We start from the raw sequence: 55,081 nt of genomic DNA on the forward strand, positions 1-55,081 counted from the left end.
AGCCGTTCGGCCAGCCGGCTCGCGACCTTCAGCACCGCGGCTGTGGCACACCGCTCCGGAGGGCCCCAGCCGGCGAGGACGACGGCGGCGCCCCGCTCGGCGAGCGGAACGGCTGCCTCCAGGGCAGGCCCGAGTCCTTCGGAGTCGCCCGCCGTACACCCGATCGGCTGAAAAGCGGTGATCACGCCGAACCGCGCGCCGCCGGCGTCCGCCACGTCCTCGGGACCGCCTTCCACCAGGCGTATCCCCGCCTTGCGGACCGCGTCCGGGGACATTGCGGACAGGGGGGCGTGGTCGGGCTCCGGCGTGAGCCGCGCACGAGCCAGCGCGATGCGCGCCCGGTCGGCGTCCACGCCGGTGACGCTCGCCCCGCGCGCCGCGGCCATCAGCAGGGCGAGGCCCGAGCCGCAGCCGAGCCCCAGCACCCGGGAGCGCCCGCCGACCTCCAGATGCTCGTACGCGGCCTCGTAGAGAGGCACCAGCATCCGCTCCTGGATCTCCGCCCAGTCCCGGGCCCGCGCCGCGTCGGCGGCCGGGGGCGCGGAGGCTGTGCGGGGGTGGTGCCGGACGAGCGTCTGTCCCATCGAAAGCGCCCCAATCCACCGAGAGGTCACCCGTGCCTGATTGACAGTCCCCCGTGTGCGTGCGCTCCTGCTCCCCCCGTATGCCAGGGAACTCCGCATCCGTCCGTACGTCCAGAGGTCGCGCCGCAAAGCCTCGGCGCGCTCCGGTCGTGCGCCCCCGCGCCCGGAACGATTCCCCATCCAGCGTGCAGCCGCCGTACGATTCCCGCCATGGCAAAGGCACCCGTCCTCACGCCGCAGGCCGAGGACTTCCCCCGCTGGTACCAGGACCTGATCAACAAGGCCGAGCTCGCCGACAACGGCCCGGTGCGGGGCACGATGGTGATCCGTCCGTACGGCTACGGTCTCTGGGAGCGGATGCAGCAGGAAATGGACGTCCGCATCAAGGAGGCCGGGGCCTCCAACGCGTACTTCCCGCTCTTCATCCCGCAGTCGTATCTGACGAGGGAAGCCGAGCACGTCGAGGGCTTCGCACCCGAACTCGCGGTCGTCACCCACGGCGGGGGCAAGGAGCTGGAGGAGCCGGTCGTCGTCCGCCCCACCTCCGAGACGATCATCAACGACTACTTCTCCAAGTGGGTGCAGAGCTACCGCGATCTGCCGCTGCTCATCAACCAGTGGGCGAACGTGGTCCGCTGGGAGATGCGCCCGCGGGTCTTCCTGCGCACGACCGAGTTCCTCTGGCAGGAGGGCCACACGGCACACGCCACCTACGAGGAGGCGCGGGACTACGCCGCCCACATCCACCGCGAGGTCTACGCCGACTTCATGGTGAACGTCCTCGGCATCGACGTGGTGCTGGGCCGCAAGACCCCCCGCGAGCGCTTCGCCGGCGCCATCAACACCCTGACGCTCGAAGGCATGATGGGCGATGGCAAGGCCCTGCAGATGGGCACGAGCCACGAGCTCGGCACCAACTTCTCCAAGGCCTTCAACACCACGTACCTGTCGAAGGACGGCAAGCAGGAGCTGGCCTGGCAGACCTCCTGGGGCTGCTCCACCCGGATGGTCGGCGGCCTGATCATGTCGCACGGTGACGACAGCGGGCTGCGTGTGCCGCCCCGGCTCGCGCCGGTCCAGGCGGTCGTCCTGGCCATCAAGGGCGACGAGGCCGTGCTCGCCAAGGTCCGCGACATCGGCGACCGGCTGAAGGCCGCCGGTATCCGGGTCCACGTCGACGACCGCACCGACACCCCCTTCGGCCGGCGGGCCGTGGACTGGGAGCTCAAGGGAGTGCCGGTACGCATCGAGGTCGGACCGCGTGATCTGGAGAGCGGTACGGCGATGCTCGCCCGGCGCATCCCCGGAGGCAAGGAGCCCGTCGCGCTCGACGCGCTCGCGGGTCTGCTGCCCAAGGTGCTCGAGGAGGACCAGATGCTCCTGCTGAGCCAGTCGCGTGAACGCCGCGAGTCCCGGACCGCGGATGTGACGACGCTCGCCGAGGCCGCCGAGGCCGCGGCCGCGGGCGGCTGGGCCCGCATTCCCTGGGCGGCCCTCGGCACCGACGGCGAGGCGCTGCTCGCCGATCAGGCGGTGTCCGTACGGTGTCTGGTCGCGGAGGACGGGTCGGTGCCGGAGGCCGACGACGCCCCGGGTACGCTCGCGGTCGTCGCGCGCGCCTACTGACGCGCTCCCTCAGACACCGGTGTCCGCCGGGGCGGCGCCGGGACGGGATCCAAGGGGCGCCCGGCCCCGGTCAGAGCCCCTCGCCCGCTCCCGTGCGCCGGGGACGCAGTCCGGCTACGTGCCGTGGCAGGCGTCTTCGGTATGTATCTCGCCGACGCGCCACTACGTACCGCCTTGTTGCGAGCTGCGAGGCTTCTCCGCAGTTCGGCGCACCCGCCCTCGTCGGGACGCATCAATGCCAACTGACGGGTAAGTGCAAAATATTTGGGATGCCCCGGAATGGAACCCGAGGGGCCCCCGGCTCGTTGTCACGACGTGAGCACGACACCACCTGTACTCGCCGCAGAGCTGGCGCAGGCGTGGGCCGACATTCAGCGTCACCACCCCGAGCTGCCGGATCTAGCCGCGCCCGAATCCCTGATCGGAGAGTCGTCGTCGGCGTGCGGCCACGAGCTCTCCTTCGAGCGACTCCTCCATGAGGCAGTCCACGGCATCGCCGCCGCCCGAGGTGTCCGCGACACCTCGCGCGCCGGCCGCTATCACAACCGCCGGTTCCTGGCGATCGCCGAGGAGATGGGCCTGGACCACCCGGAGGAGCCGCATCCGAGCAGCGGTTTCTCCCTGGTCACGCTCAACGCGGAGGCGAAGCGGCGGTACCGCCCGACGATCGAGCGGCTGCAGCGCGCCCTTGCCGCGCACACGGTCGCGACGGCATCCGACACCAAGCGGACCTTCCGCGGTCCGGCCGCCCGGCACGGCTCGTCCGGCGGCGGCGTACGGGTCAAGGCCGTGTGCGACTGCGGCCGCAACGTCAGAGTGGTGCCGTCGGTCCTTGCCCAGGCCCCGATCGTCTGCGGCGGCTGCGGCAAGCCGTTCCGCATCCCCGAACCGGTGGCCGCGGCGAGCTGACACCGTTGTCCGCCTGCGCGGCGGCGGACCGACTTCCCGGTGTCCCGCAGGCCGGTCCGGCCTGCGGTCTGCCCTGTGCCGTCCGTGTGGCACAATGGCAAGCTGTACTCGACAGTCGCATAGGACCCCTCTCTCCTCCGGCTGACGCGTCCATCGGGCCATCGGGTACCGCAACCCCACGCGGCATCTCGCTGTGCCCAACCACGTCAAAACCAGGAGAACCCACTCCCGTGGCAGTCAAGATCAAGCTGAAGCGTCTGGGCAAGATCCGTTCGCCTCACTACCGCATCGTCGTCGCCGACTCCCGGACCCGCCGTGACGGCCGGGCCATCGAGGAGATCGGTCTGTACCACCCGACGTACAACCCGTCGCGCATCGAGGTCGACTCGGAGCGTGCGCAGTACTGGCTGTCCGTCGGCGCCCAGCCGACCGAGCCGGTCCTCGCGATCCTGAAGCTCACCGGCGACTGGCAGAAGCACAAGGGCCTGCCGGCCCCGGAGAAGCCGCTGCTCGTCCCGGCGACGAAGGAAGAGAAGCGTCGCTCCTTCGACGAGTTCGCCAAGGCGATCGAGGGTGACGACACCAAGGGCGAGGCCATCACGCAGAAGGCCAAGAAGTCCGAGAAGAAGGCGGACGAGGCTGAGGCCCCCGCCGAGTCGACCGAGGCCTGAGCATGCTCGAGGAGGCTCTCGAGCACCTCGTGAAGGGCATCGTCGACAACCCGGACGATGTGCAGGTCGCCTCGCGCAACCTGCGTCGCGGGCGGGTGCTCGAGGTCCGGGTGCACCCCGACGATCTCGGTAAGGTGATCGGCCGCAACGGCCGCACCGCGCGCGCCCTGCGCACCGTCGTGGGCGCCATCGGCGGCCGTGGTGTCCGTGTCGACCTCGTCGACGTGGACCAGGTCCGCTGATTAGTTGATCACCGGCGCGGGCCGGGGAGGGCTTACGGGCCCGCCCCGGCCCGTCGTCGTATGACAGGAGCAGTGAGCGTGCAGCTGGTAGTCGCACGGATCGGCCGTGCCCATGGCATCAAGGGCGAAGTCACCGTCGAAGTCCGCACCGACGAGCCGGAACTGAGGCTCGCGCCCGGAGCCGTACTGAGCACCGACCCGGCCTCGGCGGGGCCGCTGACCATCGAGACGGGACGGGTGCACAGCGGCCGGCTGCTGCTGCGTTTCGAAGGGGTAAGGGACCGCAACGGCGCCGAGGCGCTGCGCAACACCCTGCTCATCGCCGAAGTCGACCCCGACGAACACCCGGACGAGCCCGACGAGTACTACGACCACCAGCTGATCGACCTCGACGTCGTGCTTGCCGACGGCACCGGGATCGGCCGGATCACCGAGATCTCCCATCTGCCCTCGCAGGACCTCTTCATCGTCGAACGGCCCGACGGCACCGAGGTGATGATCCCGTTCGTCGAGGAGATCGTCACCGAGATCGACCTCGAGGCCCAGAAGGCCGTTGTCGCGCCGCCCCCGGGGCTGATCGACGACCGCGCCGAGATCGCTTCGAGCAGGGACGAGGGCGGGGCCTGATGCGGCTCGACGTCGTCACGATCTTCCCCGAGTACCTGGAGCCGCTGAACGTCTCGCTGGTCGGCAAGGCGCGGGCCCGCGGACGGCTCGACGTCCATGTGCACGACCTGCGGACGTGGACGTACGACCGGCACAGCACGGTCGACGACACCCCCTACGGCGGCGGCCCGGGCATGGTGATGCAGACCGGTCCATGGGGAGAAGCCCTCGACGAGATCCTCGCCGACGGCTTCGAGGCCGGGGCGCACGGTCCCGTCATGGTCGTCCCCACCCCCAGCGGCCGCCCCTTCACCCAGGAACTCGCCGTCGCCCTCTCGGAGCGGCCGTGGCTGATCTTCACTCCGGCCCGCTACGAGGGCATCGACCGCCGGGTCATGGACGAGTACGCCACCCGCATACCGGTGCTCGAAGTCTCCATCGGCGACTACGTCCTGGCAGGCGGTGAGGCGGCCGTCCTCGTCATCACGGAGGCGGTCGCGAGGCTGCTGCCCGGTGTCCTCGGCAACGCCGAGTCCCACCGGGACGACTCCTTCGCGCCCGGTGACATGGCCAACCTGCTGGAGGGGCCCGTCTACACCAAGCCGCCCGAGTGGCGCGGCCGTGGCATCCCGGACGTCCTGCTCAGCGGACACCACGGGAAGATCGCGCGCTGGCGCCGGGACGAGGCGTTCCGGCGCACCGCCCAGAACCGGCCGGACCTGATCGAACGCTGCGATCCGTCGCTGTTCGACAAGAAGGACCGGGAAATCCTCTCCATCCTGGGCTGGTCGCCCGTGCCCGACGGCCGATTTTGGCGCAGGCCGCAGGGCGTGGAAGAATAGGCCGCTGCCGTACGTCCGACGTGCGTCCCCTGCCACAGGGGGACACGACGCCCGCTCCGACGCCGCGGCCCCATCTCAACTCCCTATACCGTCGATGACCTGTGGCATCGGCGAAGAAAGCAGACGAACATGTCGCATGTGCTCGACGCCGTCAACGCCGCCTCGCTGCGGACCGACGTCCCGGCCTTCCGTCCCGGTGACACCGTGAACGTCCACGTTCGCGTCATCGAGGGCAACCGCTCCCGTATCCAGCAGTTCAAGGGTGTCGTCATCCGCCGCCAGGGCTCGGGCGTCAGCGAGACGTTCACGGTCCGCAAGGTCTCGTTCTCCGTCGGTGTCGAGCGCACCTTCCCGGTGCACAGCCCGATCTTCGAGAAGATCGAGCTCGTCACCCGTGGTGACGTCCGCCGTGCGAAGCTCTACTACCTGCGTGACCTGCGCGGCAAGGCCGCGAAGATCAAGGAGAAGCGCGAGAACTGAGCTCCGGCTCACACTCACGCAACGCTGAGGACTCATACGGTTCTTACGGAGGCCGGATAGCATCTGGCACCGATGGACACCGAAGCACAGCACACGGAGCGCGACCGCTCCTCCGCCCCGGGGACCGATGCCACCCCACCGGAGGAGAGGTCGCGCTTCGCGCGTGCTCCCGGCATTCTGCGGCGGCTCACACTGCGCCGCGCCGCCGCGCTCGGTGTTCTCGGCGGAGTTTTCTTGCTGCTGCTGAGCCACTTCGCACTGCAGCCCTTCCTGATCCCCAGCACCTCGATGGAGCCGGCCCTGCAGACCGGTGACCGGGTGCTCGTGAACAAACTGGCCTACGGCTTCGGTTCCGGACCGCGGCGCGGGGACGTCGTCGTGTTCGACGGCACGGGGACCTTCGTACCGGAGGGATCCGGCACGAACACGGTCGCCGGGCTGGTGCAAGGGGCAGCGGCCGCCCTCGGTCTGGCCGCGCCGGACGAGACCGATTTCGTGAAGCGCGTGGTCGGAGTCGGCGGCGACCGCGTCATGTGCTGTGACAAGAGAGGAAGGATCTCGGTGAACGGAGTCCCGGTGGACGAACCGTACGTCCGCGTCGGTGACGCTCCGTCCCGGGTGCCTTTCGACGTCGCCGTGCCGCAGGGCACCCTGTTCGTCATGGGGGATCACCGCAGCAAGTCCAGCGACTCCCGGGACCATCTCGGTGGGCCCGGGGGCGGCATGGTGCCGCTGGACGCGGTGATCGGCCGGGCCGACTGGATCGGCTGGCCGGCCGGCCGCTGGTCGGCACTGGGGCCGACCACGGCCTTCGACGCCGTGCCCGCACCCGGCGGCGCCCATGGGTAACCGCGGACGAAGCGGGAGCCACCGGGCCGACACCCGGCTGCCTACCGGCACCCGCCCCACCAACGGGACCCGGACCCTCCCGGGACGTGCGGAACGGCGCAGGCTCGCGCGCAAGGTGAAGGCCCGGCGCCGTCGCTCGGCGGTCAAGGAGATACCCCTCCTGATCGTGGTCGCGCTGATGATCGCGCTCGGACTCAAGACGTTCCTGGTGCAGGCGTTCGTGATCCCCTCGGGATCCATGGAGCAGACGATCCAGATCGACGACCGGGTGCTGGTCGACAAGCTGACGCCGTGGTTCGGCTCCAAGCCCGAACGCGGTGACGTCGTGGTCTTCAGGGACCCGGGCGGCTGGCTCCAGCAGGAGCAGACGCCCGTCAAGGAGGACCCGGTCGTCATCAAGCAGGGCAAGCAGGTGCTGACCTTCATCGGCCTGCTGCCCTCCGAGGACGAGCAGGACCTGATCAAGCGGGTGGTCGCCGTCGGCGGCGACACCGTCAAGTGCTGCGACACCAACGGCAGGGTCACGGTCAACGGCGTCCCGCTGAGCGAGGCGTATCTCCATCCGGGCAACAAGCCGTCGACGATCCCCTTCGACGTGCAGGTCCCGGACGGACGGATCTTCGTGATGGGCGACCACCGGTCCAACTCGGCCGACTCGCGCTTCCACCTCGACGAGCAGTACCGGGGGACCGTTTCCGAGGAAGAGGTCGTCGGACGGGCGGTCGTCATCGCGTGGCCCTTCGACCACTGGAGCAAACTGGAGGAGCGGGGGACATATGCGTCGGTGCCGGACGCGCGTGCCGGGACGGCTACCGCACACGGTTCGTCGCATAGGGTGTCCTCCCAGGATCTCAACGGAACGGTCCTGCTCCCGAGCCCTGCGGAACTCCCGCTCGTTATGGGAGTAATGGGCCTGCGCCGCCTCCGGCGCGGGCAGTCGCACGGAGTGAGGAGTGGATGTGGGGGACTTGGCGGTCGGCGCACGATCCGGACACGGCGAGCCGGAGGAGCGGCCCGAGCGGCGTACTGCGCCATCCCCCGGTCCTGGTCCCGGCGGCCCCGGAGCGTCGGGCGGCTCCGGCGGATCCGGTGGCGCTTCCCGGGACGCTGACGGAGGCCCGCGGGGCCGCGAAGGGGGCCCTGGCCCCACACCCGGCGGCGGCGCCTCGGGCGGCGGCCCGGGAGCCGGTGGCTCCGGGCACTCCGGCGGCGACGACTCGGGCGACCCCGGCTCTTCGGCAAGTGATACGGCGCCCCGGAAGCAGCGGCCCTTCCTCAAGGAACTGCCGCTGCTGATCGGTATCGCCCTGCTGCTCGCGCTGCTGATCAAGACGTTCCTGGTGCAGGCGTTCTCGATCCCCTCGGACTCGATGATGGACACCCTGCAGCGGGGTGACCGGGTCCTGGTCGACAAGCTCACCCCCTGGTTCGGCTCCGAACCCGAGCGCGGTGAGGTCGTGGTCTTCCACGACCCGGGCGGCTGGCTGGAGAACACGGAGACCCCCCAGCCCAACGCCGTGCAGCAGTTCCTCAGCTTCATCGGCCTGATGCCGTCGTCCGAGGAGAAGGACCTGATCAAGCGGGTCATCGCGGTCGGCGGTGACACGGTCGAGTGCAAGCAGGGCGGCAAGGTCACGGTCAACGGCAAGGCACTGGACGAGACCTCGTACATCCGCCCCGGCAGCACCCCCTGCGACGACAAGCCGTTCGGGCCGATCAAGGTGCCCGATGGCCGTATCTGGGTGATGGGCGACAACCGGCAGAACTCGCTGGACTCCCGCTGGCACCAGGAGCTCCCGTTCAACGGCACGGTCCCGGTCGACGACGTCGTGGGTCGGGCGGTCGTGGTGGCCTGGCCGCTCGGACGCTGGGCCACGCTGCCCGTGCCCGGCACCTTCGACCAGCCGGGGCTGAACGCGGCGGCCGCGGTGGCGCCCCCCGCCCTCGGGTTCGTGGGCGCGGTGCCGGCGGTCCTGGTGCTGCGCAGGCGGCGGCAGGCCGGTGCGGGCGCCCCGGTGCGGGCAGCCGTGGGATCACGCGAAGAAGGATGAGGGTCCGGTCGCGGGCCGGGGCATCCGCGGCTCGCGACCACCGTCCGCGTCCGGCCGAGCGGGTCGTATGCACCGGAGCTGTCCTGTGAGACCGGTCTGACCTGTGGACAGAGGGCTGACCCGTGACCCGACCGGCCGGTAGGGTTCCGCTCGGACCAACGAGCGTCGACCTCCGAGGTGGGAGTGCCGGTATGAGCGGAACAGGACGTACGGCACAGGGCAGCGGCCGGCTCGGCAGCGTGCTGTCGGGGCTCGCCGTGGCCGTCGGCTGTGTGCTCTTCCTCGGGGGATTCGTCTGGGGAGCCTTCGAGTACCAGCCCTACACCGTGCCGACCGACTCCATGTCGCCGACCGTCCACCCCGGCGACCGCGTGCTGGCCCAGCGCATCGACGGCTCCGAGGTGAAGCGCGGCGATGTCGTGGTCTTCACCGACAAGACCTGGGGCGATACACCGATGGTGAAGCGGGCCGTCGCCGTGGGCGGTGACACCGTCGCATGCTGTGACGCGGCGGGCAGGCTCAGCATCAACGGCAAGCCGATCGACGAACCGTATCTGCACAGCAAGGGCGAGGGTTCGCCCGAGGCCTTCAGCGCCGAGGTGCCCGAAGGGAAGCTCTTCCTCCTCGGAGACGAGCGCTTGGGCTCCCTGGACTCCCGCAAGCATCTGCAGGACGCGGGCCACGGGGCGGTGTCCCAGAACGATGTCAACGCCCGGGTGGACGCGGTCGCCTGGCCGCTGTCCGGCGGATTCGTGGAGCGGCCGCAGGGCTTCGCGGCACTGCCGGGCGGAGTGTCGCAGCCGGGGCCGGTGAGGCTGGTCCTCGGGTCCGTGGTGCTCGGTGCGCTGCTCGTGCTGGGTGGCGCGGCCCACGGGCCCGTCACCCGGTTCCTCGGCCGGAAGAAGACGCCGCCGACGCGCGACAAGGCGGCTGCGCGTGCCTGAGGACGCACCCGGGCGGCGGGCGCCCGGGGAACTGTCCGGTGACGCGGCCCCGCCCGGTCCCGGGACGGGATCGGAAGACGAGCCGCGCAGGGTCGCCCGGGTGATCCTGCTCGACCCGCAGGACCGCGTTCTGCTGATCCACGGCTACGAGCCGGACGACCCCTCCGACACCTGGTGGTTCACCCCGGGCGGCGGTGTCGAGGGCGACGAGACCCGGGAGGAGGCCGCGCTGCGCGAGCTCGCCGAGGAGACCGGGATCACCGACGTCGAACTCGGGCCGGTGCTGTGGCAGCGCGTCTGCTCGTTCCCGTTCGACGGCCGTCGCTGGTACCAGGACGAGTGGTACTACCTCGCCCGCACCGGGCAGACCGCGACCAGTCTGACCGGTCTCACCGGGCTCGAGCGGCGCAGTGTCGCGGGTCTGCGGTGGTGGACCTCCGAGGAACTGTCGGCGGCGCATGAGACGGTGTACCCGACCAGGCTCGCCGGGCTGCTGCGCACGCTGCTCGACGAGGGTCCCCCGGATGCGCCGGTGATCCTGGCCCCGGAAAGTGCCTAGGGGCGAGGGAGCCTGGCGCACAATAGGGGGACGCACGGCTGAAGGGGAACATGCCATGAGCGCCGAGGACCTCGAGAAGTACGAGACCGAGATGGAGCTGAAGCTCTACCGGGAGTACCGCGACGTCGTCGGTCTGTTCAAATACGTGATCGAGACCGAGAGGCGTTTCTACCTCACCAATGACTACGAGATGCAGGTGCACTCGGTCCAGGGTGAGGTCTTCTTCGAGGTCTCGATGGCGGACGCCTGGGTCTGGGACATGTACCGGCCGGCTCGGTTCGTCAAGCAGGTCCGGGTCCTCACGTTCAAGGACGTGAACATCGAGGAGCTGAACAAGAGCGACCTCGAACTTCCGGGTGGCTGAGTTATCCACAACCGGCGGGTTGTCCACCAAGATCCAACAGCTGGGGTGTGACGCGTCAGAGTCGGTGCCGGAGGTGGTGCCGAATGAACGCGACGGGGGCACTGGGACGGTACGGCGAAGAGCTGGCGGCACGCCGGCTCTCCGACGCCGGCATGATCGTGCTGGCGAGGAACTGGCGGTGCGGACGGGCCGGTGAGATCGACATCGTCGCCCGGGACGGCGATGTGACGGTCGTCTGCGAGGTCAAGACCCGCAGGGGAGCCCTTGGGGGCAGAGGACCCTTCGAGCATCCGATGGCCGCGGTCACACCGGCCAAGGCTGAGCGGCTCAGACGGCTCGCGGCCTGCTGGCTGGACCGTCAGAGCGGGCCGCCGACGGGCGGCGTGCGTATCGATCTCGTCGGCGTGCTGGTCCCCAGGCGCGGTGCTCCGCTCGTCGAGCATGCGCGAGGGGTGGCCTGATGGGATTCGCTCGCACATGCTCGGTCGCCCTGGTCGGGGTCGAAGGGGTGGTCGTCGAGGTCCAGGCAGATCTGGAGCCGGGCGTTGCGGCCTTCACTCTGGTCGGCCTCCCCGACAAGAGCCTCGTGGAAAGCCGGGACCGGGTCAGGGCCGCGGTGGTGAACTCCGACGCGGAATGGCCGCAGAAGAAGCTCACGGTGGGGCTCAGCCCCGCCTCCGTGCCCAAGAGCGGCAGCGGCTTCGATCTCGCCGTCGCGTGCGCAGTACTCGCGGCGGCGGAGCGCATCGACCCGGCGGTGATCGCCGATCTCGTGCTCATCGGGGAGCTGGGGCTCGACGGCAGGGCCCGGCCGGTGCGCGGGGTGCTGCCCGCGGTCCTGGCGGCGGCCGACGCAGGCTACCGGCAGGTGGTCGTCCCCGAGCAGACCGCGGGTGAGGCCTCGCTGGTGCCGGGTGTCTCCGTGCTCGGTGTGCGCAGCCTCCGCCAGCTGATCGCCGTGCTGAACGACGAGCCGGTGCCACTGGAGGAGCCCGACGCCGGAGGGCGGCCGGAAGCGATGCTCGCCGGGATGCTTGTGCCCGGGGCCGGTATCGGCACAGGACTGGTGAGCGGCGGGCGCGGCGGTGGAGGGCATACGCCGGACCTGGCCGAAGTAGCCGGCCAGCACTCCGCACGCACCGCTCTGGAGATCGCGGCCGCCGGAGCGCACCACTTACTGCTCCAGGGTCCGCCGGGCGCGGGCAAGACCATGCTGGCGGAGCGGCTGCCCGGGCTGCTTCCTCCGCTCACGACCCAGGAATCACTCGAGGTCACGGGGGTCCACTCGGTCGCGGGCATCCTGCCACCGGGTGAGCCCCTGGTACGCATGCCGCCGTACTGCGCGCCGCATCACTCGGCGACCATGCAGTCTCTGGTGGGGGGCGGGCAGGGCATGCCGCGACCCGGGGCCGTGTCCCTGGCGCACCGAGGCGTGCTGTTCCTGGACGAGGCCCCCGAATTCTCAGCCAAAGCGCTCGACGCTCTGCGTCAGCCGCTCGAGTCCGGACACGTCGTCGTGGCGCGCAGTGCCGGGGTGGTGCGGCTGCCCGCCCGCTTCCTGATGCTGCTCGCCGCCAACCCATGTCCGTGCGGACGGCACACCCTGCTGGGCAGCGGCTGCGAATGTCCGCCCGCGGTGATCCGCCGCTATCAGGCCCGGCTGTCGGGGCCGCTGCTCGACCGGGTCGACCTTCGCGTGGAGGTGGAAGCGGTCAGCCGGTCCGATCTGCTGGGGCACTCGGGCCGCGGTGAGACCAGCGAGACCGTCGCCGACCGGGTCCGGGAGGCCAGGGCCAGGGCGGCGGCGCGGCTGGAGGGCACGCCCTGGACCGTCAACAGCGAAGTGCCAGGACCTGAGCTGCGCACCCGCTGGCAGGTGGCTCCCGGCGCGCTCGCAGCGGCCGAGCGGGACATGGAGCGGGGGCTCCTCACGGCCCGGGGGATGGACCGCGTCCTGCGGGTCGCGTGGACCGTCGCCGACCTCGCCGGCCACGACCGTCCCGTCACCGAAGACATCGCCCTGGCTCTCCAGCTGCGTACGGGCATCGCACGGGGCGCGGCAGCCTTCGGACGGGCACGGTGACCGCCACCGACGCGCTGCGCGGAGGGCGCGCGCACGACCACGGCCGGTCGTCGAGCCGATGTCCGGGGAGCGGCGGATGAGCGCCCGGGTGAGCGACGAGGAGCGCCTGGCGCGCGCCGCGTTGACGCGGGTGGTCGAACCGGGTGATGAATGCGCCGGGCGATGGCTGCGCCGGTACGGGGCGCTGGAGCTCATGGAGCGGCTCACCGGACCGGTGTACACCGAAGCGGCGTTCCCGGGTGCCGGAGGCCGGCGGATCGAGGGCTACCGGATACGGGCCAACGCGGCCGGTCCGGAGCGGGACCTCGAGACAGCAGCGGCGAGCGGAGCGCGCTTCGTCTGTCCCGGCGATGCGGAGTGGCCGAGCCAGCTCGACGACCTCGGGGACGCGAGGCCCGTGGGACTGTGGCTACGAGGCGGCCCCGACCTGCGAAAATGGGCCCTGCGCTCGGTCGCCGTGGTCGGCGCACGAGCATGCACGCCGTACGGCGCCCATATCGCGGCGAGCCTCGGCTCGGGGCTTGCCGAACGAGGCTGGGTCGTGGTCTCCGGCGCCGCGCACGGAATCGACGGCGCCGTCCACCGAGGGGCTCTTGCGGCCGGGGGAGCGACCGTCGCGGTGCTCGCGTGCGGAGTCGATGTCGCCTATCCCCGCTCGCACGCAGAGTTGATCGGCCGCATCGCCGGACAGGGGCTGGTGATCGCCGAGTTGCCACCTGGTGCCCATCCGACGCGCAGCAGGTTCGTGATGCGTAACCGCGTGATCGCCGCTCTCACCCGGGGCACCGTGGTCGTGGAGGCCGAATACCGCAGCGGCTCGCTGGTCACGGCCCGCGCCGCTGGGCGGCTCGGGCGCTGCACCATGGGCGTTCCCGGCCCGGTGACCAGCGGACTCTCGGCGGGCGTGCATGAACTCCTGCGTACGGAAGCCGTGCTGGTGACCGATGCCGACGAAGTGGTCGAGATCGTGGGGGACATCGGTGAGCTGGCGCCGGCACGCCGCGGCCCGGTGCTGGCGCGCGATCTCCTCGGGCCCTCCGAGACCAGAGTCCTGGAGGCGCTGCCGGCGCGGGGCGCACTCGAAGGACGGGACGTCGCCCTCAGCGCGGGGACCACCACGGACGAGGCTCTCGCCAGGCTGTACGAACTGCAGTCGCTCGGCTTCGTCGAACGGCAGGGCGCCGGCTGGCAGTTGACGCGGCAGGGGACGGACCGGTCGAACACTCGGCGAGGCGGTGCTTGACCTGGGGCATTCGGGTGAAAAGGTGATGCCGACGACCTTCACCGTGGTCCCGGGCCGCCAGACGCAGCAGCTTCCGCCGGTACGCCCGGTTCGAAGGTCTGGCCGACGCCCCCACCCCCACAGGCGCGATCCGCCGCCCTTCGCGCACCGCAACCGTCCAGTCACGCTACGCTCCAGGTTCCCCCACCGGCCATCCGCCCCAGAAAACACGTCCCCTCACTCCCCACAGCAGAACGGCTCAAGGCAACGCATGCCCCAGCACACCTCCGGGTCTGACCGCGCGGCAGTGCCCCCCGCTGCCCGTGGCGCCGTGCGGCCGCCCGCGCCCTCGTCGCTCGACGAGTTGTGGCGGTCGTACAAGACCACCGGCGACGGACGGCTGCGGGAGCAACTGATCCTGCACTACTCACCCCTGGTGAAGTACGTCGCCGGCCGGGTGAGCGTCGGGCTGCCGTCCAACGTGGAGCAGGCCGACTTCGTCTCCTCCGGAGTCTTCGGGCTCATCGACGCCATCGAGAAGTTCGACATCGAGCGTTCGATCAAGTTCGAGACGTATGCGATCACCCGCATCAGGGGAGCGATGATCGACGAGCTCCGGGCGCTGGACTGGATCCCCCGTTCCGTGCGGCAGAAGGCCCGGGCCGTCGAGCGCGCCTACGCCACACTGGAGGCGCAGCTGCGGCGCACTCCCTCCGAGAGCGAGGTCGCCGAGGAGATGGGCATCGGGCTGGAGGAACTGCACTCCGTGTTCAGCCAGTTGTCCCTCGCCAATGTGGTGGCTCTGGAGGAACTGCTGCATGTCGGAGGGGAGGGCGGCGACCGGCTCAGCCTGATGGACACCCTGGAGGACACCGCCGCGGACAACCCGGTCGAGGTGGCGGAGGGCCGGGAACTGCGGCGGCTCCTCGCGCGGGCGATCAACACGCTTCCCGACCGGGAGAAGACCGTCGTCACGCTCTACTACTACGAAGGCCTCACCCTCGCCGAGATCGGCAACGTCCTCGGAGTCACCGAGAGCCGCGTCAGCCAGATCCACACCAAGTCGGTGCTCCAGCTCCGGGCGAAGCTCGCGGACGTCGGCCGTTGACACGTGGCCCCGGCCGATTCGCCGCAGTCCACGTCCGCCGGGGCGGTCCCGCCCTTACAGTGGTTTCGTGCCCAGGATTCGAGCGGCCTCCGTGGCCGAGCACCGGACCATGCAGCGCGGCGCCCTGCTGGATGCCGCGCGATCCCTGCTGTCCGAAGGCGGTACGGACGCACTGACCTTTCCCGCCCTCGCCGAGCGCACGGGTCTTGCCAGGTCGTCGGTGTACGAGTACTTCCGGTCGCGAGCCGCCGTCGTCGAAGAGCTGTGCGCCGTCGACTTCCCGCTCTGGGCCGCCGAGGTGGAGGTGGCCATGGCGGGCGCCGCGACGCCCGCGGCCAAGGTCGAGGCGTATGTACGCCGCCAGCTCGACCTGGTCGGCGACCGGCGTCACCGTGCCGTCGTCGCGATCTCCGCGAGCGAGCTCGACGACGGCGCCCGCGAGAAGATCCGCGCGGCGCACGGCGGTCTCGTCGCCATGATCGTGCAGGCCCTCGAAGAGCTCGGCCACGAGCAGCCCCGGCTGGCCGCGATGCTGCTCCAGGGCATCGTGGACGCCGCAGTCCGCCGTATCGAGCTCGGCGCCGCCGAGGAGCCGTCGTCGATCGCCGAAGCCGCGGTGTCGATGGCGCTCCGGGGCGTCCAGGGCTGACCGCCACCGCAAGGGCCGCCGTCGACTTCACGGCGGAGGGAATGCACCATTTGCCGCCGTCTTTACGGCCGCGCGCCCCGGGCATGGCGGCGTCACCCGCGGTGCGGCTCGCGCTCTCCCACACCGCAGGGGCAGGCTCCACCAGGGGGAGCGCGACCAGATCGCCACCACGGCCCACGTCAGCGCATCGAGCGCATCAGCTCCGGCACGCGCCGCCGTACGCGCCGTCACCACCGTGCGCGCCGACTCCCCCGGCAGCGGCACCCCGAGCACCGGCAGCAGCCGCGAAGGACCGCGCCGCAGCTCCGACGCGGGCAGCAGTGACAGTGGGTCCAGATACGCCGCGCCGCGCCGCAGTCCCCAGTGCAGACATCCCTGCGGACAGTGCGAGGGCCCCTCGGTCCGGACCGCCACCACCTGGCCCTTGGCGACCTCGGTGCCCTGCGGGACCAGCGCCCGCACCGGCTCGTACGTCGTCCGCAGCGCGGGCTCGCCCGTGCCCGTCAAGTCGATCGAGAGCACCCCGCGGCCGGCCACCGCCCCGGCGAACGACACCCGCCCCGCCGCAGCAGCCCGTACCTCGGTGCCAGGCGGTGCGGCGAGATCGACACCGCGGTGTCCCGGTCCGTATGGGCCGGCCGGAGGTTCCCAGCCGCGGACCACCACCGGCCGTGGCGGCCCCACCGGCCATGTGCCGACCGGCACGGCCCAGGCGGTTCCTCCCAGGCCGGCCCACAGCGACGCCACCATGGCGAGGACCCACAGCCGCGCCACCCAAGCCCGCCACACCGGCGCCACCGGGGCCCTCGGCCCCGTCGTCCCCCATACGTGTTTCATGCCCCGACCGTCCCGCACCCGCGGCCGTCCTCGCTGATCATGGACCGGATCTGTGGACAACCGGCCCGTTGTGGACAGCACCGTCACCCGGCACCGCGCCGGTCCCGTACACTTCTTCTGGCGATCCGGGTCACCGGGTCGACTTCGCACGCCCCGCCACCACGCTCTTCAGCGGTCGGTGGCCGCGCCTCTCGGTCCTTCGCGGCACGGCGCGCCGGGGCGTCAGGAACACAACCGAGAAAACTCAAGGAGATACGGCCATGGCCGTCGTCACGATGCGGGAGCTGCTGGAGAGCGGCGTCCACTTCGGTCACCAGACCCGTCGCTGGAACCCGAAGATGAAGCGCTTCATCTTCACCGAGCGCAACGGCATCTACATCATCGACCTGCTCCAGTCGCTGTCGTACATCGACCGCGCCTACGAGTTCGTCAAGGAGACCGTCGCGCACGGCGGCTCCATCATGTTCGTGGGCACCAAGAAGCAGGCCCAGGAGGCCATCGCCGAGCAGGCGACCCGTGTCGGGATGCCCTACGTCAACCAGCGCTGGCTGGGCGGCATGCTCACCAACTTCTCCACCGTCTACAAGCGCCTTCAGCGTCTGAAGGAGCTTGAGGCGATCGACTTCGAGGACGTGGCCGCCTCCGGCCTCACCAAGAAGGAGCTCCTGGTCCTCTCCCGCGAGAAGGCCAAGCTGGAGAAGACCCTCGGCGGCATCCGCGAGATGCAGAAGGTGCCGAGCGCCGTCTGGATCGTCGACACCAAGAAGGAGCACATCGCCGTCGGTGAGGCGCGCAAGCTCCACATCCCGGTCGTCGCGATCCTCGACACCAACTGCGACCCCGACGAGGTCGACTACAAGATCCCGGGCAACGACGACGCGATCCGCTCCGTCACCCTGCTCACCCGCGTGATCGCCGACGCCGTCGCCGAGGGCCTCATCGCCCGCTCCGGCGTGGCCACCGGTGACTCGAAGCCGGGCGACAAGGCTGCGGGCGAGCCGCTGGCCGAGTGGGAGCGCGACCTGCTCGAGGGTGAGAAGAAGGCCGACGAGACCCCGGTCTCCGAGACCCCGGCCGCCGAGACCCCGGCCGCCGAGGCCGAGAAGCCGGCCGAGGCCGCTGCCGAGGCTCCGGCCACGGACGCTGCCGAGGCTCCGGCCGCGGACGCCGAGCAGGCCTGACACCCACAGGTTCGGAAGTGACGGCGGGGGCTTACAAAGCCCCCGCCGTCGACCCGTAGATCGTTCGACTCTTCGACTGCAGAGAGATTCACAGACATGGCGAACTACACCGCCGCTGACGTAAAGAAGCTCCGCGAGCTCACCGGCGCGGGCATGATGGACTGCAAGAAGGCGCTCGACGAGGCCGACGGTAACGTCGACAAGGCCGTCGAGGCACTGCGCATCAAGGGTCAGAAGGGCGTCGCCAAGCGCGAGGGCCGCTCCGCCGAGAACGGTGCCGTCGTCTCCCTGATCGCCGACGACAACGCCTCCGGCGTCATCGTCGAGCTCAAGTGCGAGACGGACTTCGTTGCCAAGGGCGAGAAGTTCCTGGCCGTCGCGAACGCGCTGGCCGCCCACGTCGCCGCCACGAACCCGGCCGACATCGAGGCGCTCCTCGCCTCCGAGATCGAGCCCGGCAAGACCGTCCAGGCGTACGTCGACGAGGCCAACGCCAACCTCGGCGAGAAGATCGTCCTGGACCGCTTCGCCGAGTTCTCCGGTGCGTACGTCACCGCGTACATGCACCGCACCATGCCCGACCTGCCCCCGCAGATCGGTGTGCTCGTCGAGCTCGACAAGCCGAACGCCGAGGTCGCCAAGGGCGTCGCGCAGCACATCGCCGCCTTCGCGCCGAAGTACCTCTCCCGTGAGGACGTCCCGGCCGAGGTCGTCGAGTCCGAGCGCCGTGTCGCCGAGGAGACCACCCGCGCCGAGGGCAAGCCCGAGGCCGCCCTGCCGAAGATCGTCGAGGGTCGCCTCAACGGCTTCTTCAAGGACGCCACCCTCCTGGGCCAGCCCTACGCGCTCGACAACAAGAAGTCCGTCCAGCAGATCCTGGACGAGGCCGGTGTCGCCCTGAAGCGCTTCGCGCGCATCAAGGTCGGCATCTGAGCCGGTACGCGAGCGACACGGGGCCCGATAGGGTTTTCCCAGCAGTCGTAGGCCGCGTAGAAGCCGGACGACCGCAGATCTGACGAGGAGGCCATTGCCGCAGGGACACCAGCACCCATCGGCAGTGGCCTTCTTCGTATGTGCACGAGGAGATCTCCATGAACAAGGGCGCGGACGCCAACCAGGCTGCCGACGACAAGAGCGACCACACCGGCAACAAAGCCGGCCGCTTCATGCTGAAGCTGTCCGGTGAAGCCTTCTCGGGCGGAACCGGTCTGGGCGTCGACCCCGACGTCGTACACGCCATCGCACGGGAGATCGCCGCGGTCGTCCGTGACGGCGCAGAGATCGCGGTCGTTATCGGCGGTGGCAATTTCTTCCGCGGCGCGGAGCTGCAGCAGCGCGGCATGGACCGGGCCCGGTCCGACTACATGGGCATGCTCGGCACGGTCATGAACTGCCTCGCCCTCCAGGACTTCCTGGAGAAGGAGGGAATCGACTCCCGCGTCCAGACCGCCATCACCATGGGCCAGGTCGCGGAGCCGTACATCCCGCTGCGGGCCGTGCGCCACCTGGAGAAGGGGCGCGTCGTGATCTTCGGCGCCGGTATGGGCATGCCGTACTTCTCCACCGACACCACCGCGGCACAGCGGGCCCTGGAGATCGACGCCGAGGCGCTGCTCATGGGCAAGAACGGCGTCGACGGTGTCTACGACTCCGACCCCAAGAGCAACCCGGACGCGGTGAAGTTCGACGCTCTGGAGTACGGCGAGGTGCTCGCCCGGGACCTCAAGGTCGCCGACGCCACCGCCATCACCCTCTGCCGCGACAACTCGCTGCCCATCCTCGTCTTCGAACTGCTCGCGGCCGGCAATATCGCGCGGGCCGTCCGGGGTGAGAAGATCGGCACGCTGGTGAGCGACCAGGGCACCCGGGGCTGACCCGGTCCGACGCCCCGAGAGGGGATGGACAAAGCCCTGCCGGTCGGACACCGTGCAGGGGAACGCGACGCCAAGTTTCCTCCGGCCTCGTACACGTAACGCGCACTCGCAAACCGGACTCGCGGGCACAGCAGTCACACGGGTTCGTAAAGTGAACCGTCACACGTACACGCCGGGCCGACTCAAGACACGCAGGAGCAAGTGGTGATCGAAGAGACCCTCCTCGAGGCCGAGGAGAAGATGGAGAAGGCCGTCGTGGTCGCCAAGGAGGACTTCGCCGCGATCCGCACCGGGCGTGCGCACCCGGCGATGTTCAACAAGATCGTGGCCGACTACTACGGTGCGCTGACGCCGATCAACCAGCTGGCCTCGTTCTCGGTGCCCGAGCCGCGCATGGCGGTGGTGACCCCGTTCGACAAGAGCGCGCTGCGCAACATCGAGCAGGCGATCCGGGACTCCGACCTGGGCGTCAACCCCAGCAACGACGGCAACATCATCCGGGTGGTGTTCCCGGAGCTGACCGAGCAGCGCCGCCGTGAGTTCATCAAGGTCGCCAAGGGCAAGGCCGAGGACTCCAAGATCTCGATCCGTTCCGTGCGCCGCAAGGCCAAGGAAGCCATCGACAAGCTGATCAAGGACGGCGAGGTCGGGGAGGACGAGGGCCGCCGGGCGGAGAAGGAGCTCGACGACACCACCGCGAAGTACGTGGCGCAGGTGGACGAGCTGCTCAAGCACAAGGAAGCCGAGCTGCTCGAGGTCTGATGAACGACTCTTCCTGGGGAGCCCCGCCGAGTGCGGGCTACAGCCCCGGCTACTGGGGGCCGCCCGACCAGCGGGCCGCCCCGGCGGGTCCCGCATACGATGTGCATGACGCCCGGCATACCCGGCCCATGCCCGTCGTACCGGGCGTTCCCGACGCAGGTAGAGACGCAGAAGACCGCGACGACCGCCGCCGGGGGGCTGCTCGATGGAGCGGCCCCCCGGTCCGCGACGAGATGCCGCAGGAGCCCATGCCCATCCCCCCGCCGTCTGCGGCCTCCGAGCCGCCGCAGCCTCCGCAGCCGCCGCAGAAGAAGCGCGCCGGCCGGGATCTGCGGGCGGCCATAGGCGTCGGCGTCGGGCTCGGTGCGGTGATCATCGCTACTCTCTTCGTCGTCAAGGCCGTCTTCGTCGGTGTGGTCGTGATCGCCGTCGTCGTCGGCCTGTGGGAGCTGACCTCGCGCCTCAGCGAGCGCAAGGGCATCAAGGCTCCCCTGGTTCCGCTTGCGGTGGGCGGGGCGTGGATGGTCGTGGCCGGATATGTGCGAGGCGCGGAGGGCGCGTGGGTGGCCACGGCGTTCACCGCGCTGGCCGTGCTGGTCTGGCGGATGACCGAGCCGCCCGAGGGCTACCTCAGGGATGTGACGGCGGGCCTGTTCGCCACGTTCTACGTGCCATTCCTGGCGACGTTCGTGGCGATGATGCTCACCGCGGGCGACGGGGCGCAGCGGGTGTTCATGTTCCTGCTGCTGACCGTGGTCAGTGACACCGGCGCGTACGCGATCGGCTGGCGCTTCGGCAAGCACAAGCTGGCACCCCGCATCAGCCCCGGGAAGACCCGTGAGGGACTGTTCGGGGCAGTGGCCTTCGGGATGGCGGCGGGTGCCCTCGGCATGCCCCTGCTGATCGACGGGGGCACCTGGTGGCAGGGGCTGCTGCTCGGGCTCGCGATTGCGGTCAGCGCGACCCTGGGCGACCTGGGCGAGTCGATGATCAAGCGGGACCTCGGCATCAAGGACATGGGCACGCTGCTGCCGGGCCACGGCGGAATCATGGACCGGCTGGACTCGCTGCTGCCCACGGCACCGGTCGCCTGGCTGTTGTTCGTGGTGTTCGTGGGGGCGGGCTGACGACCGCTCACGGAGCTGGGACGACGGTTTGCCGCCGACGGCCTCCCGGATGAGGTGCTCACAGGCTCATGGGCCCACTGCTTCGGCGGTGGGCCCATCCGTTTTCCTGCGCTTTCCCCAGGTCGGCGGTCCTGTTTCCGAGCGCTCAGTGGTCCTGGGGCCCCGCCCCTGCCGAAGCCTGTTTGCTGTCGTCGCTGAGGAACTTGGTCGCGAGCACGCCCACCACGATCAGGGCGATGCCGGCCCAGGTGGCCGAGTCCTCGAAGATCAGGAGGGCGATGCCCAGCGGGACGAGCAGCCCTGCCAGGGGCAGCAGGAACCCGCTGATCGGCGGCGTTCGCTCGCCGCGCGCCTTCGCCCGCGCGTAGTCCGGGTACCACGCGCTGAACTGGAGGGCCACGATGATCGCCAGGATCGGGATGATCCATTGCGTCCAGATGTTGTCCGGGTTGCGGAGCACGAGATCGCCGAAGGCACCGGCGGCGGCCGCGGCCAGGAAGGCGAGCCCCCAGACACCGGTGATCACGTAGTTGGTGTGCTTGAAGGCCGGGGTGTTCCAGTAGACCGGATCCACCCGTTCCCGCGCGTACTGCAGGGTGAACGGCACCCGCACCGCCATGGAGCCGAACGCGATGAGCACCAGGGCGACGCTCGCGACCTCGTCCGCGTAGTTCTCCAGCCAGAGGTGAGTGCCCTCGTCGGCGATCGCTCCGATGATCGCGAGCACCGCGAAGAAGGCGACGTCGGCCACTTCAAGGATCTTGAGCGAGGTTCCGGGGTGCAGGACCCGGCCCGCGACGACCATGAAGAGCGACACCGCCAGAGCGGTCGCCACCGAGAACTCGAAGCGCCCGGCGCCGGAGAGCAGGGCGAAGATGATCCACGGGGCCATGCCCACGACGGGACTCTCGAGCGCACCCGCCAGCCACTTGCCCGCTGCGGAATCGGCCACGGTGTTCATGGGCGCACCCCTCGGACTGCGACCTGCGGAATTCCAGCCTGACTCCGGAGCCGGGAATGCGCGACAGCGGCGGGGGCGTGGCCGGTCACGGCATCAGGGACATGCCCGGGCATGTGAATGGGGCGGCCTGTCGTCGGGACTCGGCTCGACCGAGCGCCGGCGACAGGCCGCCCCAGGTGATGGTGGTGGTCGGTTCGCTTTTCGCCGTTGCCGACCCGGACCGGGACCATGGGGGGGAGGACGGGGCGCTATGTCACGGCGACGAAGATGATCACAACGTTGTCCACGAAGTCCCTGTGGTCGAAGTCGTTCGCGAAGTCGCAGTGGCGGCCGTCGCGCCAGTCGCTCCGGTGGGAGCAGTAGTCGTCGTTCCTGTGGTCGCTCGCGGCGAACGCCGTGGTCGCCGGCATCACACCCAGTGCCAGCCCTGCTGCCGCTGCCGAGAGCGCGGCTACGATCTTGCGGCGCATTCCCCTGCACCTCCGAGCCTGCTTGATTATCGGATTTTTATGCTTTTCAGCATTTTCTACCCTCCTCTCCGGTTCGTTCGCTGTCAAAGAGAGGCGCGGGGCATCCGGGCAGCAGGACGGGCCTTCCGGCCGTAAGCCCGGCCAGTGGCCACCGGATAGCCGCGATCACCGTCCACGGCCGGCAGCCCCGGGGCACGGAATTTGATCTGCGACACTGGTACGGCCATGCCTAAGCCCGGAGAACTCACTTTCGTCGCGCCCCGTGGAGCCAAGAAGCCACCGCGCCACCTCGCCGACCTCTCGCCCGCCGAGCGCAAGGAAGCGGTGGCCGCCATCGGCGAGAAGCCGTTCCGTGCGAAGCAGCTGTCACAGCACTACTTCGCGCGCTACGCACACGACCCCGGCCAGTGGACCGACATCCCCGCGGCCTCGCGCGAGCGGCTCGCCGCGGAACTGCTGCCCGATTTGATGTCCGTCGTGCGACACATCTCCTGTGACGACGACACCACCCGCAAGACGCTGTGGCGGCTGCACGACGGCACGCTGGTCGAGTCGGTGCTGATGCGCTACCCGGACCGCGTCACCATGTGCATCTCGTCGCAGGCCGGCTGCGGGATGAACTGTCCGTTCTGTGCCACCGGCCAGGCCGGGCTCGACCGTAATCTGTCGACCGCCGAGATCGTCCACCAGATCGTCGACGGCATGCGTGCGCTGCGCGACGGTGAGGTCCCGGGAGGGCCCGCCCGGCTCAGCAACATCGTCTTCATGGGCATGGGCGAGCCGCTCGCCAACTACAACCGGGTCGTCGGCGCCATCCGCCGGCTCACCGACGCCGAGCCGGACGGCCTCGGTCTCTCGCAGCGCGGTATCACCGTCTCCACGGTCGGCCTCGTCCCCGCCATGCTGCGCTTCGCCGACGAGGGCTTCAAATGCCGTCTCGCCGTCTCCTTGCACGCTCCCGACGACGAGCTGCGCGACACCCTCGTCCCGGTGAACACCCGCTGGAAGGTACGGGAGGTGCTGGACGCCGCCTGGGAGTACGCGGAGAGGTCCGGCCGCCGGATCTCCATCGAGTACGCCCTCATCCGCGACATCAACGACCAGGCATGGCGCGGTGACCTCCTCGGACGGCTGCTCAAGGGCAAGCGGGTCCACGTCAACCTGATCCCGCTCAATCCGACGCCGGGATCGAAGTGGACGGCCTCCCGCCCGGAGGACGAGAAGGCGTTCGTCGAAGCCATCGCCGCCCACGGGGTGCCGGTCACCGTGCGCGACACCCGGGGGCAGGAGATCGACGGAGCCTGCGGGCAGCTCGCCGCCTCCGAGCGCTGAACGAACGCACCCGGAGGGGCGCGGGAGCCCCCATGTAATCTGGGCCCCGAACATTCGCATATTCCGACAGGGGAGCGCCACAGCGCTGAGAGTGCGGTGACCGTCAGACCGCAGACCCTCTGAACCTCGCCCGGGTCATTCCGGGTAGGAAGTTCGGACGAGACTCAAGCTGTTGCGCCCTGCCCGGTGCACGGATCCACCGGATCCGCGCACCGGGCAGGGCCGCGTCTCTTCCTGGTCACTCCAGGAGGAAGCTCAGTGAGCACCACCAAGAAGATCACGGTCACCGCGCTGGCCGCGGCCCTCGGCGTCACCACGCTCGCGGCCTGCGGCTCGCAGACCAAGGACAGCGGCTCCGGCGCCGGGTCCAAGACCGTGACGCTCGTCAGCCACGACTCCTTCGCGGCCACCCCCGCGGTGCTCGAGGAGTTCACCAAGCAGACCGGCTACACGGTCAAGGTGCTGAAGAGCGGTGACGCCGTCGAGGCCCTCAACAAGGAGATCCTCACCAAGGGCTCCCCGCAGGGCGACGTGTTCTTCGGCGTCGACAACACCACCCTCTCCAGGGCCCTCGACAACGGCATCTTCACGCCGTACGAGGCCAAGGGCCTGGAGCGCATCCCCGCGGACCTCCGGCTCGACAAGTCCGAGCACCGGGTCACGCCCATCGACAGCGGCGACATCTGCGTCAACTACGACAAGAAGTACTTCGCGGACAAGAAGCTGGCCCCGCCGCAGACCTTCGAGGACCTGGCGAAGCCGGCGTACAAGAACCTCCTCGTGGTCGAGAACGCCGAGCGCTCCTCGCCGGGTCTGGGCTTCCTCCTCGGTACCGCCGCCGCGTACGGGGACAAGGGATGGCAGGACTACTGGACGAAGCTCAAGGCCAACGGCGTCAAGGTCGTCGACAGCTGGGAGCTCGCCTACAACCAGGAGTTCTCCGGTTCCGCGGGAGGCAAGAAGGCCAAGGGCGACCGGCCGCTCGTCGTCTCGTACGCCTCCAGCCCGCCGGTGGAGGTCCTCTTCGCGAAGCCGCAGCCCCAGGAGGCACCCACCGGAGTCGCCACCGGCACCTGCTTCCGCCAGACCGAGGCCGCGGGTCTGCTCAAGGGCGCGAAGAACGAGGCCGGGGGCAAGGCCCTGCTGGACTTCCTGATCAGCAAGAGGTTCCAGGAGGACATGCCGCTCAACATGTTCGTCAACCCGGTGGTCAAGGACGCCAAGGTTCCCGCGCTCTTCACCCGGTTCGGCGCGGTGGTCGACAAGCCGCAGACCATGGCGCCCCAGAAGATCGCCGACAACCGTGACCAGTGGATCCAGTCGTGGTCCTCACTCGTCCTGAAGTAGGCAAGCGCCCCAGAACACCCGGCTCACCCCGGAGACGAGGCGGAAACGCGGCGCGGCTCGCCCTCATGGCCGTGCCCGTCGCGTTCTTCGCGGTCTTCTTCGCCTACCCCGTGGCCGGCATCGTCGGCCGCGGGCTCAGGGCGGACGGCGTGTGGCGGTTCGGCCGGATCGGCGAGGTGCTGAGCCGCCCGGACATCCTGGACGTCCTCTGGTTCACGTTCTGGCAGGCGCTGGCTTCCACCGGACTCACCCTGCTGCTGGCACTGCCCGCGGCCTATGTCTTCGCCCGCTTCGCCTTCCCGGGCAGACAGCTGCTGCGCGCCGTCGTCACCGTGCCGTTCGTGCTGCCGACGGTGGTCGCCGGCACCGCCTTCCTGGCACTGCTCGGGCGTGGCGGGATGCTCGACGAACTGTGGGGGGTACGCCTCGACACCACCGTCTGGGCGATCCTCCTCGCGCATGTCTTCTTCAACTACGCGGTCGGCGTACGGACCGTCGGCGGACTGTGGTCGCAGCTCGACCCGCGCCAGGAGGAAGCCGCGCGTGTGCTCGGAGCCGGCCGGTTCGCCGCCTGGCGGAGCGTCACGCTTCCCGCGCTGACCCCGGCGGTGGCCGCCGCCGCCCTGATGGTGTTCCTGTTCACCTTCACCTCCTTCGGTGTCGTCCAGATCCTGGGCGGTCCGGCCTACTCGACGATCGAGGTGGAGATCTACCGGCAGACCGCCGACCGGCTCGACCTCACGACCGCCGCCGTGCTGACGCTCCTGCAGTTCGCCGCCGTCGGCGCGATCCTCGCCGTGCACGCCTGGACCGTACGACGGCGTGAGACCGCCCTGACGCTCGTCGATCCGGCGCACACCGCTCACCGGCCGCGCGGAGCAGGCCAGTGGGCGCTGCTCGCCGCCGTGCTCATCACCGTCGTCCTGCTGATCCTGACGCCGCTGGGCGTACTGGTCGAGCGGTCCTTCGACGGCCCCGGCGGCTACGGCTTCGACTTCTACGTCGCCCTCCGGTCCGTGGAGTCCAGCGGCGGCACCTTCCTCGTACCACCACTGGAGGCGGTGTGGAACTCCCTGAGCTACGCGCTCGCCGCCACGGCCGTCGCCCTGCTGATCGGCGGACTGGCGGCTGCCGCCCTGACCCGGAAGGCCGGACGGCTGGTCCGCGGTTTCGACGCCCTGCTGATGCTGCCGCTCGGAGTCTCCGCCGTCACCGTCGGCTTCGGCTTCCTGATCACGCTCGACGAACCGCCGCTCGATCTGCGGACCTCGTGGATCCTGGTGCCGCTCGCGCAGGCCCTGGTCGGCGTGCCGTTCGTGGTGCGGACGATGCTGCCCGTGCTGCGTGCCGTCGACGTCCGGCTGCGGGAGGCGGCGACCGTCCTCGGTGCCTCACCGCTGCGCGCCTGGCGCGAGGTCGATCTGCCCCTGGTGCGCCGGGCGTTGCTCGTTGCCGCGGGCTTCGCCTTCGCGGTCTCGCTCGGCGAGTTCGGGGCGACCGTCTTCATCGCCCGGCCCGACAACCCCACCCTCCCCGTGGCCGTGGCGCGGCTGCTGGGCCGCCCGGGCGAGCTCAACTACGGGCAGGCGATGGCGCTGTCCACCATCCTCATGCTGGTCTGTGCGGTGGCCCTGCTGCTGCTCGAACACATCCGGCCCGACCGTTCCGCAGGAGAGTTCTGATGCTGACGCTCAAGGCCGCGACCGTATGGTTCGGGCAGCGGGCGGCACTCGACACGGTGGACCTCGAGGTCGCCGACCACGAGATCGTCTGCGTCCTCGGCCCGAGCGGCAGCGGCAAGTCCACGCTGCTGCGCGCCGTCGCCGGACTCCAGCCGCTGTCGGGCGGCCGGGTCCTGCTCGGCGGAGCGGACCAGACGGACGTGCCGGTGCACCGGCGCGGAGTCGGCCTGATGTTCCAGGACCATCAGCTCTTCCCGCAGCGCGACGTCGCCGGCAACGTCGCCTTCGGGCTGCGCATGCACGGTGTGTCCAGGGCGGAGCAGCAGCGCCGGGTGGCGGAGCTGCTCGACCTGGTCGGCCTCCCCGGCGCGGGCAGGCGGGCGGTGGCGTCCCTGTCCGGCGGCGAACAGCAGCGCGTCGCCCTGGCCCGGGCGCTCGCCCCCCGCCCCAGGCTGCTGATGCTCGACGAGCCCCTCGGGCAGCTCGACCGTACGCTCAGGGAACGGCTGGTCGTGGAACTGCGCGGCCTCTTCGAGAGCTTGGGCACCACCGTGCTCGCCGTGACGCACGACCAGGGCGAGGCCTTCGCGCTCGCCGACCGGGTCGTGGTCATGAGGGACGGCGCGATCGCCCAGTGCGGAACCCCGCACGAGGTGTGGCAGCGCCCGGCCTCCGCGTTCGTCGCCCGCTTCCTCGGCTTCGACAACGTGGTGTCCGGGGAGGTGAACGGCCGGGCCGCCGACACCCCCTGGGGCAGGATCCCGGTGCCGGACGGCTCCCCGCAGGGCCCGTGCGAGCTGCTGGTCCGCCCGGCGGGTGTCCGCCTGGACGCTCCCGAGGACGGCCTGGCGTGCGACGTGGTCTCGCGTACCTTCCGGGGCGCGCACGCCACCGTACGGCTGCGGCCGGAGAGCGGGCCTTCGCTGGAGGCCGAGTGCCGGCTCGCCGACGCCCCCGAGCCGGGCACCCGGGTCGGCGCGGCCTTCCTCGCGGACGAGGTGGTGCTCCTGCCGGCACCCGGGCCGGCCGTCCCCTGAGGAGGCTCAGCCGATGCCGGCGGGTTCCCGTTCGGGAAGGCGCGCGGGCGCCGGCTCCTCGGTCTCGGGCTGCCCGAACCAGGCCACCGCCACCGCTCCCGCGACGGCGAGGACGAAGCCGGCGACGGCGAGCCAGCCGAATCCCGCCCGGGACGTGTCGCCCAGCCACAGCACACCGATCGCGCCCGGCAGCACGGTCTCGCCCACGACGAGGGCGGCCGTCGCACCGTTGACCGAGCCGATCTGGAGGGCCACCGTGTGCAGATACATCCCGCCCGTGCCCGCGATCAGGACCGCGTAGAGAGCCGGGTCGCTGATGAGGGCGACCGGGTCGAACGGTTCGATCCCGTTCAGGATCCGCACACCGACGCCGAGGGCGCCGAAGCCGAGACCCGACAGCAGACCGGCCAGGATCGCGGCCCGGGAGCCGAGCAGCCGCACCACGACGGTGCCACCGACGATCAGCAGCACCGAGATCGCCAGCAGCCACCAGTGCGTGGCCATGGGGGTGTGCCCGCTGCCCTCCGGGCCCGCCGCCGTGGCCAGCAGGATCAGCGCGGAGCAGACCACCCCGATCGACGCCCACTCGGGGCGTGTCAGCCGGATACCGAGCAGCTTGATGCTCAGCACCGCCGTGATCACCAGATTGGCGCTGATGATCGTCTGCGACAGGAACAGCGGCAGCAACCGGGCCGCCAGCACGCCCAGTCCGAACCCGACGAAGTCGAGAATCGTCCCGACGATGAACTCCCAGGTCATCGCGGCCTTCGCGGTCGACGACAGACTGGGCCCGCCGTGCTGGGTGACGCTGTCGTCAGCGGCATCCCGGCGGGCGGACTTACGGGATCCCACGGCCTGCAGCACCGACCCCGTTCCGTAGCAGATCGATGCCGCCACGGCGGTCAGCAGTCCTATGAGCACCAAGGGCTCCCTTCACGCTGGTCGGCGGGGTTCGGCCCCGTTCGTTCCGATTACCAGACGTGAGTCAGCGCCCGGAAGTTGCTTCCGGCCGTCAGGCCCGCATGGCGGCCAGGGTGTCGGGGACCTCGTCCACCGAGTCGACCAGGGCGATCCGGGACTCCATCGAACGGCCCGCGGCCAGCGACCGCAGCAGCGGCCAGGCGGGGAGCTTCTCCGTCCAGTGGGTGCGGTCCACCAGCACCATGGGCGTCGGTTCGCCGCGGGACTCGTAGTAGTTCGGGGTGGCGTTGTCGAAGATCTCCTGCAGGGTGCCGGCCGCGCCGGGGAGGAAGACCACGCCGGCGGTGGAGCGGGCGAGGAGCCCGTCCTCGCGGGTGGCGTTGGCGAAGTACTTGGCGATGTGACCGGCGAAGGGGTTCGGCGGCTCATGGCCGTAGAACCAGGTGGGGATGCCGACCGAGTCGCCGCCCCGCGGCCAGCGCGAGCGGACCTCGAAGGCGGCGGACGCCCACTCGGTGACGGACGGGGTGAAGGACGGTGCCTTGGCGAGGAGTTCCAGGGCCTCGTCGAGCATCTCGTCCGCGAACGGCGCCGCGTACCCGCCCAGGTTCGCCGCCTCCATCGCGCCCGGTCCGCCGCCGGTGGCGACCAGCAGCCCGGACCGGGACAGCGCGCGGCCGAGCCGGGCCGCGCCCGCGTAGGCGTCCGTGCCGCGGCGCATCGCGTGCCCGCCCATCACCCCGACGACCGGGACGTCGGCGAGGAGCTCGTCGAGGGCGTCGGAGACGGCGTCGTCGTGGATCGCCCGCAGCATCGACGCATGGATGTCGCGGTCGTCCTTGGTCTGCTGGAACCACTCGTAGGCGAGGGCGTCGGGGGTGCCCTCGTAGCCGGTGTGGCCGAGGTCCGCGAACAGTTCCTCGGGCGAGTACAGCAGCCCGCGGTACGGGTCGAAGGGCAGATCGGGGATCGGCGGGAAGACGAGGGCGCCGTCGCCGCGGACCTTGACGGCCGCGTCGGGCTCCATGGCGCAGCCGAGGAACACGGCTCCGGTGGTGTCGGAGGAGAGGAGGGCGAAGGTGCGCGCCGTCAGATCGACGGACTGGACACGCCGGCCCGCGAGGGTCCCGCGCCCGACCACCTGGTCGAACTCCTCGATGGTCTCTATCTCGTGGTCGTCGTCGTAGGACGACCCCAGTCCGTGCCTGTGTCCCTGCGCCATCCGCCCACGATAGGACGCCGCCCTGCTGCGGCCCCGGGCGGGGTCAGGGCCGCAGCGGCATCGCCGCCAGCTGGGCCACCACCCAGGTGAGCGGCGCGAAGACCATCAGCAGGACCGCCGTCCTGAGCACGGCCGATGCCCGCAGCGTGGACGTACGGGCTCCCAGACGCAGGAGTCCGGTCCTGACGATCGCGCGGGCGTGCTTGGCTTCCAGGGCCGAGGTGAGCAGGGTCGCGGCCGTGCACGCGAGGACGAGCGCGGCCCCGAGCCCGGTCAGTTCGCCGAACGGCCGGGGCCCGCTGCCGCCGCCCGCCAGCACGGTCGCGGCGATCATGGCGGAGGTCACCGCGGACAGCACCCCGAGCGGACGTCCGATGCGGACCGCGTCGGCCATCAGGGTCCGCCCCGCGAGCATCCGCACCGCGCCGGGCCGCACCGACTGGACTGCGCTCCCGCACACGTACACGATCCCCGGGCCCGCGACCGCGAGGCCGAGGACGGTCAGGGCCCAGCCGGTCAGGACCCCGGGCGGAGCGTGCGCCCCGGCGTCGACGATGACCACCGGGCCCGAGTAGGACCGCAGCGCGAGCCCGGCCGCGGTGAGGGCGACGCCCCAGGGCAGTCCGGCCGGTGTGGCCTCGACGCGCGGCTCCCCGCCCTCGAGTTCGAAGCTCTCCTCGCGCTTCGTGCCGCGCGGGCGCAGCGCGAGCGCCGCCGCGATCGAGGCCGCGACCGGTACGAGGGCGAGCAGGACGAGAGCCGCTCCCAGCGGCAACGGCCGGCCGGCGTAGAGCAGCGGGCCGGCGGCGCCGTCGAACGGAAGCCCCGTCAGATCGCCCCGCAGATGCAGGAAGAGCAGCAGTGCCAGCGAGCTGCCGAGCGTGCAGGAGACGGCGGTCGACACCGCGGCGAGCGCGGTGAGCCGTACGGGACCCAGCCCGAGCGCGGACAGTCCCGGCCGTGGGCGGATGCTGGGATCCGTACGCGCCACCGCCACCGCGAACTGCACCGTCGCGGCCAGTGGCAGCAGACACCACAGCAGCCGTGCCAGCGGTTCGGGGGAAGGTTCCGGGCGGGTCGCCGCGTCAGCCAGGGTGCACAGCAGCAGGAAGCCCACTCCGCCCGAGGCCGCAGCGACGAGCAGACGTCGTAGCTGGACCAGGGAGTGGGCGCCGCGGGCTAGACGGAGAGTGAGCACGCCGCCCGGCCTTCCGTGCCGGTGCCGTCGGCGGGCCTGACACGGCGGCCGTCGATCAGCGACACCGTGCGGTCGGCCAGGGTCGTCACCTCGATGTCGTGGGTGGCGAGGACGAGGGTGATGCGGTGTGAGCGTGCGGCGGTGGTGAGTGTGCGCAGGACCTGGGCGCGGTCGGTGAGGTGAAGGGCGGCCGTGGGGTCGTCGGCGAACAGCACCGTGGGCGTGGCGACGAGGGCGCGCACGAGGGCGATCCGCTGGCGCTGGGCGTGCAGCAGCGCGCGGGGCCGCTTGCGTGCGTACATCCCGAGGTCGAGCCGCTCAAGCCACTCCATGGCTGCGCCCTTGGCCTTGCGGTGCGAGCAGCCGCGCAGCAGCAGCGGCAGCGCGGCGTTCTCCCAGGCATTGAGCTCGGGGACCAGCTGGGGTTCGGGGCCGAGCCAGCCGAAGCGGTCCCGGCGCAGCCGTTCGCGGGCGAGCGCACTCATGGTGTGGACGGGGGTGCTGTTGAACCACACCTCGCCCTCCTTCGGGACGAGCTGGCCCGACAGACAGCGCAGCAGGGTGGTCTTTCCGCTGCCCCGCGGGCCGTTCACGCACAGGATCTCGCCGTCGCGCACGCCGAGCGAGACTCCGCTCAGGGCGGGCGAGCCGCCGAGGGAGTGGTGCAGGGAGCGCGCCCAGAGCACATCGTTGTCCGGCGGGGCCACCATGGCGTACACCTCGGTTCAGATCCGTTGTTCCGTTCCCCCGTCCGGGGGAACGACGTCGAGGCCGATCGGTCACAGCACCGTAGGGACTCGGAACCGGGTGTGCGGACGGCACGCGGCCCGGATGCGCCCGTTCTCACTCGAACGGGCGCATCCGGGCCGCGAAAAGCCGACAATCCCAGATGTCGATGGGGATTACAGCTTGGTCCAGGCCTCCGTGAGGACCGAGCGCAGGATCTGCTCGATCTCGTCGAAGGTCGACTGGTCGGAGATCAGCGGCGGCGCCAGCTGGACGACCGGGTCACCGCGGTCGTCCGCGCGGCAGTACAGACCGGCGTCGAAGAGCGCCTTGGAGAGGAAGCCGTACAGGACGCGCTCGGTCTCCTCCTCGTTGAAGCTCTCCTTGGTGGCCTTGTCCTTCACCAGCTCGATGCCGTAGAAGAAGCCGTTGCCGCGGACGTCGCCGACGATCGGCAGGTCGTGCAGCTTCTGCAGGGTGCTCAGGAAGGCGCCCTCGTTGTCGAGGACGTGCTGGTTGAGCTTCTCGCGCTCGAACAGGTCGAGGTTGGCGAGGCCGACGGCCGCGGAGACCGGGTGGCCACCGAACGTGTAACCGTGCAGGAAGGTGTTGTCGCCCTTGTAGAACGGCTCGGCCAGGCGGTCCGAGACGATGCAGGCACCGATCGGGGAGTACCCCGAGGTCATGCCCTTGGCGCAGGTGATCATGTCCGGTACGTAGCCGAACTTGTCACAGGCGAACGTCTTGCCGAGGCGGCCGAAGGCGCAGATGACCTCGTCCGACACCAGCAGCACGTCGTACTGGTCGCAGATCTCGCGGACCCGCTGGAAGTACCCGGGGGGCGGCGGGAAGCAGCCGCCCGCGTTCTGGACCGGCTCCAGGAAGACCGCGGCGACGGTGTCCGGACCCTCGAAGAGGATCTCCTGCTCGATCTGGTCGGCGGCCCAGCGGCCGAAGGCCTCCGGGTCGTCGCCGTGCAGCGGCGCGCGGTAGATGTTGGTGTTGGGCACCTTGTGCGCGCCGGGTACCAGCGGCTCGAACGGTGCCTTGAGGCCCGGCAGTCCGGTGATGGACAGGGCGCCCTGCGGGGTGCCGTGGTAGGCGACGGCGCGCGAGATGACCTTGTACTTGGTCGGCTTGCCCACGAGCTTGAAGTACTGCTTCGCGAGCTTCCAGGCGGTCTCGACCGCCTCGCCGCCGCCGGTGGTGAAGAAGACCTTGTTCAGGTCGCCGGGGGCCTCGCCCGCGAGCCGCTCGGCCAGCTCGATGGCCTTCGGGTGGGCGTACGACCACACGGGGAAGAAGGCGAGCTCCTGCGCCTGCTTGGCGGCGACCTCGGCGAGTTCCCTGCGGCCGTGGCCCGCCTGGACCACGAACAGCCCGGCGAGACCGTCGAGGTAGCGCTTGCCCTTGTCGTCGTAGATGTAGGTGCCCTCACCACGCACGATGGTGGGAACGGGGGAGTTCTCGTACGACGACATGCGGGTGAAGTGCATCCACAGGTGGTCGTAGGCGGACTTGGAGAGGTCGCTGCGGTCCTTGCTCACGGCTATCGGGTTCCCCACATATAGGTCTGCTTCTTGAGCTTGAGATAGACGAAGCTCTGGGTGGAGCGCACACCGGGGAGGGTGCGGATGCGCCGGTTGATCACTTCCAGCAGGTGGTCGTCGTCCTCGCAGACGATCTCCACCAGTAGGTCGAACGAGCCCGCCGTCATCACGACGTACTCGCACTCGGACATGCCGGTCAGCGCTTCGGCCACGGGTTCCAGGTCGCCCTCGACGTTGATCCCGACCATCGCCTGGCGCCGCAGCCCCACGGTGAGCGGGTCCGTGACGGCGACGATCTGCATGACGCCCTGGTCGAGCAGCTTCTGGACGCGCTGCCGGACCGCCGCTTCGGACAGGCCCACGGCCTTGCCTATCGCGGCGTACGGGCGGCGCCCGTCTTCCTGCAACTGCTCGATGATCGCCAGGGAGACGGCATCGATCGTCGGAGACGAACTGCTACCGGTCCTGGACTCTGCGCTTCTGCTGGCCACGAGCACACTGTGCACCGGAGTCATCGATCCCGCAACCCATCAGCGATGAAATTCGTTGTTCACGGTTCGAAATCTCACCGATTTCGAAGTTGTCGGGCGTCGGGCCTGTCGAAAGCGTCACCTGGCGGACTAGCCTCGAGGACGTATGGTTGGGGTGAGTTGGGGTGTCTCACCCATTGGACATCTGACAGGAGGAGTGGCTGTGACCACCGAACTGCGTCGTCTGCGCAACTACATCGACGGAGAGTTCCGGGACGCCGCGGACGGGCGGACCATCGAGGTGGTCAACCCGGCCACCGGCGAGGCGTACGCGACCTCGCCGCTGTCCGGCCAGGCGGACGTCGACGCCGCCATGACCGCTGCGGCCGCCGCCTTCCCGGCCTGGCGTGACACCACTCCGGCGGAGCGCCAGAAGGTACTGCTGAAGATCGCGGATGCCTTCGAGGAGCGCGCCGAGGAGCTGATCGCGGCCGAGTCGGAGAACACCGGCAAGCCGCTGGAGCTCACCCGCACCGAAGAGATCCCGCCCATGGTCGACCAGATCCGCTTCTTCGCGGGTGCGGCCCGGATGCTCGAGGGCCGCTCGGCCGGTGAGTACATGGAGGGGATGACCTCCATCGTCCGCCGTGAGCCCGTCGGCGTCTGCGCGCAGGTCGCGCCGTGGAACTACCCCATGATGATGGCCGTCTGGAAGTTCGCCCCGGCGCTGGCCGCCGGCAACACGGTCGTCCTCAAGCCCTCGGACACCACCCCGGCGTCCACCGTGCTGATCGCCGAGATCATCGGCTCGATCGTGCCCAAGGGCGTCTTCAACGTCCTGTGCGGCGACCGTGACACCGGCCGCATGATGGTCGAGCACGCGACCCCCGCGATGGCCTCCATCACCGGCTCGGTACGGGCCGGCATGCAGGTCGCGGAGTCGGCGGCCAAGGACGTCAAGCGCGTCCACCTGGAGCTGGGCGGCAAGGCGCCGGTCGTCGTCTTCGAGGACACCGACATCGCGAAGGCCGTCGAGGACATCTCGGTCGCGGGCTACTTCAACGCCGGCCAGGACTGCACGGCGGCGACGCGCGTGCTGGTGCACGAGTCGATCCACGACGAGTTCGTGGCGGCGCTCGCCAAGGCGGCCAAGGACACGAAGACCGGGCAGCCGGACGACGAGGACGTGCTGTACGGCCCGCTCAACAACGCCAACCAGCTCAAGCAGGTCTCCGGCTTCATCGACCGGCTGCCGGCTCACGCGAAGGTGGAGGCGGGTGGCCACCAGGTGGGCGACAAGGGCTACTTCTACGCCCCGACCGTGGTCTCCGGCCTGAAGCAGGACGACGAGATCGTCCAGAACGAGGTGTTCGGCCCGGTCATCACCGTCCAGCCGTTCCGCGACGAGGAGCAGGCGGTCGAGTACGCGAACGGCGTGGAGTTCGCGCTGGCGTCCTCGGTCTGGACGAAGGACCACGCGCGCGCGATGCGTATGTCCAAGGCGCTGGACTTCGGCTGTGTGTGGATCAACACCCACATCCCGCTGGTGGCGGAGATGCCGCACGGCGGCTTCAAGAAGTCGGGATACGGCAAGGACCTGTCGGCCTACGGCTTCGACGACTACACGCGCATCAAGCACGTGATGACGTCCCTCGACGCCTAACGCCTCCGGCGGGTACCGGGTCGGCCGGCCGGGCCGGCCCGGTACCGCGCATCCCGCGGCCACCACGCACGCCTCATCGCAGGGGTGTCGTGTGCAGCGCGATCAGCAGCCGCCAGACATGCGACGCGATCTCCTGCGGTGAAGCGGGGACGCGTTCGTGGACCCAGTCGGCCAGGATCCCCGTGAACGCCGCCGCCACCGCCGAGGCGATCAGGTCGGGCTCCGGGGCGCCCGCCAGTTCGCGTTCCCGGCGGCTGCGTTCGCGCAGTTCACGGTGGAGGAGGTTGCCCAGCGGGCCCCCGCCGCCCTCACGCAGCAGCGACCGGTAGAGCCGCGCGTGGGGTTCGATATCGGTGAAGAAGGCCGTCAGCGCATCAGGCGGGGCCGCCGGGTCGGCCCTGCCGCGCCACGCGTGCAGGGCCTCCACCGCGTCGCGGACGATCTCGGCGCAGGCGTCCACCGCGAGGGCGTCCAGGTCCGGGTAGTGCAGATAGAACGTGGCGCGGCCCAGGCCCGCCCGCCGGACCAGGGCCGACACGCTGGTCTCCGTCAACGGCCGTTCGGCGCACTCCTCGAGCAGCGCACGACGCAGCCGCTGCCGGGTGCGCTCCGCGCGCGGGTCCTCGGTCATCCGGCCGCCAGCACCGCGGCCAGCGCAAGCGCGCCCGGCAGGGCCTGGGCGCCGAAGATGCGCCGGCTTGAGGTGGCACCGCCGTACAGCCCGGCGACCACCACGCAGCAGAGGAAGAACACCCGCACCTGGAACCCCGTCGGGTCGTCCGCGATCAGTCCCCACACCAGCCCCGCGGCGAGGAACCCGTTGTAGAGCCCCTGGTTGGCCGCCAGCGTCGCCGTCGAGCGCGCCATGTCCGCGTCGAACCCCGTCAGCCCGCGCCCGGGGGCCCGCTCCCACAGGAACATCTCCAGGACCAGGAAGTAGACGTGCAGTGCGGCCACGAGGCCGACCAGTATGTTCGCGGTCGCCGTCATGACGCCTCCCTTTCTTGGACAACTGTCCAGTAAGTATAGACAGGTGTCCGTGATCGACAAGGTGTCGGCGCAGAAGGTTCCCGTTCGACGCACCGTCCATTGCTCCTCGTACCGACCGCCCGGCATCCTGCCTCCGTGCCAGCGACCCCGAAGCACCCCGACCTGTCCCGCCGCTCCCTGCTGCGCGCGCTCGGAGCCGCGGGCGCCGGAGCCGCGGGCCTCGCCCTCACCGGCTGCGGTGTTCCCGCGGCCTATGTCGAGCCCGCCGATCGAGCCGGGCGGGACCTCTCGGGCCGCGACAAGACCCTCGACTTCGCCAACTGGCCGCTCTACATCGACACCGACGACGAGGACACGTCCAAGCGCCCCACCCTCGACGCCTTCACGGAGCGCACCGGGATCTCCGTCCGCTACACCGAGGAGATCAACGACAACGACGAGTTCTTCGGCAAGATCAGCCCGTCACTGATGAACCATCAGGAAACCGGCCGGGACCTCGTCGTCGTGAGCGACTGGATGGCGGCCCGGTTCGTACGGCTCGGCTGGGTCCAGGAGATGGACCGCGAGCGGCAGCCCAACGTCGCCAAGTACCTCGACCCCCAGCTGCGTTCGCCCGACTTCGACAAGGGCCGCAGGCACAGCGTCCCCTGGCAGTCCGGGATCACCGGCATCGCGTACAACCGCAGGAAGCTGGGCCGGGAGATCAAGCACACAGGGGACCTGTGGGCGGGCGATCTGAAGGGCAGGGTCACCCTGCTCTCCGGGCTGGACGAGTCGTTCGCGCTGCTGATGCAGGGCGACGGTGTCGACATCACCCGCTGGACCGCCGACGACTTCCACGCCGTCTGCGACCGGGTGGAGAAGCTGGTGCGGCAGAAGCACATCCGCCGCTTCACCGGAAACGACTACATCAAGGACCTCTCCACGGGCGATGTCCTCGCCTGCCAGGCGTACTCGGGCGACGTCATCCAGCTCCAGGCGGACAACCCCGACATCGCGTTCGTGGTTCCCGAGGAGGGCGCCGAGCTCTGGGCCGAGTCGCTGATGATCCCCAACCTCGCCCGGCACAAGCGCAACGCCGAGGCGCTCGTCGACTACTACTACGAGCCCGAGGCCGCGGCCGAACTCGCCTCCTGGGTCAACTACGTGTGCCCCGTGCCCGCCGCCCGCGACGTGCTCGCCGGCTCCAAGGACGAGGAGCTCGCCGCACTCGCCGAGGACCCGCTGATCTTCCCCGACGACGCGATGCGCGAACGGCTCGCGATCGCCCGGGACATCACGGCACGGGAGCGCGCGGAATTCACGAAACGGTGGAACGCGATCGTCGGGCTCTGACGGGCGTACGCCGTGTGCCGCCGGTACGCGAACCTTGCCGGTCACGGGGCGATCCGCAGCAGGCCAGGGCGCGAATAGCAGCGGACACCGCCCGTGAACGGCTTGAAGTGACCCGTGAGCGGACCCGGACCTGCGCCCGGCCTTGCGGGGTCGACGCAGCGCTGAGCACATCGCTCGGCTTCGGCGGGCACAACGCGGCCCTCGTCTTCACCCGGGCCTGACCACACGGCGCCCCACGGCGGGGCGCCGGGACAAGGAGCAGCACCACCATGAACCGTTCGGTCTTCGTCACCGGCGCCAGCCGGGGCATCGGACTCGCCGTGGCCAGAGCCTTCGCGGCGGACGGCGACAAGGTCGCCGTCTGCCACCGCTCCGGCGAACCGCCCGAGGGACTGCTCGGCATCACGGCGGACGTCACGGGACGGCTTCGTACGCAGCGAGGGAGTCGGGGCGGTGCTGCTCAAGCGCCTGTCCGACGCCCTGTGCGACGGCGACCGGGTCCTCGGCGTGCTGCGCGGCAGCGCGGTGACCAACGACGGCGCCGGCAGCGGACTGCTGCTCCGGCCCGCCGTGTCCGGTCAGACGCAGATGGTGCGCGAGGCCTGCCGCAGCGCCGGTGTCACGCCCGCTCAACTCGATTACGTCGAGGCGCACGGCACCGGGACGACCGTTGGTGACGGCGTCGAACTGCGCGCCCTGACCGAGGCCTTGGAGGCCGAGGAGCCGTGCGCACGGCCGCTGCCGGTCGGCTCGGTCAAGACCAACATCGGCCATGCCGAGGCCGCCGCGGGCATCGCCAGTCTGATCAAGACGGTGCTGATCGCCCGGCACCGGACCCTCCCCGCCTCGCTGCACCTGCGTGACCCCCACCCCCTCCTGGCCGAGGGCGGCCCGCTGGAGGCCGTGCCCACAACCGGGAACTCCGGCCCGCAGGACCCACCGCGCTCCTGGGCGTCAGCTCCTTCGGCCTGTCCGGCACCAACGCCCACGTCGTCATCGGCGAGTACCGGCCCGACGCCGTCACGGCACCGGTGCCCGCCGCGTCGGCGCATGCGTACGGCCCGAACTGCTCGTCCTCAGCGCCCGGTCGATGACCTCCCTGCGCGCACTCGCCGAGCGCCATGCCGCGTTCCTGGAGGAGGGAGGCGCGTGCCGCGACGTCCCGCTGCGGGACATCTGCCACACAAGCGCGGCCCGGCGCGACGCCATGCCGTGCCGCTTGTGGGCGATCGGTCGCAACCACGACGAACTCGCCGGCACCCTGCGGACGTTGGCCGCGGGCGAGGAGAGCCCGGACGGCGGCCTCGCCGACACCGGTTCGACCACCGGTCGCATGATCGCGTACGTCTTCCCCGGCCAGGGCTCGCAGTGGCTCGGGATGGGCCGCCGCCTGCACGTCACGGACGCCGCGTTCCGACGAACCCTGACCGCGTGCGACGAGGCCGTGCGTGAGGAGACGGGCTGGTCCGTGCTCGACGTGCTCACCGACGACCGCCCCAAGCTCGCCCCGGACGCCGCCGTCGTGCAGCCGGTGCTGTGGGCGATGGAGGTGGCCCTGGCCGAAATGCTGCGGGACCGGGGCGTCGAACCCGATCTGTGCATGGGCCACAGCATGGGCGAGGCCGCCGCCGCGTATGTGTCCGGGGCCCTGTCCCTGCGGGACGCGGCAGCGGTGATCTGCCGCCGCAGCACGCTGATGCAGCGACTGGCCGGGCAAGGCCTGATGCTCGCCGTCGAACTGGGGGCGGACGAAGCCCGCGAGGTCGTCGCACCCTACGACGGCGCGGTGTGCGTGGCGGCGGAGAACGCTCCGCGCGTCACGGTGCTGGCCGGTGACGTCGACGCGGTGGACGAGGTGGCCCGGCGCCTGGAAGCCGACGGTGTGTCCAGTCGCCCGGTCAAGGTGAATGTGGCATCACACTCGCCGGCCATGGACGCGCTGCGCGCGGACCTTCCGGCGGCGCTGAGCGACCTGACCCCGATGCGCCCCACGACCGCGATGTTCTCCTCGACGCGCTGCGCTCCCGTCGAGAACGCCTCGCTCGACGCCGCTTACCGGATGGAGAACCTGCGCGAACGCGTCCGGTTCGCCGACTCCGTGCGCGCGACTGCGAAGGAGGACACGGTCTATGTCGAGGTCAGCCCGCATCCGGTCCTCGTCCGGTCCGTCTGCTCCACTCTCGAGGAGCACGGTGTGCCCGCCACCGCGGTCGCGCTCCTGCGACGCCACCAGGACGAGGAGAATCCGTGGACGAGCTTGCCAACGCACTGGCCGAGAAGGTGAGTTGAATGGCCCGTGGTCCGGTGTGCACGCTGCCCGGGCCGTCGACTCCGATGGCGCCCACCGCCCGTTGTGTACTCGGGCCCATAGATGTACCGTAGTATCCAATTTTCCACTCGAGAAGTCTGCGAAGACACAAAGAGAGAAGTGGCAAGGGAGCCTTGACCGCCGAGACCAGTCGCCCCATGAGCCGTCGCGAACGCAGCAAGCAGCGGGTCAGGGACGCCATCTACTCCTCCGCTCTCTCCCTCTTCGCCGAGCAGGGCTATGAGCGCACCACCATCGATCAGATCGCGGAGCGTGCGGACGTAGCCCGGGGCACGTTCTTCAACTACTTCCAGCGCAAGGAAGACCTCATCATCAACTGGGCCGACGCTCGAAAGCGGCGCCTGGAAAACTTCATGGACGAGGTGATGGAGTCGCGCAGCGACGACGTGACCGTCCATCTCGAGCGGTGCGTGGCGGCCCTGGCCAAGTTCAACGAGGAGGACCGCGAGCTGACCGCGACCATGCTCCAGGCATGGGTCAGGACAGGCGGCCCGCTGCTGGAGGAGAAGAACGCCGGACGACTCTTCGCCCAGATCATCGAGGCCGGCCGCCGCCGGGGCGAAGTGGCCAACGGCATCGACCCGTTGCGCGTCGGCAATATCCTGCGGGACTCCTACCTCGGTCTGCTCTACCGCTGGTCACAGAGTCCGGACGACCGGCCGTCGCTCCACTTCGAACTCCGCGAGATGCTCCGGATCATCCTGAACGGCATCCTGCCTCACGCCCCGGGGCCGACCCGAGCGGAGGCGGTCGGCTTCGTCCGCGGCGAGGACGGACCCGACACCAATCCATGATCGTCAACGAGATCGAGGGCCACCTCTTGTCCGGTTTACGTGACGCCGTCGGGCGTGGAGGCTCCGCCGTGAGTCATCGCAGGGAAGGAGTGAACTCGCTCGTCACCTATGGGCTGTTGGCCGCCTGGGCCGTCCACGACGCCGAGGAGTTGGTCACCGGGCCGCGCTGGGTACGGGAGAACGTCCCGGTGCTGCGCAAGCGGTTCCCCGGCGCGCCCGAAGGTCTCTGGAAGATCCTGGAATCCGTCGACGAGCGCGAGTTCACCGTCGCGGTGGGGGCCATGGCCACGATCGTCGGCGCCGCCACCGTGGCAGGGCAGCGCTCGGGCGGCCGGTCCGGTTTCTTCCAGGGGGCGCTGAACGGCTTCGGACTCCACGGACTCGTCCACCTGGCCCAGGCCGCCGCGTTCCGCGGATACACCCCGGGCTCCGTCACGTCCCCGCTGCTGGTGGTTCCCTTCACGCTCTGGGCACGGGGCAGGCTGCGCAAGGCGGGCGTGCTGCGGCCCACCCGCAAGCGTGACGTGCTCACCGGCCTGGCAACGGCCACAGGTGCCGTCATCGTCTCGCACGCCGTCGCCCGGAAGGTCACCGGGGCCCGGTAAAGGGCCCGTAAACCCGGGCGTACGCTGCGGACATGAGCGAGCGAAGAGCGCTTCTGCGCCGCATACGCGTGTGGTTGGCCGTCTTCATCGTCTGCCTGGTGCTGAGTGGGGCGACGGCTTTCCCCCTCGTCACCGAGCTGCACGCCGTCCACTCCGCGCTGACGTCCTGGGCTTCGCCCGTGGCCGATGTCTTCCCGGGGCTGCTGGAGTGGATCGCCCGCGTCCGCCACGGACTCGACACCGCCGACGCGGACTACCCCTTCCTGCTGTACGGCACCGACTGGCTGGCCTTCGCGCACCTCGTCATCGCCGTGGCCTTCTACGGCCCGTACCGGGACCCGGTGCGCAACGTCTGGGTCGTCGAGTTCGGCATGATCGCCTGCGGCGGCATCATCCCGCTGGCGCTGATCTGCGGCCCGATCCGGGGCATCCCGTTCTGGTGGAGCGTCATCGACATGTCCTTCGGGGTCTTCGGGGTGATCCCGCTGCTGTTCGTGCGGCGCCTGATCAAGCGGCTGGAGGCGCTGAGCGAGCCCGTGCGCGTACCGGCGGCCGTTTGACCGCGCGCCCCATCCATACGGCACATCCGGGTCCGAGCCGGTCCGCTTCTCCCGTACTCCCGTACTCCCGTTTTCCCGCACTCCTCTTTTCCTCGGCCCGTGGCCGCGGCGACAGCCGCACCGCCACGGGCCGTTGCCGTCCACCGGGCCCCGCTCTGCGGGGGGAGGGCGGCGAATGCAACACCCTCTTCGGGGCGTCCGTAGTGTCAGCGGCGAACGGGCCGTCAGGCTTCATGAGCAAGATCGGTCGATAGTGATCAAAAGCAATAACTAAGATCAAACGCAGCAGAATTGACCATCTGTTGAAATGAAACACCCTTTCAGAACATGCCTCACTCTGGACGCAAGCTGGAGTTCTCGGAACTTGCACCGAGATGCCGGCGCGCGACAACAAGGCATCGAGAGGGCCCCGATGAGCAACTGTGTTCCGACACCTGAGCACGACCGGTCCGGTACGCCCGCCCCTGGCGGACGGGAGCCGGACCGCATCTGGTTGCCGATCGGGGAACCGCCCTCGCCCTGCGGGAACGGCCCCGGGCAACCTGTGCCCGGCAACCCCCGGGACTACATCGGCCAGCACTATCTGCACGTCATCCGGGAGCGGACGTTCCGTTCCATTCGGCATCCACGCATCGACTACACGGCGATCACCAGCCGGGCGCTCGTGCTGGGGCTGCCGGAAGTCGGCACGGATCTCATCGACAAGGGCCTCGAGGAGGTCGTCGACGACCTGGTGGACCGTGCGGTGCGCCTCGCCGTCGAGGTCGACACCGATGACCCGGCACTTCCTCCGCACTGGTTCTCGCTCCAGGACATGTTCGCCCGCGAGAGCGCGGCGCTCATGGCCTTCCTGAAGCAGGTCGACGAACTCCGGGACAAGCAGAAGTGGGCCTTCATCTGCATGGCCGTATGCGGGCTCAGCAGCAAGGAGAGCACGAAACTCCTGCGCAGCTGGTCGAGCATGAACCCGCTGTCCGGATCGGGGGGCCGTGGCGCTCTCCGACGCGCGCGTCAAGGGCTGGCAGCCGCCGGCGTCCCGGTGGAGGAGCTGGAGAGCTTCCTCCGCGACACCGAACAGATGGGATGGGTTGAATGAACGCAATCTCCGCGCTGCTGGAGGCGGTGCTGCGGCTGTTCGTCCGCAGGCACCGCGTCCGGCATGTGGTGTATCCAGCGGGTCCGGCCACGCGTGAAGGACGGCTCGACGCCAACTGGCAGATCTATCTGGGAGTCCGCTCGGAAATCGAGGAGCGTGCCGCTCGCCGGGCCCGGGAGGGCTCGGTGGACGGACATCCAGGAGCCCAGAAGCCACGCGATGTCAAACGCCGCGGCAACACCGGCGAGTTCAGCGAGCGTACCGGGCGAGGGACACCTCCGGTCCTGGTCGACGCCGGACCGTACCGCCCTGACGACTGGTCGGCCCAGTGGGAGCCGCTCGGTGCGCACCCGTGCAACGCCACGGCGTATCCGTACTCGACGAGGAAGGTCCTCGTGACGCGGAGCGAACCGGCGACCGGCTGGGACCAGCATCTCGGGCGTCTCCTGGTGATCGCCGCCGCCACGGCCGTGGCCTGCGTGGCCAGCCTGGGCATCGTCGGCATGATGCTGTTGCTCATCGTCGTGGTGTGCGCGACGGCTCCCGCATGGCGACGCGGCAACAAAACCACTCACCGACGCCCCATCAGGGCGTAGTCAGGTGGCCGCCGGACCCGGGTTACCAGGCCAAGAGTCCGGCGGCCATTGCCGGCACCGGTCACGGACCGTCCGAATTCCCGTCAGTGAAATCCGAACCATCCGAAATGGGGCACCCATGGGTAAGCGTCGCACACGATGCCAAGCGCAGTCAGGCGCAGTACGGAACTCGTCCCCGTCCGTGGGCCGCCCCTCGCAGCGTGGGACGTCGAGGCCCGCCTACACGCGGAAGAAGGCGGCCAGGTCCGCGTCGGCGCCGCTCGCGCCGGTCACGATGCCGCCCGTCGTGCTCCCCTCGCCGGGCGACGGCACCGAGCCCGCGCAGCGCAACCCCCCGGAATCGAAGTCCGCGCCCGAGAGCGTGCGGGCGGTCGTCGCCGAGGAGCTGGCCAACCGCCGGGCGAGGCACAGGCGTTACGCCATCGATGCCCTCACCGCCGTCTTCGTGGTGCTCGCGGTCGTGCTCATCGCCGTCGGCACCGCCCGGCTGTTCACCGGTCCTCCGGTCGACGCGATCCCCTTCGGCGTCTTCGCGGGCGTGGCCGTCGCCGCCGTCGGCGGGTGCCGTACGTTCCGCAAGAAGGACGAGGGCTGACCCGCACCGCCGGGCGCGAGCCCGGCAGGGTCACGGGGCCTGACCCGCGCGGTGCCTGCCGGCGCCCGGGGTCAGGCCCCGTCCCGTCCCGCGGCGGTCCCGGCGCGGGACGCGCGGAGCACGGCGGCGAGGGTCGCGACCCGGTTGGTCGTGATCGAGTCGACTCCCCGGTTCACGAGCCTGCGCATCGTACGGCGGGTGTCCGCCGTCCAGGCGGAGAGCAGACAGCCGTCCGCATGGACGCGGTCGGCGAGTTCCCGGCTCACCAGCCCGAAACGGTAGTTGAGCCAGCGCGGCCGCACCACGTCCAGCAGGACCGGCCGCGGCGGTGCCAGGGTCGTCCAGGTCAGGGCGATCTCGGCGCCCGGGTCGGCGGCCCGGACGGCGACCATCGCGTCCAGCCCGCCGCAGTAGTAGACACGGCCGTCCGCGCCGACGTCCCGTACCGCGGCGACGACGGCGCGCACCGCGGCCTCGTCGGCACCGGGCAGATCGAGCATCAGCCGGCGGTCGGCCACCGCGGTGAGTGCCTCGCGCAGGGTGGGTACTCCGCCGGACGTCAGCTCGGTCAGCTGTGTGTGGGAGAGCCAGTCGAGCAGGCGGTCATGGCCCCACAGCCGTTTCAGGGTGTCGTCGTGCAGCAGCACGGGCACGCCGTCACGGGTCAGCCTGACGTCGATCTCCACGGCGTCCGCGCCGTGCTCCACGGCGGCGCGCAGTGACGCGACGGTGTTCTCCCGCGCGGTGTACGGATCACCGCGATGCCCTACCAGCGTGACGGTGCGCATGGCGCCGGCCTCACTTCGCCAGCCACTTCTCGGTGAAGGCGTCGATCTCGGAGGCGATGCGCGCCTTCCCGGCACCGTCGAGGAAGGACGTCTCGACGGCGTTCTTGGCGAGCGCGGCGATCCCGCGCTCGTCGAGGTCGAGGAGCCGGGCCGCGACGGCGTACTCGTTGTTGAGGTCGGTGCCGAACATCGGCGGGTCGTCGCTGTTGACGGTCACCAGCACACCGGCCTCGACCATCTTCTTGACGGGGTGCTCGTCGAGGTTCGTGACGGCGCGCGTCGCGATGTTCGAGGTGGGGCAGACCTCGAGCGCGATCCGCCGCTCCGCGAGGTGCGCCAGCAGCGCGGGGTCCTGCGGGGCGCTGGTGCCGTGTCCGATCCGCTCGGCGCGCAGATCGATCAGCGCGTCCCAGATCGTGCCGGGGCCCGTCGTCTCACCGGCGTGCGGGACGGAGTGCAGTCCGGCGGCGATCGCACGGTCGAAGTACGGCTTGAACTGCGGCCGGGGCACCCCGATTTCGGGTCCGCCGAGCCCGAACGAGACCAGCCCGTCCGGGCGCAGGTCGACCGCGAGCCGGGTGGTCTCCTCGGCCGCGTCGAGCCCCGCCTCGCCCGGGATGTCGAAGCACCAGCGGAGCACGACCCCGAGCTCCGCCTCGGCGGCCTTGCGGGCGTCCTCGATCGCCTCCATGAAGCCCTGGTCGGGGATGCCCCGGCGGGTCGAGCTGAACGGGGTGATCGTCAGCTCGGCGTACCGGATGTTCTGCCGGGCCATGTCACGGGCGACCTCGAAGGTCAGCAGCCGGACGTCCTCGGGAGTGCGGATCAGATCGACGACGGACAGATAGACCTCGATGAAATGGGCGAAGTCGGTGAAGGTGAAGTAGTCGGCGAGGGCGGCCGGGTCGGTGGGTACCTTGGAGTCCGGGTGCCGGGCGGCCAGCTCGGACACGATGCGCGGTGACGCCGAGCCGACGTGGTGGACGTGCAGCTCTGCCTTGGGCAGTCCCGCGATGAAGGGGCTCAGATCGGTCATCGGGTCCTCCGTGTGCTGGGCCGTCCCGGTCATGGATCATCGTAGGCGCGGTGGCTGCGGTCCTGTACGCGGCCCGTAGCATGACCATTTCTCGATGGGGGAGGACCACATATGCCGGATCAGCGCGACCAGCCGACGGGGCGGGAGCCGAACGACCCCTGGGCCCCGCCGGAGCGGCGCACGACCCAGGGCGGACAGGAACCGCACGGCGGGGTGAGCCTCGGCAAGGCCGGGCAGCCCCCGCACCAGCCCGTCCCGGATGCGCCGCCGGCCGGCCGTGGCGTGCACGACCAGCCGACCCTGACATCGATGCCGGGGATGGAACCGGGCGCCGCGCCCGGTACCCCGCCCGCGGACACGGGCGGGGGAGCAGGCGCCGTACCGCCGCCGCCGGCGTCCCCGGGTGGGCCCACGCAGACGCCTCCCGGACCGTACGGCTACCCGGCGGCGCCGGCATCCGCCGCACCGGGGTACGGCTACCCCGGATATCCCGGGTACTCCGGCTCCTGGGGAATGGGCGCCCCGCCGCAGAACGGCATGGGCGTCGCCGCGATGGTCCTCGGCATCCTCGCCGTGTGCCTCTTCTGCCTGTACGGCATCCCCAGCCTGATCCTGGGCGTCCTTGCCCTGATCTTCGGCATCCTGGGCCGCAAGCGGTACCAGCGGGGCGAGGCGACCAACAAGGGCCAGGCCCTCGCGGGGATCATCCTCGGGTCCATCGGGATCGTGCTGGGGATCTCCATCATCGCGTTCTTCGTGTGGTTGTTCATGAACGTCGACCGATGGGATGACAGGAAGGCCGACACGGACCCCTGGGCGACGACCCTGATCGTCTCCGCCGCTCCACGCTGACGGGACGGGCCATCCGGGCGGCTCCCCGCGCCGCCCGGCCGTCCCGCTTCCTGCCCCGTCCGCGCCCCCCGTTCAGCTCGCCGGGACCGCCCCGGCCTCCACTCCCTGGGCACGCAGTCGCTCACGCGCCTCCATCAGCGCGAAACCCAGCAGATTCAGCCCGCGCCACTGCGCCGGATCACGGACCCGCTCGTCGTCCGAGGCGAGGCCGATACCCCAGACCCGGTCCACCGGGCTCGCCTCCACCAGCACGCGGTCACCGGTCGACAGCAGATAGCTCCGCAGCCGCGGGTCCTGCGAGAACTTGTGCACGCTGCCCGCGACCACGATCGCGAAGCGCTCGCGCTGCCATATCTCCTCGCCGAAGCCGCGCACCAGTCGGCCCGCCTTCTTCGCCAGGGCGGGGTTCGGTGCCATGAGCGCCTGGCGCTCGGCCTCCGCGTCGCCGAAAAGCCGCGCCTTCCCGGCCATCATCCAGTGCTCGGCGGTCGCATACGCGGTTCCGTCCACGGTGAACGGCGCCGGCCACCACTGACTCAGACAGGCGGGCCCGATCTCACCGTCACGGCGCGGTGTATGCCCCCAGAAGTACAGAAACTTCATCCGCTCACCGGTCCTGATCCGCTCGATCAGGGCCTCAGCGGTCGTGCTGGTCATCCCCATGCACGCGAGTGTGACACCCACCACTGACACTCCGTACCGGGATGGGCACTGTGACGCGACACATGGTCGACCGAATCCGTCGCGTAACCAAAAGGCAACTACGGAATCACTTGTTGGAGAACCATCCCTCTGTCAGGATCGGCACTCAATTCGAGCTGGAACAACGGAGAGCGTCATGGGCAACCGCTTCCAGGCACAGGACCGCTTCGCAGACGGCGTGCAGTACATCGGCGGCCGACTGCGTCCGGGCACTTCGGGACATAATCACGCAATCGTCGATCCCGCCACCGGAGAGCAGGTCCTCGAGTACCAACTGGCCGGCACGGCGGACGTCGACGCCGCCGTCGCCGCCGCGCGGGAGGCGTTCCCCGCCTGGGCCGGGGCCACCCCGGGAGAGCGCTCCGACGCCCTGCACCGCTTCGCCTCCGTGCTGGCCGAGCAGGCGGAGGACCTCGCCCAGGCCGAATCGCTGCAGTGCGGCAAGCCGATCAAGCTGACCCGTGAGTTCGACGTGCCGGGCACGGTGGACAACACCGCGTTCTTCGCCGGAGCCGCGCGCCATCTGCAGGGCCAGTCGGCCGGCGAGTACAGCGGTGACCACACGTCCTACGTACGCCGTGAGCCGATCGGTGTCGTCGGCTCCATCGCGCCCTGGAACTACCCGCTGCAGATGGCCGCCTGGAAGGTCCTCCCCGCCGTCGCCGCGGGCAACACCATCGTCCTCAAGCCCGCCGAGATCACCCCGCTGACCTCGCTGATGTTCGCCCAGGCCGCGGCCGAGGCCGGTATCCCCGACGGCGTCGTCAACATCGTCACCGGCGCGGGCCGGGAGGCGGGCGAGCACCTGGTCGGGCACCCGGACGTGGCCATGACCTCGTTCACCGGCTCGACCCCCGTCGGCAAGCGCGTCGCCGAGATCGCCACGGCCACCGTCAAGCGGCTCCACCTGGAGCTCGGTGGCAAGGCGCCCTTCGTGGTGTTCGACGACGCCGACCTCGAAGCCGCGGTGCACGGCGCCGTCGCGGGCGCGCTGATCAACAGCGGTCAGGACTGCACCGCCGCGACCCGCGCCTACGTCCAGCGCCCCCTCTACGACGCCTTCGTCAGCGGAGTCGCCGAACTGATGGCGACCGTACGGCTCGGCGATCCCTTCGACCCGTCCACCGACCTCGGCCCGCTGGTCTCGCACACCCAGCGCGACCGGGTCGCCGGATTCGTGGACCGGGCCCGTTCGTACGCCACCGTCGTGTCCGGGGGCCGGGCCCCCGGCGGAGACCTGGAGAAGGGGGCGTACTACCTCCCGACGCTGATCGCCGGAGCCGCCCAGGACAGCGAGGTCGTCCAGTCCGAGCTCTTCGGGCCGGTACTGGTCGTGCTGCCCTTCGACTCCGACGACGAGGGCATCGCACTGGCCAACGACACCCCCTACGGCCTCGCCGCCTCGGCCTGGAGCCGGGACGTGTTCCGCACGGGCCGTGCGACCCGCGAGATCAAGGCGGGCTGCGTCTGGGTCAACGACCACATCCCGATCATCAGCGAGATGCCCCACGGCGGCTACAAGGCCAGCGGGTTCGGCAAGGACATGTCGATGTACTCCTTCGAGGAGTACACGCAGGTCAAGCATGTGATGTACGACAACACCGCGGTCGCCAGGAAGGACTGGCACCGCACGATCTTCGGAGACCGGTAACGATCAGCGGCTCCCGCCGCGTGGCCCCCGCCGCAGCTTCGGCGGCGAATGAACCCCCGAAAGGGCACAGCGCATGAAGCAGTACCAGCCCGAGCACCTCTCGGCGGCCCAGGAGGCCGCGATACGGCGCAGCATGACGAACGGCCGGGGCGCCCTATCCCGTCGTTCCCTGCTGCGTGCGTCCGGCGTCGGCGCGCTCACCATCGGTGGCATGAGCGCGCTGAGTGCCTGCGGGATCCCGCCGGCGAAGCGTGAGGGCCAAGGGGCCGCGGCGTCCGACGACCACTCGGCGAAGGAGAAGCAGCTCAGCTTCTCCAACTGGACGCAGTACATCGACATCAGCGACGACGAGAAGAGCCGTCCCACGCTGGAGGCGTTCACCAAGCGCACCGGGATCCAGGTCAAGTACACCGAGGACATCAACGACAACGTCGAGTTCTTCGGCAAGATCAGGCCCCAGCTCGCGGCCGGCCAGGCGACCGGACGCGATCTGATCTGCGTCACCGACTGGCTCGCCGCCCGTATGATCCGGCTCGGCTGGGCGCAGAAGCTCGACCCCTCCAACCTGCCCAACGCCTACGCCCATCTGTCGCCGCAGTTCCGCAGTCCGGACTGGGACCCGGGGCGGGCCTACTCGTACCCCTGGACCGGTATCTCGACCGTCATCGCGTACAACGCCAAGGCGACCGGCGGCCGCAAGATCGAGAGCGTCTCGCAGCTGTTCGACGACCCGGCCCTCAAGGGCAGGGTCGCGTGCCTGTCCGAGATGCGCGACACCATCGGCATGACCCTGCTCGACATGGGCAAGGACCCCGCCAAGGTCACGGACGACGACTACGACGCGGCGATCGCGCGGGTACAGAAGGCCGTCGACAAGAAGCAGATCCGCCGCTTCACGGGCAACGACTACACCTCGGACCTCGACAAGGGCGACATCGCGGCCTGTCTGGCCTGGGCCGGCGACCTCGTCCAGCTGCGGGCCGACAACCCCGACATCCAGTTCGTCATCCCCGACGCGGGCTACATGACCTCCAGCGACAATCTGCTGGTCCCGGCCAAGGCGCGGCACAAGACCAACGCCGAGAAGCTCATCGACTACTACTACGAGCTCCCGGTCGCGGCCCAGCTCGCCGCCTACATCAACTACGTGTGCCCGGTCGAGGGCGTGGGTCCCGAGCTCACGAAGATCGACCCGGCGCTCGCCAAGAACACGCTGATCCTCCCGGACAAGGCCATGGCCGCCAAGTCCCACTCCTTCCGCTCGCTGAGCAGCAAGGAAGAGACGGCGTACGAAGAGAAGTTCGCCAAGCTCATCGGCGCCTGATCGTTCCTGCACCCTGCTCGCCTAGACCACCGGGATCGCGACCCATGACAGACAAGACCGCGGGCGGCGACGTCCGACTCTCCGGGATCAGCAAGACCTACGGCTCCTTCACCGCCGTGCACCCGCTCGACCTGACCGTGCCCCAGGGCTCCTTCTTCGCCCTGCTCGGCGCATCCGGCTGTGGCAAGACGACCACGCTGCGGATGATCGCCGGACTGGAGGACCCCACCGCCGGGACCGTGTACCTCGGTGACCGTGACGTCACCGACCTCCCCCCGTACAAGCGCCCGGTCAACACCGTCTTCCAGAGCTACGCGCTCTTCCCGCACCTGAGCATCTACGAGAACGTCGCCTTCGGTCTGCGCCGCCGCGGAGTCAAGTCCGTGAAGAAGCAGGTCGACGACATGCTCGAGCTCGTCCAGCTCGGCGACAAGGCCAAGCACAAGCCGCACCAGCTCTCCGGCGGCCAGCAGCAGCGCGTCGCCGTCGCCAGGGCCCTCATCAACCACCCGCAGGTGCTGCTCCTCGACGAGCCGCTCGGCGCCCTCGACCTCAAGCTGCGCCGCCAGATGCAGCTCGAACTGAAGCGCATCCAGACCGAGGTCGGCATCACCTTCGTCCACGTCACCCACGACCAGGAGGAGGCCATGACGATGGCCGACACCGTCGCGGTGATGAACGGCGGACGGGTCGAGCAGCTGGGCGCGCCCGCCGAGCTCTACGAGAACCCGCAGACCACCTTCGTGGCCAACTTCCTCGGCACGTCGAACCTCATCGAGGCCGAGGTCGTCGAGGCCGGCGGCAGTGACATCCTGGTCAGCGCCCCGGACGCCAGGCTGCGGCTGCCGGCCGCACGGGTCGCCACCCAGCCGCGCACCGGCGGGAAGCTCCTGGTGGGCGTGCGGCCCGAGAAGATATCGCTCGTGCACGCCGATGACGCGGACAGCATCCCCGAGGGCCGCAACCGCTTCACCGGGAAGATCGCCGACTCCAGCTTCATCGGTGTCTCCACCCAGTTCGTCATCGACAGCCCGGTCTGCCCGGAGCTGGAGGTGTACGTGCAGAACGTCGAGCGGGACGGGCGCTTCACGCCCGGCGCCGAGGTCGTCCTGCACTGGAACCCCGAGCACACCTTCGGCCTCGACGCCGCACAGGACATCGACGCCGGTGTGGAGACGGTGGAGGAGGCAGCATGACGACCGTCTCCGAGGCCACCGCGGCGCCCCCCGAGCCGCAGCCGGCACCCGTCGTGCGCAAGCCCTCGCTGCGCCGGACGCTGGTGCCGTACTGGCTGCTGCTGCCGGGCATCCTCTGGCTGCTCGTCTTCTTCGCCCTGCCGCTGGTCTACCAGGCGTCGACCTCGGTGCAGACCGGGTCCCTGGAGCAGGGCTTCCAGGTCACCTGGCACTTCCAGACCTACTGGGACGCGTTGTCCGAGTACTACCCGCAGTTCCTGCGCTCCGTGCTCTACGCCGGCACGGCCACGATCCTGTGTCTGCTGCTCGGCTATCCGCTGGCGTACCTCATCGCCTTCCGGGCCGGACGCTGGCGCAATCTGCTGCTGGTCCTGGTCATCGCGCCGTTCTTCACCAGCTTCCTGATCCGTACGCTCGCCTGGAAGACGATCCTCGCCGACGGCGGACCGGTGGTGGACGTGCTGAACACCATCGGCTTCCTGGACGTCACCAGCTGGCTCGGGATGACCGAGGGCAACCGGGTCCTGGCCACGCCGCTCGCGGTCGTTACCGGTCTGACGTACAACTTCCTGCCGTTCATGATCCTGCCGCTCTACACCTCGCTGGAGCGGATCGACCCGCGGCTCCACGAGGCGGCCGGTGACCTGTACGCGAAGCCCTCGACGGTCTTCCGGAAGGTGACCTTCCCGCTGTCGATGCCCGGTGTCGTCTCCGGCACTCTGCTGACCTTCATTCCGGCCAGCGGTGACTACGTCAACGCCGAGCTGCTCGGGTCCACCGACACCCGCATGGTCGGCAACGTCATCCAGTCGCAGTTCCTGCGGGTGCTCGACTATCCGACCGCGGCTGCGCTGTCGTTCATTCTCATGGCGGTCGTGCTGATCATGGTGACCGTCTACATCCGCCGGGCAGGGACGGAGGACCTCGTCTGATGAACTGGATTCGGCGCAATCTCGTCGTGATCGCGGGCCTGCTCACGCTGGCCTATCTGATCCTGCCGAACATCATCGTGATGGTGTTCTCGTTCAACAAGCCGGCCGGGCGCTTCAACTACTCCTGGCGGGAGTTCTCCACCGACGCCTGGAAGGACCCGTGCGGTGTCGCCGACATGTGCGACTCGCTCAGCCTCTCCCTGTGGATCGCCCTCTGGGCCACCGTCGGCGCCACCGTCCTCGGCTCGATGATCGCCTTCGCGCTGGTCCGCTACCGCTTCCGGGCGCGTGGCGCGATCAACTCGCTGATCTTCCTGCCGATGGCGATGCCCGAGGTCGTCATGGCGGCGTCGCTGCTGACCCTCTTCCTCAACCTGGGGGCGGAGCTCGGCCCGACGACCATCCTCATCGCGCACACCATGTTCTGCCTCAGCTTCGTGGTGGTGGCGGTCAAGGCGCGCGTGCTGTCGATGGACCCGAGGCTGGAGGAGGCCGCCAAGGACCTCTACGCCGGCCCCGTGCAGACCTTCCTGCGCGTCACCCTGCCGATCGCGGCGCCCGGTATCGCCGCGGGAGCGATGCTGTCGTTCGCGCTGTCCTTCGACGACTTCATCATCACCAACTTCAACTCGGGCAACACCGTCACCTTCCCCATGTTCGTGTGGGGCTCGGCCCAGCGCGGTACGCCCGTCCAGATCAACGTCATCGGTACGGCCATGTTCCTCATCGCCGTCGTCATCGTGCTCGCCGGCCAGATCGTCTCCAGCCGGCGGAAGAAGACCGCGCTGACCAGGTAGCACCCGAGGCCCGGGGACCCCAGTGGCCCCCGGGCGAGCTCCGAAGGAGTGGAAACCATGGCCCCAGCTGCCATGACCTTTGCCTCATCACTCTCCGACGCCCAGCCCGTCCCCTTCTGGCTGGAAGACCCCGGCAAGCCCCCCGCGCTGCCCGCGCTCACCGGCGACGAGCGGACCGATCTGCTCGTCATCGGTGGCGGATACAGCGGACTGTGGACCGCGCTCCTCGCCAAGGAGCGGGACCCCGGACGGGATGTCGTGCTGATCGAAGGCCGTGAGGTGGGCTGGGCCGCCTCGGGCCGTAACGGCGGCTTCTGCGCCGCCTCGCTCACCCACGGTCTCGGCAACGGGCTCGCCCGCTGGCCGGACGACATGGCCAGACTCGAGGAGCTCGGCGCGCGCAATCTCGACGCCATCGAGAACACCGTGGCCGCCTACGGCATCGACTGCGACTTCGAGCGCACCGGCGAGATCGACGTCGCGACCGAGCCGTACCAGCTCGAGGAACTCCGCGAGCTGTACGAGGTGGCCGAGGGTCTCGGCGTCACGGACGGCATGGAGATCCTGGACCAGGACGCGGTGCGTTCCGAGGTCGACTCGCCGACCTTCCTCGGCGGGCTGTGGGACCGGGACGGCGTCGCGATGCTGCATCCCGCGAAGCTCGCCTGGGGTCTCAAGCAGGCCTGCCTCGATCTCGGTGTACGGATCTACGAGAACACCCGTGCGCTCCGGCTGTCCTCGTCCGGAGCGGCGA

58 protein-coding genes and 2 pseudogenes (2 of these 60 only partly in view) are annotated in these 55,081 nt (G+C 70.1%); 45 read left to right on the forward strand and 15 right to left on the reverse strand.

The window, feature by feature from the left end:
• Positions 1-584 carry the 5' portion of a methyltransferase domain-containing protein gene (locus ACTWOL_RS26810; RefSeq protein ID WP_474299346.1) on the reverse strand. 292 nt of this gene lie to the left of the window's left edge, so 584 of the gene's 876 nt are visible here — the first part of the coding sequence; the start codon lies at positions 582-584; its stop codon lies off the left edge, out of view.
• A 210-nt stretch (positions 585-794) separates the two neighbouring features.
• Here ACTWOL_RS26810 and proS point away from each other — a divergent pair, with 210 nt between their 5' ends.
• The 18 genes from proS (at position 795) to ACTWOL_RS26900 (ending at position 15,789) form a co-directional block, all read left to right on the forward strand.
• Positions 795-2,210 carry a proline--tRNA ligase gene (proS, locus tag ACTWOL_RS26815; protein ID WP_474299347.1) on the forward strand — a complete coding sequence of 472 codons (1,416 nt, stop codon included), beginning with the start codon at positions 795-797 and terminating at the stop codon, positions 2,208-2,210.
• 315 nt (positions 2,211-2,525) lie between these two features.
• Positions 2,526-3,119, forward strand: coding sequence for a hypothetical protein (locus ACTWOL_RS26820; protein ID WP_474299348.1), 594 nt, complete (start codon positions 2,526-2,528; stop codon positions 3,117-3,119).
• Positions 3,120-3,349: 230 nt separating this feature from the next.
• Positions 3,350-3,790 (forward strand): 30S ribosomal protein S16, encoded by a 441-nt coding sequence (gene rpsP, locus ACTWOL_RS26825; RefSeq protein WP_474299349.1) that lies wholly within the window; start codon positions 3,350-3,352, stop codon positions 3,788-3,790.
• A gap of 2 nt (positions 3,791-3,792) precedes the next feature.
• On the forward strand, positions 3,793-4,032 hold the full coding sequence (locus ACTWOL_RS26830) for an RNA-binding protein (protein WP_014176063.1): 240 nt from the start codon (positions 3,793-3,795) through the stop codon (positions 4,030-4,032).
• 78 nt (positions 4,033-4,110) lie between these two features.
• Positions 4,111-4,659 (forward strand): ribosome maturation factor RimM, encoded by a 549-nt coding sequence (rimM, locus tag ACTWOL_RS26835; protein WP_474299350.1) that lies wholly within the window; start codon positions 4,111-4,113, stop codon positions 4,657-4,659.
• Positions 4,659-5,480 carry a tRNA (guanosine(37)-N1)-methyltransferase TrmD gene (gene trmD / locus ACTWOL_RS26840; protein WP_474299351.1) on the forward strand — a complete coding sequence of 274 codons (822 nt, stop codon included), beginning with the start codon at positions 4,659-4,661 and terminating at the stop codon, positions 5,478-5,480. Before rimM ends, trmD begins: the two co-directional genes overlap by 1 nt.
• 129 nt (positions 5,481-5,609) lie before the next feature.
• A complete protein-coding gene (gene rplS / locus ACTWOL_RS26845; protein WP_462749288.1) occupies positions 5,610-5,960 on the forward strand; it encodes a 50S ribosomal protein L19 in 351 nt (116 codons plus the stop codon).
• A 72-nt stretch (positions 5,961-6,032) separates the two neighbouring features.
• Entirely contained in the window at positions 6,033-6,809 is a 777-nt protein-coding gene (gene lepB / locus ACTWOL_RS26850) for a signal peptidase I (RefSeq protein WP_474299352.1), read from the forward strand.
• Positions 6,802-7,920, forward strand: coding sequence for a signal peptidase I (lepB, locus tag ACTWOL_RS26855; RefSeq protein ID WP_474299353.1), 1,119 nt, complete (start codon positions 6,802-6,804; stop codon positions 7,918-7,920). Before lepB (ACTWOL_RS26850) ends, lepB (ACTWOL_RS26855) begins: the two co-directional genes overlap by 8 nt.
• 181 nt (positions 7,921-8,101) lie before the next feature.
• On the forward strand, positions 8,102-8,860 hold the full coding sequence (lepB, locus tag ACTWOL_RS26860; protein WP_474301270.1) for a signal peptidase I: 759 nt from the start codon (positions 8,102-8,104) through the stop codon (positions 8,858-8,860).
• Positions 8,861-9,051: 191 nt separating this feature from the next.
• Complete coding sequence (lepB, locus tag ACTWOL_RS26865) at positions 9,052-9,804, forward strand: signal peptidase I (protein WP_474299354.1); 753 nt, start codon at positions 9,052-9,054, stop codon at positions 9,802-9,804.
• On the forward strand, positions 9,797-10,363 hold the full coding sequence (locus tag ACTWOL_RS26870) for an NUDIX hydrolase (protein WP_474299355.1): 567 nt from the start codon (positions 9,797-9,799) through the stop codon (positions 10,361-10,363). Before lepB (ACTWOL_RS26865) ends, ACTWOL_RS26870 begins: the two co-directional genes overlap by 8 nt.
• A 55-nt stretch (positions 10,364-10,418) precedes the next feature.
• Complete coding sequence (locus ACTWOL_RS26875) at positions 10,419-10,727, forward strand: DUF2469 domain-containing protein (RefSeq protein ID WP_003965949.1); 309 nt, start codon at positions 10,419-10,421, stop codon at positions 10,725-10,727.
• Positions 10,728-10,810: 83 nt separating this feature from the next.
• Positions 10,811-11,188 carry a YraN family protein gene (locus ACTWOL_RS26880; protein WP_474299356.1) on the forward strand — a complete coding sequence of 126 codons (378 nt, stop codon included), beginning with the start codon at positions 10,811-10,813 and terminating at the stop codon, positions 11,186-11,188.
• Positions 11,188-12,810: a YifB family Mg chelatase-like AAA ATPase gene (locus ACTWOL_RS26885; protein ID WP_474299357.1), complete on the forward strand. Its 1,623-nt coding sequence runs from the start codon at positions 11,188-11,190 to the stop codon at positions 12,808-12,810. Before ACTWOL_RS26880 ends, ACTWOL_RS26885 begins: the two co-directional genes overlap by 1 nt.
• A 76-nt stretch (positions 12,811-12,886) precedes the next feature.
• Positions 12,887-14,053 (forward strand): DNA-processing protein DprA, encoded by a 1,167-nt coding sequence (dprA, locus tag ACTWOL_RS26890; RefSeq protein ID WP_474299358.1) that lies wholly within the window; start codon positions 12,887-12,889, stop codon positions 14,051-14,053.
• A 250-nt stretch (positions 14,054-14,303) separates the two neighbouring features.
• A complete protein-coding gene (gene whiG / locus ACTWOL_RS26895; protein WP_474299359.1) occupies positions 14,304-15,140 on the forward strand; it encodes an RNA polymerase sigma factor WhiG in 837 nt (278 codons plus the stop codon).
• 67 nt (positions 15,141-15,207) lie between these two features.
• Positions 15,208-15,789, forward strand: coding sequence for a TetR/AcrR family transcriptional regulator (locus ACTWOL_RS26900; RefSeq protein WP_474299360.1), 582 nt, complete (start codon positions 15,208-15,210; stop codon positions 15,787-15,789).
• Between the two features lie 27 nt (positions 15,790-15,816).
• On the opposite strand, the gene ACTWOL_RS26905 is transcribed toward ACTWOL_RS26900, so the two are convergent.
• Positions 15,817-16,626 carry a M23 family metallopeptidase gene (locus ACTWOL_RS26905; protein WP_474299361.1) on the reverse strand — a complete coding sequence of 270 codons (810 nt, stop codon included), beginning with the start codon at positions 16,624-16,626 and terminating at the stop codon, positions 15,817-15,819.
• Between the two features lie 260 nt (positions 16,627-16,886).
• Between ACTWOL_RS26905 and rpsB the strand changes: the two genes are divergently transcribed.
• The 5 genes from rpsB to ACTWOL_RS26930 all read left to right on the forward strand — a co-directional run bounded on the left by rpsB (position 16,887) and on the right by ACTWOL_RS26930 (position 21,570).
• Entirely contained in the window at positions 16,887-17,807 is a 921-nt protein-coding gene (gene rpsB / locus ACTWOL_RS26910; protein WP_474299362.1) for a 30S ribosomal protein S2, read from the forward strand.
• A gap of 96 nt (positions 17,808-17,903) precedes the next feature.
• Positions 17,904-18,740: a translation elongation factor Ts gene (gene tsf, locus ACTWOL_RS26915; RefSeq protein WP_474299363.1), complete on the forward strand. Its 837-nt coding sequence runs from the start codon at positions 17,904-17,906 to the stop codon at positions 18,738-18,740.
• Between the two features lie 158 nt (positions 18,741-18,898).
• Positions 18,899-19,681, forward strand: a complete 783-nt coding sequence (pyrH, locus tag ACTWOL_RS26920; protein WP_474299364.1) for a UMP kinase — start codon at positions 18,899-18,901, stop codon at positions 19,679-19,681.
• Between the two features lie 204 nt (positions 19,682-19,885).
• A complete protein-coding gene (gene frr / locus ACTWOL_RS26925; protein ID WP_474299365.1) occupies positions 19,886-20,443 on the forward strand; it encodes a ribosome recycling factor in 558 nt (185 codons plus the stop codon).
• Between the two features lie 248 nt (positions 20,444-20,691).
• On the forward strand, positions 20,692-21,570 hold the full coding sequence (locus ACTWOL_RS26930) for a phosphatidate cytidylyltransferase (protein ID WP_474299366.1): 879 nt from the start codon (positions 20,692-20,694) through the stop codon (positions 21,568-21,570).
• 145 nt (positions 21,571-21,715) lie between these two features.
• Here the strand turns inward: ACTWOL_RS26930 and ACTWOL_RS26935 are convergent, their stop codons facing one another.
• Both ACTWOL_RS26935 and ACTWOL_RS26940 read right to left on the reverse strand, forming a co-directional pair.
• Positions 21,716-22,531, reverse strand: coding sequence for a hypothetical protein (locus ACTWOL_RS26935; RefSeq protein ID WP_474299367.1), 816 nt, complete (start codon positions 22,529-22,531; stop codon positions 21,716-21,718).
• A 248-nt stretch (positions 22,532-22,779) separates the two neighbouring features.
• Entirely contained in the window at positions 22,780-23,001 is a 222-nt protein-coding gene (locus ACTWOL_RS26940) for a hypothetical protein (protein WP_474299368.1), read from the reverse strand.
• A 225-nt stretch (positions 23,002-23,226) separates the two neighbouring features.
• Here ACTWOL_RS26940 and rlmN point away from each other — a divergent pair, with 225 nt between their 5' ends.
• The 4 genes from rlmN (at position 23,227) to ACTWOL_RS26960 (ending at position 28,399) form a co-directional block, all read left to right on the forward strand.
• Positions 23,227-24,333, forward strand: coding sequence for a dual-specificity RNA methyltransferase RlmN (rlmN, locus tag ACTWOL_RS26945; RefSeq protein ID WP_474299369.1), 1,107 nt, complete (start codon positions 23,227-23,229; stop codon positions 24,331-24,333).
• Between the two features lie 258 nt (positions 24,334-24,591).
• Positions 24,592-25,680 carry a thiamine ABC transporter substrate-binding protein gene (locus ACTWOL_RS26950; RefSeq protein ID WP_474299370.1) on the forward strand — a complete coding sequence of 363 codons (1,089 nt, stop codon included), beginning with the start codon at positions 24,592-24,594 and terminating at the stop codon, positions 25,678-25,680.
• 65 nt (positions 25,681-25,745) lie between these two features.
• Entirely contained in the window at positions 25,746-27,362 is a 1,617-nt protein-coding gene (locus ACTWOL_RS26955) for an ABC transporter permease (protein ID WP_474299371.1), read from the forward strand.
• Positions 27,362-28,399, forward strand: a complete 1,038-nt coding sequence (locus tag ACTWOL_RS26960) for an ABC transporter ATP-binding protein (RefSeq protein ID WP_474299372.1) — start codon at positions 27,362-27,364, stop codon at positions 28,397-28,399. The genes ACTWOL_RS26955 and ACTWOL_RS26960 overlap by 1 nt, the downstream gene beginning before the upstream one ends.
• Before the next feature lie 6 nt (positions 28,400-28,405).
• Here the strand turns inward: ACTWOL_RS26960 and ACTWOL_RS26965 are convergent, their stop codons facing one another.
• The 6 genes from ACTWOL_RS26965 to ACTWOL_RS26990 form a co-directional block, all read right to left on the reverse strand.
• A complete protein-coding gene (locus tag ACTWOL_RS26965) occupies positions 28,406-29,320 on the reverse strand; it encodes a hypothetical protein (protein ID WP_474299373.1) in 915 nt (304 codons plus the stop codon).
• 91 nt (positions 29,321-29,411) lie between these two features.
• Positions 29,412-30,542, reverse strand: a complete 1,131-nt coding sequence (locus ACTWOL_RS26970) for an LOG family protein (RefSeq protein WP_474299374.1) — start codon at positions 30,540-30,542, stop codon at positions 29,412-29,414.
• A gap of 43 nt (positions 30,543-30,585) precedes the next feature.
• Positions 30,586-31,740, reverse strand: coding sequence for a hypothetical protein (locus tag ACTWOL_RS26975; protein WP_474299375.1), 1,155 nt, complete (start codon positions 31,738-31,740; stop codon positions 30,586-30,588).
• A complete protein-coding gene (locus ACTWOL_RS26980) occupies positions 31,722-32,450 on the reverse strand; it encodes an ABC transporter ATP-binding protein (RefSeq protein WP_474299376.1) in 729 nt (242 codons plus the stop codon). Before ACTWOL_RS26980 ends, ACTWOL_RS26975 begins: the two co-directional genes overlap by 19 nt.
• 192 nt (positions 32,451-32,642) lie before the next feature.
• Positions 32,643-34,013, reverse strand: coding sequence for an aspartate aminotransferase family protein (locus tag ACTWOL_RS26985; RefSeq protein ID WP_474299377.1), 1,371 nt, complete (start codon positions 34,011-34,013; stop codon positions 32,643-32,645).
• Between the two features lie 2 nt (positions 34,014-34,015).
• Positions 34,016-34,531, reverse strand: coding sequence for an Lrp/AsnC family transcriptional regulator (locus ACTWOL_RS26990; RefSeq protein ID WP_474299378.1), 516 nt, complete (start codon positions 34,529-34,531; stop codon positions 34,016-34,018).
• A 178-nt stretch (positions 34,532-34,709) separates the two neighbouring features.
• Here ACTWOL_RS26990 and ACTWOL_RS26995 point away from each other — a divergent pair, with 178 nt between their 5' ends.
• Positions 34,710-36,149: a gamma-aminobutyraldehyde dehydrogenase gene (locus tag ACTWOL_RS26995; RefSeq protein ID WP_474299379.1), complete on the forward strand. Its 1,440-nt coding sequence runs from the start codon at positions 34,710-34,712 to the stop codon at positions 36,147-36,149.
• Between the two features lie 73 nt (positions 36,150-36,222).
• On the opposite strand, the gene ACTWOL_RS27000 is transcribed toward ACTWOL_RS26995, so the two are convergent.
• Together ACTWOL_RS27000 and ACTWOL_RS27005 are read right to left on the reverse strand one after the other, a co-directional pair.
• The gene (locus ACTWOL_RS27000; RefSeq protein WP_474299380.1) at positions 36,223-36,780 is read right to left on the reverse strand and encodes a TetR/AcrR family transcriptional regulator; all 558 of its coding nucleotides are present in this window, start codon (positions 36,778-36,780) and stop codon (positions 36,223-36,225) included.
• Entirely contained in the window at positions 36,777-37,139 is a 363-nt protein-coding gene (locus ACTWOL_RS27005; protein ID WP_474299381.1) for a DUF1304 domain-containing protein, read from the reverse strand. Before ACTWOL_RS27005 ends, ACTWOL_RS27000 begins: the two co-directional genes overlap by 4 nt.
• A 135-nt stretch (positions 37,140-37,274) precedes the next feature.
• On the opposite strand from ACTWOL_RS27005, the gene ACTWOL_RS27010 reads away from it, so the two are divergent.
• The 10 genes and pseudogenes from ACTWOL_RS27010 (at position 37,275) to ACTWOL_RS27055 (ending at position 45,049) form a co-directional block, all read left to right on the forward strand.
• Positions 37,275-38,474 (forward strand): polyamine ABC transporter substrate-binding protein, encoded by a 1,200-nt coding sequence (locus ACTWOL_RS27010; protein WP_474299382.1) that lies wholly within the window; start codon positions 37,275-37,277, stop codon positions 38,472-38,474.
• Positions 38,475-38,743: 269 nt separating this feature from the next.
• A pseudogene (locus ACTWOL_RS27015) lies at positions 38,744-38,851 on the forward strand (SDR family NAD(P)-dependent oxidoreductase); the annotation flags it as partial.
• 52 nt (positions 38,852-38,903) lie between these two features.
• Positions 38,904-39,272: pseudogene (locus ACTWOL_RS27020) on the forward strand (beta-ketoacyl [acyl carrier protein] synthase domain-containing protein); the annotation flags it as partial.
• A 61-nt stretch (positions 39,273-39,333) separates the two neighbouring features.
• On the forward strand, positions 39,334-40,758 hold the full coding sequence (locus ACTWOL_RS27025) for an acyltransferase domain-containing protein (RefSeq protein WP_474299383.1): 1,425 nt from the start codon (positions 39,334-39,336) through the stop codon (positions 40,756-40,758).
• Between the two features lie 182 nt (positions 40,759-40,940).
• Positions 40,941-41,597, forward strand: a complete 657-nt coding sequence (locus ACTWOL_RS27030) for a TetR/AcrR family transcriptional regulator (RefSeq protein ID WP_474299384.1) — start codon at positions 40,941-40,943, stop codon at positions 41,595-41,597.
• Between the two features lie 68 nt (positions 41,598-41,665).
• Entirely contained in the window at positions 41,666-42,202 is a 537-nt protein-coding gene (locus tag ACTWOL_RS27035; RefSeq protein ID WP_474299386.1) for an HXXEE domain-containing protein, read from the forward strand.
• Between the two features lie 32 nt (positions 42,203-42,234).
• A complete protein-coding gene (locus tag ACTWOL_RS27040; protein WP_474299387.1) occupies positions 42,235-42,762 on the forward strand; it encodes a hypothetical protein in 528 nt (175 codons plus the stop codon).
• Positions 42,763-43,306: 544 nt separating this feature from the next.
• Positions 43,307-43,858 (forward strand): hypothetical protein, encoded by a 552-nt coding sequence (locus ACTWOL_RS27045; protein ID WP_474299388.1) that lies wholly within the window; start codon positions 43,307-43,309, stop codon positions 43,856-43,858.
• Positions 43,855-44,454 carry a hypothetical protein gene (locus ACTWOL_RS27050; protein ID WP_474299389.1) on the forward strand — a complete coding sequence of 200 codons (600 nt, stop codon included), beginning with the start codon at positions 43,855-43,857 and terminating at the stop codon, positions 44,452-44,454. The genes ACTWOL_RS27045 and ACTWOL_RS27050 overlap by 4 nt, the downstream gene beginning before the upstream one ends.
• A gap of 286 nt (positions 44,455-44,740) precedes the next feature.
• Complete coding sequence (locus ACTWOL_RS27055) at positions 44,741-45,049, forward strand: hypothetical protein (protein WP_474299390.1); 309 nt, start codon at positions 44,741-44,743, stop codon at positions 45,047-45,049.
• A gap of 71 nt (positions 45,050-45,120) precedes the next feature.
• Here ACTWOL_RS27055 and ACTWOL_RS27060 read toward each other — a convergent pair whose 3' ends face one another.
• Entirely contained in the window at positions 45,121-45,837 is a 717-nt protein-coding gene (locus tag ACTWOL_RS27060) for a glycerophosphodiester phosphodiesterase (protein WP_474299391.1), read from the reverse strand.
• 10 nt (positions 45,838-45,847) lie between these two features.
• Positions 45,848-46,873 carry an adenosine deaminase gene (locus tag ACTWOL_RS27065; RefSeq protein WP_474301271.1) on the reverse strand — a complete coding sequence of 342 codons (1,026 nt, stop codon included), beginning with the start codon at positions 46,871-46,873 and terminating at the stop codon, positions 45,848-45,850.
• Between the two features lie 111 nt (positions 46,874-46,984).
• Between ACTWOL_RS27065 and ACTWOL_RS27070 the strand changes: the two genes are divergently transcribed.
• Positions 46,985-47,725, forward strand: coding sequence for a DUF4190 domain-containing protein (locus tag ACTWOL_RS27070; protein ID WP_474299393.1), 741 nt, complete (start codon positions 46,985-46,987; stop codon positions 47,723-47,725).
• Between the two features lie 72 nt (positions 47,726-47,797).
• Here the strand turns inward: ACTWOL_RS27070 and ACTWOL_RS27075 are convergent, their stop codons facing one another.
• Positions 47,798-48,388, reverse strand: a complete 591-nt coding sequence (locus ACTWOL_RS27075) for an NADAR family protein (protein ID WP_474299394.1) — start codon at positions 48,386-48,388, stop codon at positions 47,798-47,800.
• 175 nt (positions 48,389-48,563) lie between these two features.
• On the opposite strand from ACTWOL_RS27075, the gene ACTWOL_RS27080 reads away from it, so the two are divergent.
• From ACTWOL_RS27080 to ACTWOL_RS27105, 6 genes are all read left to right on the forward strand, one after another.
• Entirely contained in the window at positions 48,564-50,078 is a 1,515-nt protein-coding gene (locus ACTWOL_RS27080) for a gamma-aminobutyraldehyde dehydrogenase (protein WP_474299395.1), read from the forward strand.
• Between the two features lie 73 nt (positions 50,079-50,151).
• Positions 50,152-51,402 (forward strand): ABC transporter substrate-binding protein, encoded by a 1,251-nt coding sequence (locus ACTWOL_RS27085; RefSeq protein WP_474299396.1) that lies wholly within the window; start codon positions 50,152-50,154, stop codon positions 51,400-51,402.
• 44 nt (positions 51,403-51,446) lie between these two features.
• Positions 51,447-52,598 carry an ABC transporter ATP-binding protein gene (locus ACTWOL_RS27090; RefSeq protein ID WP_474299397.1) on the forward strand — a complete coding sequence of 384 codons (1,152 nt, stop codon included), beginning with the start codon at positions 51,447-51,449 and terminating at the stop codon, positions 52,596-52,598.
• On the forward strand, positions 52,595-53,530 hold the full coding sequence (locus ACTWOL_RS27095; protein ID WP_474299398.1) for an ABC transporter permease: 936 nt from the start codon (positions 52,595-52,597) through the stop codon (positions 53,528-53,530). The genes ACTWOL_RS27090 and ACTWOL_RS27095 overlap by 4 nt, the downstream gene beginning before the upstream one ends.
• A complete protein-coding gene (locus tag ACTWOL_RS27100) occupies positions 53,530-54,327 on the forward strand; it encodes an ABC transporter permease (RefSeq protein WP_474299399.1) in 798 nt (265 codons plus the stop codon). The genes ACTWOL_RS27095 and ACTWOL_RS27100 overlap by 1 nt, the downstream gene beginning before the upstream one ends.
• Before the next feature lie 57 nt (positions 54,328-54,384).
• On the forward strand, positions 54,385-55,081 hold the beginning of the coding sequence (locus tag ACTWOL_RS27105) for an NAD(P)/FAD-dependent oxidoreductase (RefSeq protein ID WP_474299400.1). The gene runs 719 nt beyond the window's last position; the window shows 697 of its 1,416 coding nt (coding positions 1-697); its start codon is at positions 54,385-54,387; its stop codon lies off the right edge, out of view.

The organism is Micromonospora sp. IBHARD003 (assembly GCF_056106285.1).

What these genes read in the sequence shown, in the direction of transcription:
- lepB (WP_474299353.1), top strand. Translation starts at nt 6,802, where the DNA reads ATGGGTAACCGCGGACGAAGCGGGAGCCACCGGGCCGACACCCGGCTG.
- ACTWOL_RS27030 (WP_474299384.1), top strand. Translation starts at nt 40,941, where the DNA reads ATGAGCCGTCGCGAACGCAGCAAGCAGCGGGTCAGGGACGCCATCTAC.
- ACTWOL_RS27085 (WP_474299396.1), top strand. Translation starts at nt 50,152, where the DNA reads ATGAAGCAGTACCAGCCCGAGCACCTCTCGGCGGCCCAGGAGGCCGCG.
- ACTWOL_RS27075 (WP_474299394.1), bottom strand. Translation starts at nt 48,388, where the DNA reads ATGGGGATGACCAGCACGACCGCTGAGGCCCTGATCGAGCGGATCAGG.
- ACTWOL_RS26880 (WP_474299356.1), top strand. Translation starts at nt 10,811, where the DNA reads ATGAACGCGACGGGGGCACTGGGACGGTACGGCGAAGAGCTGGCGGCA.
- ACTWOL_RS26830 (WP_014176063.1), top strand. Translation starts at nt 3,793, where the DNA reads ATGCTCGAGGAGGCTCTCGAGCACCTCGTGAAGGGCATCGTCGACAAC.
- ACTWOL_RS27065 (WP_474301271.1), bottom strand. Translation starts at nt 46,873, where the DNA reads ATGACCGATCTGAGCCCCTTCATCGCGGGACTGCCCAAGGCAGAGCTG.
- ACTWOL_RS26930 (WP_474299366.1), top strand. Translation starts at nt 20,692, where the DNA reads ATGCCCATCCCCCCGCCGTCTGCGGCCTCCGAGCCGCCGCAGCCTCCG.
- trmD (WP_474299351.1), top strand. Translation starts at nt 4,659, where the DNA reads ATGCGGCTCGACGTCGTCACGATCTTCCCCGAGTACCTGGAGCCGCTG.
- ACTWOL_RS27090 (WP_474299397.1), top strand. Translation starts at nt 51,447, where the DNA reads ATGACAGACAAGACCGCGGGCGGCGACGTCCGACTCTCCGGGATCAGC.
- rlmN (WP_474299369.1), top strand. Translation starts at nt 23,227, where the DNA reads ATGCCTAAGCCCGGAGAACTCACTTTCGTCGCGCCCCGTGGAGCCAAG.
- lepB (WP_474299352.1), top strand. Translation starts at nt 6,033, where the DNA reads ATGGACACCGAAGCACAGCACACGGAGCGCGACCGCTCCTCCGCCCCG.
- lepB (WP_474299354.1), top strand. Translation starts at nt 9,052, where the DNA reads ATGAGCGGAACAGGACGTACGGCACAGGGCAGCGGCCGGCTCGGCAGC.
- rpsB (WP_474299362.1), top strand. Translation starts at nt 16,887, where the DNA reads ATGGCCGTCGTCACGATGCGGGAGCTGCTGGAGAGCGGCGTCCACTTC.
- ACTWOL_RS27000 (WP_474299380.1), bottom strand. Translation starts at nt 36,780, where the DNA reads ATGACCGAGGACCCGCGCGCGGAGCGCACCCGGCAGCGGCTGCGTCGT.
- tsf (WP_474299363.1), top strand. Translation starts at nt 17,904, where the DNA reads ATGGCGAACTACACCGCCGCTGACGTAAAGAAGCTCCGCGAGCTCACC.
- ACTWOL_RS27070 (WP_474299393.1), top strand. Translation starts at nt 46,985, where the DNA reads ATGCCGGATCAGCGCGACCAGCCGACGGGGCGGGAGCCGAACGACCCC.
- dprA (WP_474299358.1), top strand. Translation starts at nt 12,887, where the DNA reads ATGAGCGCCCGGGTGAGCGACGAGGAGCGCCTGGCGCGCGCCGCGTTG.
- ACTWOL_RS26935 (WP_474299367.1), bottom strand. Translation starts at nt 22,531, where the DNA reads ATGAACACCGTGGCCGATTCCGCAGCGGGCAAGTGGCTGGCGGGTGCG.
- whiG (WP_474299359.1), top strand. Translation starts at nt 14,304, where the DNA reads ATGCCCCAGCACACCTCCGGGTCTGACCGCGCGGCAGTGCCCCCCGCT.
- pyrH (WP_474299364.1), top strand. Translation starts at nt 18,899, where the DNA reads ATGAACAAGGGCGCGGACGCCAACCAGGCTGCCGACGACAAGAGCGAC.
- ACTWOL_RS26980 (WP_474299376.1), bottom strand. Translation starts at nt 32,450, where the DNA reads ATGGTGGCCCCGCCGGACAACGATGTGCTCTGGGCGCGCTCCCTGCAC.
- ACTWOL_RS26940 (WP_474299368.1), bottom strand. Translation starts at nt 23,001, where the DNA reads ATGCGCCGCAAGATCGTAGCCGCGCTCTCGGCAGCGGCAGCAGGGCTG.
- ACTWOL_RS26875 (WP_003965949.1), top strand. Translation starts at nt 10,419, where the DNA reads ATGAGCGCCGAGGACCTCGAGAAGTACGAGACCGAGATGGAGCTGAAG.
- ACTWOL_RS27005 (WP_474299381.1), bottom strand. Translation starts at nt 37,139, where the DNA reads ATGACGGCGACCGCGAACATACTGGTCGGCCTCGTGGCCGCACTGCAC.
- ACTWOL_RS27040 (WP_474299387.1), top strand. Translation starts at nt 42,235, where the DNA reads ATGAGCGAGCGAAGAGCGCTTCTGCGCCGCATACGCGTGTGGTTGGCC.
- ACTWOL_RS27100 (WP_474299399.1), top strand. Translation starts at nt 53,530, where the DNA reads ATGAACTGGATTCGGCGCAATCTCGTCGTGATCGCGGGCCTGCTCACG.
- ACTWOL_RS27060 (WP_474299391.1), bottom strand. Translation starts at nt 45,837, where the DNA reads ATGCGCACCGTCACGCTGGTAGGGCATCGCGGTGATCCGTACACCGCG.
- proS (WP_474299347.1), top strand. Translation starts at nt 795, where the DNA reads ATGGCAAAGGCACCCGTCCTCACGCCGCAGGCCGAGGACTTCCCCCGC.
- ACTWOL_RS26960 (WP_474299372.1), top strand. Translation starts at nt 27,362, where the DNA reads ATGCTGACGCTCAAGGCCGCGACCGTATGGTTCGGGCAGCGGGCGGCA.
- ACTWOL_RS27080 (WP_474299395.1), top strand. Translation starts at nt 48,564, where the DNA reads ATGGGCAACCGCTTCCAGGCACAGGACCGCTTCGCAGACGGCGTGCAG.
- ACTWOL_RS27050 (WP_474299389.1), top strand. Translation starts at nt 43,855, where the DNA reads ATGAACGCAATCTCCGCGCTGCTGGAGGCGGTGCTGCGGCTGTTCGTC.
- ACTWOL_RS26885 (WP_474299357.1), top strand. Translation starts at nt 11,188, where the DNA reads ATGGGATTCGCTCGCACATGCTCGGTCGCCCTGGTCGGGGTCGAAGGG.
- ACTWOL_RS27095 (WP_474299398.1), top strand. Translation starts at nt 52,595, where the DNA reads ATGACGACCGTCTCCGAGGCCACCGCGGCGCCCCCCGAGCCGCAGCCG.
- ACTWOL_RS26905 (WP_474299361.1), bottom strand. Translation starts at nt 16,626, where the DNA reads ATGAAACACGTATGGGGGACGACGGGGCCGAGGGCCCCGGTGGCGCCG.
- ACTWOL_RS26955 (WP_474299371.1), top strand. Translation starts at nt 25,746, where the DNA reads ATGGCCGTGCCCGTCGCGTTCTTCGCGGTCTTCTTCGCCTACCCCGTG.
- rplS (WP_462749288.1), top strand. Translation starts at nt 5,610, where the DNA reads ATGTCGCATGTGCTCGACGCCGTCAACGCCGCCTCGCTGCGGACCGAC.
- ACTWOL_RS26970 (WP_474299374.1), bottom strand. Translation starts at nt 30,542, where the DNA reads ATGGCGCAGGGACACAGGCACGGACTGGGGTCGTCCTACGACGACGAC.
- ACTWOL_RS26990 (WP_474299378.1), bottom strand. Translation starts at nt 34,531, where the DNA reads ATGACTCCGGTGCACAGTGTGCTCGTGGCCAGCAGAAGCGCAGAGTCC.